This is a genomic window from Sphingomonas sp. PP-CE-1A-559, assembly GCF_004340965.1.
Classification (GTDB): domain Bacteria; phylum Pseudomonadota; class Alphaproteobacteria; order Sphingomonadales; family Sphingomonadaceae; genus Sphingomonas.
Map to the genome: position 1 here is coordinate 1 of NZ_SLYA01000012.1, position 49,944 is coordinate 49,944.

At 65.3% G+C, this 49,944-nt stretch carries 51 protein-coding genes and 1 pseudogene; 26 read left to right on the plus strand and 26 right to left on the minus strand.

Going from position 1 to position 49,944, the window contains the following annotated elements; all coding sequences use genetic code 11:
* Positions 1-518: hypothetical protein (locus C8J42_RS20380; protein WP_207897172.1), on the plus strand; the 518-nt coding region annotated here is incomplete at its 5' end.
* A 199-nt stretch (positions 519-717) separates the two neighbouring features.
* Here the strand turns inward: C8J42_RS20380 and C8J42_RS18165 are convergent.
* Together C8J42_RS18165 and C8J42_RS18170 are read right to left on the minus strand one after the other, a co-directional pair.
* On the minus strand, positions 718-1,575 hold the full coding sequence (locus tag C8J42_RS18165; RefSeq protein WP_133021239.1) for an alpha/beta hydrolase: 858 nt from the start codon (positions 1,573-1,575) through the stop codon (positions 718-720).
* Positions 1,576-1,600: 25 nt separating this feature from the next.
* Positions 1,601-2,965, minus strand: a complete 1,365-nt coding sequence (locus C8J42_RS18170; RefSeq protein WP_133021240.1) for an alpha/beta fold hydrolase — start codon at positions 2,963-2,965, stop codon at positions 1,601-1,603.
* Positions 2,966-3,071: 106 nt separating this feature from the next.
* Between C8J42_RS18170 and C8J42_RS18175 the strand changes: the two genes are divergently transcribed.
* From C8J42_RS18175 to C8J42_RS18205, 7 genes are all read left to right on the plus strand, one after another.
* Positions 3,072-3,983 (plus strand): LysR family transcriptional regulator, encoded by a 912-nt coding sequence (locus tag C8J42_RS18175; protein WP_133021241.1) that lies wholly within the window; start codon positions 3,072-3,074, stop codon positions 3,981-3,983.
* Between the two features lie 316 nt (positions 3,984-4,299).
* Positions 4,300-6,585 (plus strand): TonB-dependent siderophore receptor, encoded by a 2,286-nt coding sequence (locus C8J42_RS18180; protein WP_243644594.1) that lies wholly within the window; start codon positions 4,300-4,302, stop codon positions 6,583-6,585.
* On the plus strand, positions 6,582-6,896 hold the full coding sequence (locus C8J42_RS18185; protein ID WP_133021242.1) for a hypothetical protein: 315 nt from the start codon (positions 6,582-6,584) through the stop codon (positions 6,894-6,896). The genes C8J42_RS18180 and C8J42_RS18185 overlap by 4 nt, the downstream gene beginning before the upstream one ends.
* Positions 6,863-8,488 (plus strand): PepSY-associated TM helix domain-containing protein, encoded by a 1,626-nt coding sequence (locus C8J42_RS18190; RefSeq protein WP_243644595.1) that lies wholly within the window; start codon positions 6,863-6,865, stop codon positions 8,486-8,488. Before C8J42_RS18185 ends, C8J42_RS18190 begins: the two co-directional genes overlap by 34 nt.
* Positions 8,485-8,766, plus strand: coding sequence for a DUF3325 domain-containing protein (locus C8J42_RS18195; protein WP_133021244.1), 282 nt, complete (start codon positions 8,485-8,487; stop codon positions 8,764-8,766). Before C8J42_RS18190 ends, C8J42_RS18195 begins: the two co-directional genes overlap by 4 nt.
* Before the next feature lie 14 nt (positions 8,767-8,780).
* Complete coding sequence (locus tag C8J42_RS18200; RefSeq protein WP_133021245.1) at positions 8,781-9,410, plus strand: DUF4198 domain-containing protein; 630 nt, start codon at positions 8,781-8,783, stop codon at positions 9,408-9,410.
* A 505-nt stretch (positions 9,411-9,915) separates the two neighbouring features.
* Complete coding sequence (locus C8J42_RS18205; protein ID WP_133021246.1) at positions 9,916-11,379, plus strand: DUF389 domain-containing protein; 1,464 nt, start codon at positions 9,916-9,918, stop codon at positions 11,377-11,379.
* 238 nt (positions 11,380-11,617) lie between these two features.
* Here C8J42_RS18205 and C8J42_RS18210 read toward each other — a convergent pair whose 3' ends face one another.
* From C8J42_RS18210 to C8J42_RS18220, 3 genes are all read right to left on the minus strand, one after another.
* Positions 11,618-12,187 (minus strand): alpha/beta hydrolase, encoded by a 570-nt coding sequence (locus C8J42_RS18210; protein WP_207897173.1) that lies wholly within the window; start codon positions 12,185-12,187, stop codon positions 11,618-11,620.
* Between the two features lie 184 nt (positions 12,188-12,371).
* Positions 12,372-13,619, minus strand: a complete 1,248-nt coding sequence (locus C8J42_RS18215; RefSeq protein WP_207897174.1) for an MFS transporter — start codon at positions 13,617-13,619, stop codon at positions 12,372-12,374.
* Positions 13,620-13,672: 53 nt separating this feature from the next.
* A complete protein-coding gene (locus tag C8J42_RS18220) occupies positions 13,673-14,548 on the minus strand; it encodes a TauD/TfdA family dioxygenase (RefSeq protein ID WP_207897175.1) in 876 nt (291 codons plus the stop codon).
* Positions 14,549-14,812: 264 nt separating this feature from the next.
* On the opposite strand from C8J42_RS18220, the gene C8J42_RS18225 reads away from it, so the two are divergent.
* Positions 14,813-15,241, plus strand: coding sequence for a heme-binding protein (locus C8J42_RS18225; RefSeq protein WP_133021250.1), 429 nt, complete (start codon positions 14,813-14,815; stop codon positions 15,239-15,241).
* An 87-nt stretch (positions 15,242-15,328) separates the two neighbouring features.
* Here the strand turns inward: C8J42_RS18225 and C8J42_RS18230 are convergent, their stop codons facing one another.
* The 11 genes from C8J42_RS18230 to C8J42_RS18275 all read right to left on the minus strand — a co-directional run bounded on the left by C8J42_RS18230 (position 15,329) and on the right by C8J42_RS18275 (position 26,555).
* Complete coding sequence (locus C8J42_RS18230; RefSeq protein WP_133021251.1) at positions 15,329-15,985, minus strand: peroxiredoxin-like family protein; 657 nt, start codon at positions 15,983-15,985, stop codon at positions 15,329-15,331.
* Positions 15,986-15,996: 11 nt separating this feature from the next.
* Positions 15,997-17,328 (minus strand): LLM class flavin-dependent oxidoreductase, encoded by a 1,332-nt coding sequence (locus C8J42_RS18235; protein WP_243644596.1) that lies wholly within the window; start codon positions 17,326-17,328, stop codon positions 15,997-15,999.
* Complete coding sequence (locus C8J42_RS20550) at positions 17,325-18,944, minus strand: TonB-dependent receptor (RefSeq protein WP_347812419.1); 1,620 nt, start codon at positions 18,942-18,944, stop codon at positions 17,325-17,327. Before C8J42_RS20550 ends, C8J42_RS18235 begins: the two co-directional genes overlap by 4 nt.
* Entirely contained in the window at positions 18,872-19,858 is a 987-nt protein-coding gene (locus C8J42_RS20555; protein ID WP_243644597.1) for a TonB-dependent receptor plug domain-containing protein, read from the minus strand. Before C8J42_RS20555 ends, C8J42_RS20550 begins: the two co-directional genes overlap by 73 nt.
* Positions 19,859-19,974: 116 nt before the next feature.
* The gene (locus tag C8J42_RS18245) at positions 19,975-20,994 is read right to left on the minus strand and encodes an ABC transporter substrate-binding protein (RefSeq protein WP_133021252.1); all 1,020 of its coding nucleotides are present in this window, start codon (positions 20,992-20,994) and stop codon (positions 19,975-19,977) included.
* A complete protein-coding gene (locus C8J42_RS18250) occupies positions 20,994-22,097 on the minus strand; it encodes an LLM class flavin-dependent oxidoreductase (protein WP_133021253.1) in 1,104 nt (367 codons plus the stop codon). The genes C8J42_RS18245 and C8J42_RS18250 overlap by 1 nt, the downstream gene beginning before the upstream one ends.
* A gap of 31 nt (positions 22,098-22,128) precedes the next feature.
* Entirely contained in the window at positions 22,129-23,364 is a 1,236-nt protein-coding gene (locus tag C8J42_RS18255) for a rhodanese-like domain-containing protein (RefSeq protein WP_133021254.1), read from the minus strand.
* Positions 23,361-23,975 carry a cysteine dioxygenase gene (locus C8J42_RS18260; RefSeq protein WP_133021255.1) on the minus strand — a complete coding sequence of 205 codons (615 nt, stop codon included), beginning with the start codon at positions 23,973-23,975 and terminating at the stop codon, positions 23,361-23,363. The genes C8J42_RS18255 and C8J42_RS18260 overlap by 4 nt, the downstream gene beginning before the upstream one ends.
* Positions 23,975-24,730: an ABC transporter ATP-binding protein gene (locus C8J42_RS18265; RefSeq protein ID WP_133021256.1), complete on the minus strand. Its 756-nt coding sequence runs from the start codon at positions 24,728-24,730 to the stop codon at positions 23,975-23,977. Before C8J42_RS18265 ends, C8J42_RS18260 begins: the two co-directional genes overlap by 1 nt.
* A gap of 2 nt (positions 24,731-24,732) precedes the next feature.
* Positions 24,733-25,533 (minus strand): ABC transporter permease, encoded by an 801-nt coding sequence (locus C8J42_RS18270; RefSeq protein ID WP_133021257.1) that lies wholly within the window; start codon positions 25,531-25,533, stop codon positions 24,733-24,735.
* A 176-nt stretch (positions 25,534-25,709) separates the two neighbouring features.
* Positions 25,710-26,555, minus strand: coding sequence for a LysR substrate-binding domain-containing protein (locus tag C8J42_RS18275; RefSeq protein ID WP_133021258.1), 846 nt, complete (start codon positions 26,553-26,555; stop codon positions 25,710-25,712).
* A 207-nt stretch (positions 26,556-26,762) separates the two neighbouring features.
* Between C8J42_RS18275 and C8J42_RS18280 the strand changes: the two genes are divergently transcribed.
* The 5 genes from C8J42_RS18280 to C8J42_RS18300 all read left to right on the plus strand — a co-directional run bounded on the left by C8J42_RS18280 (position 26,763) and on the right by C8J42_RS18300 (position 32,992).
* The gene (locus tag C8J42_RS18280; protein ID WP_133021259.1) at positions 26,763-27,929 is read left to right on the plus strand and encodes an acyl-CoA dehydrogenase family protein; all 1,167 of its coding nucleotides are present in this window, start codon (positions 26,763-26,765) and stop codon (positions 27,927-27,929) included.
* A complete protein-coding gene (locus C8J42_RS18285) occupies positions 27,926-28,864 on the plus strand; it encodes an NAD(P)-dependent oxidoreductase (protein ID WP_133021260.1) in 939 nt (312 codons plus the stop codon). Before C8J42_RS18280 ends, C8J42_RS18285 begins: the two co-directional genes overlap by 4 nt.
* Before the next feature lie 11 nt (positions 28,865-28,875).
* Complete coding sequence (locus tag C8J42_RS18290) at positions 28,876-29,712, plus strand: class II aldolase/adducin family protein (RefSeq protein WP_133021261.1); 837 nt, start codon at positions 28,876-28,878, stop codon at positions 29,710-29,712.
* Positions 29,709-30,683, plus strand: coding sequence for an ABC transporter substrate-binding protein (locus tag C8J42_RS18295; RefSeq protein WP_133021262.1), 975 nt, complete (start codon positions 29,709-29,711; stop codon positions 30,681-30,683). Before C8J42_RS18290 ends, C8J42_RS18295 begins: the two co-directional genes overlap by 4 nt.
* A gap of 170 nt (positions 30,684-30,853) precedes the next feature.
* On the plus strand, positions 30,854-32,992 hold the full coding sequence (locus C8J42_RS18300; RefSeq protein WP_133021263.1) for a TonB-dependent receptor: 2,139 nt from the start codon (positions 30,854-30,856) through the stop codon (positions 32,990-32,992).
* Positions 32,993-33,149: 157 nt separating this feature from the next.
* Here the strand turns inward: C8J42_RS18300 and C8J42_RS18305 are convergent, their stop codons facing one another.
* Both C8J42_RS18305 and C8J42_RS18310 read right to left on the minus strand, forming a co-directional pair.
* The gene (locus tag C8J42_RS18305) at positions 33,150-34,592 is read right to left on the minus strand and encodes an MFS transporter (RefSeq protein WP_243644598.1); all 1,443 of its coding nucleotides are present in this window, start codon (positions 34,590-34,592) and stop codon (positions 33,150-33,152) included.
* Positions 34,565-35,137 (minus strand): DNA-3-methyladenine glycosylase I, encoded by a 573-nt coding sequence (locus C8J42_RS18310; protein ID WP_243644599.1) that lies wholly within the window; start codon positions 35,135-35,137, stop codon positions 34,565-34,567. The genes C8J42_RS18305 and C8J42_RS18310 overlap by 28 nt, the downstream gene beginning before the upstream one ends.
* Before the next feature lie 386 nt (positions 35,138-35,523).
* Between C8J42_RS18310 and C8J42_RS18315 the strand changes: the two genes are divergently transcribed.
* Complete coding sequence (locus C8J42_RS18315; protein WP_133021266.1) at positions 35,524-36,015, plus strand: hypothetical protein; 492 nt, start codon at positions 35,524-35,526, stop codon at positions 36,013-36,015.
* 28 nt (positions 36,016-36,043) lie between these two features.
* On the opposite strand, the gene C8J42_RS18320 is transcribed toward C8J42_RS18315, so the two are convergent.
* The 3 genes from C8J42_RS18320 to C8J42_RS18330 form a co-directional block, all read right to left on the minus strand.
* Entirely contained in the window at positions 36,044-36,529 is a 486-nt protein-coding gene (locus C8J42_RS18320) for a hypothetical protein (protein WP_133021267.1), read from the minus strand.
* Positions 36,530-36,538: 9 nt separating this feature from the next.
* Positions 36,539-36,958, minus strand: coding sequence for a lysozyme inhibitor LprI family protein (locus C8J42_RS18325; RefSeq protein WP_133021268.1), 420 nt, complete (start codon positions 36,956-36,958; stop codon positions 36,539-36,541).
* Positions 36,959-37,042: 84 nt separating this feature from the next.
* Complete coding sequence (locus tag C8J42_RS18330; protein WP_133021269.1) at positions 37,043-38,044, minus strand: hypothetical protein; 1,002 nt, start codon at positions 38,042-38,044, stop codon at positions 37,043-37,045.
* A 301-nt stretch (positions 38,045-38,345) separates the two neighbouring features.
* On the opposite strand from C8J42_RS18330, the gene C8J42_RS18335 reads away from it, so the two are divergent.
* The 4 genes from C8J42_RS18335 to C8J42_RS18350 all read left to right on the plus strand — a co-directional run bounded on the left by C8J42_RS18335 (position 38,346) and on the right by C8J42_RS18350 (position 41,815).
* The gene (locus C8J42_RS18335; protein ID WP_133021270.1) at positions 38,346-39,038 is read left to right on the plus strand and encodes a hypothetical protein; all 693 of its coding nucleotides are present in this window, start codon (positions 38,346-38,348) and stop codon (positions 39,036-39,038) included.
* A gap of 44 nt (positions 39,039-39,082) precedes the next feature.
* Positions 39,083-39,829 carry a hypothetical protein gene (locus tag C8J42_RS18340; RefSeq protein ID WP_165895558.1) on the plus strand — a complete coding sequence of 249 codons (747 nt, stop codon included), beginning with the start codon at positions 39,083-39,085 and terminating at the stop codon, positions 39,827-39,829.
* A 490-nt stretch (positions 39,830-40,319) separates the two neighbouring features.
* Positions 40,320-41,249, plus strand: a complete 930-nt coding sequence (locus tag C8J42_RS18345) for a catalase family peroxidase (protein WP_243644600.1) — start codon at positions 40,320-40,322, stop codon at positions 41,247-41,249.
* Positions 41,250-41,362: 113 nt separating this feature from the next.
* Complete coding sequence (locus C8J42_RS18350; protein ID WP_133021273.1) at positions 41,363-41,815, plus strand: group III truncated hemoglobin; 453 nt, start codon at positions 41,363-41,365, stop codon at positions 41,813-41,815.
* 25 nt (positions 41,816-41,840) lie between these two features.
* On the opposite strand, the gene C8J42_RS18355 is transcribed toward C8J42_RS18350, so the two are convergent.
* A complete protein-coding gene (locus tag C8J42_RS18355) occupies positions 41,841-42,443 on the minus strand; it encodes an NAD(P)H-dependent oxidoreductase (protein WP_133021274.1) in 603 nt (200 codons plus the stop codon).
* Positions 42,444-42,702: 259 nt separating this feature from the next.
* On the opposite strand from C8J42_RS18355, the gene C8J42_RS18360 reads away from it, so the two are divergent.
* The 7 genes and pseudogenes from C8J42_RS18360 to C8J42_RS18390 all read left to right on the plus strand — a co-directional run bounded on the left by C8J42_RS18360 (position 42,703) and on the right by C8J42_RS18390 (position 46,939).
* Positions 42,703-43,464, plus strand: coding sequence for an SDR family oxidoreductase (locus C8J42_RS18360; RefSeq protein WP_133021275.1), 762 nt, complete (start codon positions 42,703-42,705; stop codon positions 43,462-43,464).
* Positions 43,465-43,498: 34 nt separating this feature from the next.
* Complete coding sequence (locus C8J42_RS18365; RefSeq protein ID WP_056059773.1) at positions 43,499-43,909, plus strand: hypothetical protein; 411 nt, start codon at positions 43,499-43,501, stop codon at positions 43,907-43,909.
* 44 nt (positions 43,910-43,953) lie between these two features.
* Positions 43,954-44,418, plus strand: coding sequence for a carboxymuconolactone decarboxylase family protein (locus C8J42_RS18370; protein ID WP_133021276.1), 465 nt, complete (start codon positions 43,954-43,956; stop codon positions 44,416-44,418).
* Positions 44,419-44,442: 24 nt separating this feature from the next.
* Positions 44,443-45,027 (plus strand): glutathione binding-like protein, encoded by a 585-nt coding sequence (locus C8J42_RS18375; protein WP_133021277.1) that lies wholly within the window; start codon positions 44,443-44,445, stop codon positions 45,025-45,027.
* Between the two features lie 73 nt (positions 45,028-45,100).
* Positions 45,101-45,760: pseudogene (locus C8J42_RS18380) on the plus strand (DsbA family oxidoreductase).
* Positions 45,761-45,841: 81 nt separating this feature from the next.
* The gene (locus C8J42_RS18385) at positions 45,842-46,678 is read left to right on the plus strand and encodes an NAD(P)H-binding protein (RefSeq protein WP_133021278.1); all 837 of its coding nucleotides are present in this window, start codon (positions 45,842-45,844) and stop codon (positions 46,676-46,678) included.
* A gap of 51 nt (positions 46,679-46,729) precedes the next feature.
* Positions 46,730-46,939 (plus strand): hypothetical protein, encoded by a 210-nt coding sequence (locus tag C8J42_RS18390; protein WP_133021279.1) that lies wholly within the window; start codon positions 46,730-46,732, stop codon positions 46,937-46,939.
* A 158-nt stretch (positions 46,940-47,097) separates the two neighbouring features.
* On the opposite strand, the gene C8J42_RS18395 is transcribed toward C8J42_RS18390, so the two are convergent.
* From C8J42_RS18395 to C8J42_RS20385, 4 genes are all read right to left on the minus strand, one after another.
* Complete coding sequence (locus C8J42_RS18395; RefSeq protein WP_133021280.1) at positions 47,098-47,391, minus strand: GNAT family N-acetyltransferase; 294 nt, start codon at positions 47,389-47,391, stop codon at positions 47,098-47,100.
* Positions 47,388-48,038 carry an NAD(P)H-dependent oxidoreductase gene (locus tag C8J42_RS18400; RefSeq protein ID WP_133021281.1) on the minus strand — a complete coding sequence of 217 codons (651 nt, stop codon included), beginning with the start codon at positions 48,036-48,038 and terminating at the stop codon, positions 47,388-47,390. Before C8J42_RS18400 ends, C8J42_RS18395 begins: the two co-directional genes overlap by 4 nt.
* A gap of 30 nt (positions 48,039-48,068) precedes the next feature.
* Positions 48,069-49,490 (minus strand): PLP-dependent aminotransferase family protein, encoded by a 1,422-nt coding sequence (locus tag C8J42_RS18405; protein ID WP_243644601.1) that lies wholly within the window; start codon positions 49,488-49,490, stop codon positions 48,069-48,071.
* A 269-nt stretch (positions 49,491-49,759) separates the two neighbouring features.
* A partial coding sequence (locus C8J42_RS20385; RefSeq protein WP_207897176.1) for a hypothetical protein occupies positions 49,760-49,944 on the minus strand: 185 nt, incomplete at its 5' end.

A 49,944-nucleotide genomic window follows, 5' to 3' on the forward strand; every position in this document is an offset into this window, starting at 1 on the left:
AGATCGATCGCGAGATCGCCGCCTTCCGGCGTCAGCACCACTGCCTCGATGAGCGCGCGCAACCGTTCGAACGCCTGCGCTCTCAGCGCCCCGTCGCGGTCTGGCTGTTCACCATCGAACGCAAAGACTGGTGGGCGAAGCGCGGTCGCCTAGCCGCCGTCATCGGGCCGTTACCCACGGAAAGCGGGCCGACGTTGGCCGCAGACTATCTGCGATTGGTATTCAGCCCTGGCGTGACTGCCCAGGTCCACATCCACTCGGGACCGAAGGCGTTCTTTGCACTCACTGTCGACACCTGCCTAGCGACACCAGAGGGAACGCAGGTCGGTCGCGGACCGGGCAATTCGCTGATGATCAGGCCGGGGCCGCCCATGCTGCTCATGGCTGTCGGCAAAGAGGAACGACGCGGTTTTGCGTTCATCCTGCATGACGCTACCAAATCGCCAACCACCTTGACCCAGCAGTGGCGACCGCAAGGCTCCTGCGCACGGCTGCTAGCCCTCGCGTGCGGCCGTTGACGATCACGGTTGCGCTCGCTCGAGCCAATCCCTGCGCGATGCCGAAGCCGATGCCTTCGGTCGAGCCGGCGACGAGCACGGTCTTGCCATTGAGGTCGATGTTCATGGTGTTGGTCCTTCGATGGGTCGGAATGGTGTGCCGGTGGGGATCGAGGGCATGCCGGAGTCTTCGTGTGAGCGTTGTGACCGGGAGCGATCTTCATGGGGCCAATTCGGAGGCGCGCTGCTGTATCCAGTTACCGATATCGTTCGTGACACGGTCCCGGTCGAGATCGTTGAGCAGATCGTGGTAATGCCCTTCGTACAGCTTGAGCGTCTTGTCGCTCGCACCGGCAGCCTCGAAGAAGTCTTGGCTACCCTGCGCGTTTGCCGCCTTGTCCCCGGTGCCGTGCAGGATGAGGATGGGCAGGACGATGCGGCCGAAGTCCACGCGCAATCGATCGGCAGCGCGCGCCAGTGCCGCGACCGTCTGCACCGGTTGCACTTCATCGCGCACCAATGGATCCAGCTCGAGCTGTTCGACCCAGGCGGGGTCGCGCGAAAAGTCCGCTATCTTCAGCCGCAGTACCCGCGCGTGCGGCATGATGTGGCTAGTGCCCTTCAGGATCGTCAGCGCGACATTGGGCGTGAACACGCGATAGGCGAAGCTCTCGCAGATCAGGCCGTCGATCCGCTGCGGAAGGTCGAGCGCATAGGTCAGCGCGATCGCCCCGCCGGCGCCGTGTCCGAGGAGGTAGACCGGCAGACCGGGGGTCAGCGAACGCGCAAGGTCGATGGCGCGAGCCAGGTCCGACACATACGCGTCGAACGTGTCGACGTAAGCGCGCGCGCCTTCAGAACGGCCCCGGCCGCGCAGGTCGAGCGCGGCGACGGCGAAGCTGCGCTGGGCGAACACCTCGGCGGCACGCGCATAATGGCCGCTATGCGCATGGAAGCCGTGGCAGAGGACCAGCGAGGCGCCGCCCGTGCCGATCGCAGGCCAGTGCCGGACGAATAACCGTCCGGCACCCCCGTCGAGTTCATGCACCTGCATGGTGGTCGAAGAGAATTGTGGCATCTCCTGTCTCCTTGACGTGGGCGGATCAGCGCGGTGTTGCAGCGGAGACGAAGGTGGTATCGCTCGGCCCGGTGCCGGTAATGCGGACGACGGCCGCCTCGTCGCGGGTAGCGGCGAAGTGCGGCACCTTGCCGGGCTCCGTGTAGAAGCCACCGGCGCCCAGCGCGCGCATCGTGGTCGTCGAGGTATCGGCGCCATAACCAAAGTACCAGGTGCCCGAGACCACGGTCGCCATGCGGTCGTCGCGGTGCGTGTGCGGCGCGATCGTGGTATGCGCCGGAACGCGGATCTCCAGCGTATAGGATCCGGGCTTGGCCGGATCGCCCGACAGCAGCACCGTGCGGATCCCGGCCATGCCCGGTGTGCCGGTGCCGGCTCCCGTCGTCGCGATGCGATCGACCTGTTCGATCGAGAGCGCGACCGGCCCGAACCGCACCCGCGTCGTGACGACCGGCGCGTCGAGATAGTCGCGGATCGCCTTGACGGTCGCATCGGGTTGCTCCTCCATCAGCCAGTGGCCGGCATCGGCAATGACGCGTTCCTGCACATCGACCGCGCCGGCACGGGTGACCGCTGCCATGGTCGCGCCGAACGATTTCTCGCCGCCGATCGCGAGCACCGGCATGGTCAGCTTGCCGTGCGTGGCGATCCACGCCCGATTGTCGATCGCGTCTTGGTCGAACGCGGCGAATTGCAGGAAGCCGGCATGCATGCGGCCGGGGCCAGCGTAAAGCGCCGCATAATGCGTGCGATCCGCTTCGGTGAAACGCGCCGGCCTGGCCGAGAAATCGTTCCAGAAGCGATCGAGGTAGATCCGCTCGCGGCCCGCGACCAGCCGCTCCATGTCGGGCCCGCCGAAGCGGAAGTGCCACAGCAGCGGGTTCTTGAGGATATCTTCCCATGGCCCGATGCCGGGCACCGGCGCGTCCATCAACACCAGCTTGGTCACGCGGTCGCCATGTCGCGCCGCCAGCGCGTAGCCGACCATGTTGCCGATATCGTGCGCGACGACGTCGGCGCGCGCTGCACCCAGCGCATCCATCACGCCGACGATATCATTCGCCTCGTTCGCCTTCTCGAATCCGCTGTCGGCACGCGCCGACAGGCCCATGCCGCGCAAATCGGGCACGATCACCGTGTGGTCGCGCGCGAGTGCGCTGGCGAGCGGCACCCACATGTCGCCGGTGTCCCCATAGCCGTGCAGCAGCACGACCGCCGGACCCGATCCGCCCACGCGGACGTGGATCGTGGTGCCGTTGGTAGGGATGTCCTGTTGGTGGAAGCTGGCGGGGAAATGCGGAGCGCTCTGCGCGAGCGCGGTGGTGCTCGCGAGGCTGAGCAGGGACGCCGCGGCGAAGGCGAGGCGGCGGGGCTGGCGGTGCGTCGTCATCGTCTGTCTCCTGAAGGCGCTCCATGCGCCCAGGCAAAAACTAGACAGATCGTTGTCCTGTGATTAGCCAGATTGGAGTGCAAGAACTTTTGACTCCGGAGCAAAGATGGCCAGTTTCGATCGTGCGCGCGACCTCGCGGTGTTTGCCGCCGTCGCATCTACCGGCAGTTTCTCCGCAGCGGGCCGCCAACTCGCGCTGACGCCGTCGGGAGTCAGCCGGACGATCGACCGGATCGAGGCGCGGCTGGGCACACGGCTGCTGTTGCGCACGACGCGCGCGCTCACCCTGACGGCTGAGGGCAGGACCTACCTTGGTGGTGCGCGGCGGATCCTCGCCGATCTCGACGAAGTCGAGCAGGGGATCGCCGACCAAGGCGCGCCGCGCGGCCGGATCCGGGTGAGCGCCGCGGTCTCGCATGGCCGCGTCTGCATCGTGCCGCTGCTCAAGGCGTTCACGCGCGACCACCCGTTGATCGTCATCGACATCAACCTGTCCGACGAGAAGGTGGATGTCGCGCAGGGGCAGGCGGACGTCGCAGTGCGTTCGGGGCCGTTGCCTGACAGCCTGCTCATGGTCCGCCGACTGGGTGACAACGGTCGCACGATCGTTGCCTCGCCCGACTATCTCGCCGAACGCGGAACGCCCCGCACGCCGGCGGATCTCGCGCAGCACAATTGCCTTAACTTCAACTTCCGTCGCGCCGAGCCGGTTTGGCCGTTCCGGACCGAGACCGAGACCGAGGTAATGATCGTACACGGCACGATCGAGGCCAATAGCGGCGAAACGCTGCTGCAACTGGCGCTGGACGGCGTCGGCATAGCGCGCGTGGGAAATTTCGCGATCGGCCGCGCGATCGCCGAACGGCGGCTTGTACCGTTGCTGGAGCCGTTCAATCCCGGCGACCGGGAGGTGTTTCACGCCGTCTTCGTCGGGGGGGCGAACATGCCGGCGCGCACGCGCTTGTTCGTCGACTATTTGGCGGAGCATTACGGCGAGCACAAGCACCAGCAATCTTAGCCGCCGCAACCGGCAGGGCCGCGAACGTTTGCTGCGGCGGTCGGCCGAGCCTAGGCGCACTTGGAAGATGAACCAATGTCCGCTGCTGGGAGCCGAAACCAGACCGCTAGCGACCGGGAATGGGTCCAGCTGCTTGCCAGTGCGTATTAAGATGCTCGTTAGTGATGCCCACACTGCACGATATCTCGCGCAAAAGGCGTTTGGTCGCACCTGCGCTGAGACATTCTACTCTCAACAAATTATGACAAAACCGTTAGATTGATAGTGACTCGCAACAGCGATTCTCCTAGAGGCCTCCCGTCAACGGGGGTTCAGTATGAGTTTTTCGAGTATATTGCTGGCGAGTGCAGCGTTTGTCGGGGCGCCTTTGCCAGCTCCGGCCGAGGAGCCCAGGACCGTAGAAGGGTCCACCAGATCGGACGATGCGCAGAAGTCGGACGAGATCATGGTCCTCGGCAAGAGCTATGGTCGCGAAGTCGGCAAGACCGTGACTCCGCTGAAGGACACGCCCAACACCATCACCGTGATCGATCGCGAGCAGATAGAGGCGCAGAACCTGTTCACGCTCGAGGACGCGCTGACCGCTACCAACGGCATCACCGTCAACGGCATCGGCAGCGAGGACCCGGCGTTCTTCTCGCGCGGGTTCGCGATCACGAATTACCTGATCGACGGCGTCCCGAGCTTTGCGTTCAACTTCCCGTCCGCCGTGCCGGACCTGTTCTTCTACGACCGGCTGGAAGTGCTCCGCGGTCCCGCAGGCCTGTTCAGCGGCTCGGGTAACCCGGCCGGCAGCATCAACATGGTGCGCAAGCGACCACTCGACGCTTTCAGGATGCAGGCGAGCGCGGGCGCGGGCAGCTACGACAATCTACGCTTCGAGCTCGACGTCTCGACGCCGATCGGCACCAAGGCGGGCTTACGGTTCGGCGCGATGGCGCAGGACCAGGACCAGTTCTTCGCCACCGCGCACCGCAATCGCATCGGCGGGTTCGCGGTCGGCTCGCTTGAGATCGGATCGCGCACCACGCTGACGGTCGGCGGCTATTACGACCGCTTCCGTCCGGCGGTGCAATCGGGCCTGCCGGGCATCATCGGCGGCGCCGACGGCAGCGACGGCCAGTTGCTCGACGTGAAGCGGTCGACCTATCTCGGCGCCGACTGGAACCGCTTTAATGCCGAGACCTGGACCGGGTTCGCCGAACTGGCGCACAAGATCAGCGACCGCTGGACGCTGCGCGCAACCGGGCTGTTCACCGACGTCGATCGCGTTGACATCTACAGCTATATCGGCAGCCAGCCGGTCACCGCGACCAACGGCTCGACCAGCCACATCGCCTATCGCGGCGACAGCAAGCAGCAGACGCGCTCGTTCGACTTCAACGGCATCGGCAGTTTCCCGCTGTTCGGACGCGACCAGACGTTGATCCTCGGCACCGATTACCAGGCGAGTTCGGGCACGTCGTACAACACGCGCCTGTCCAACTATGCACGGATCGACGTGTACAATCCGGTATCGCCGTTCGAGCCGCCGCTGAACCCGTATGGCGCGTCGCCCTACTATCCGGTGCAGGGGACGGGGGCGACCTGCCCCAGTTCCAGCACCGCGATCACGCCGGCGCCTGCCAATTGCGTGCTCCAGGCCTATGGCGGCACCGGGACCGACATCGAGCAATACGGCATCTACGGGCAGATGCGACTGAGCCCGGTCGCCGGCCTGACGCTGATCGGTGGCGGGCGCGTGACGTGGTGGGATACGACGACGGCCACGCTGCTGACGCCGAGCGGCGTGCTGCCACCGTCGACGCGCTACGGCGTCGACAACCGCTTCACGCCCTATGCCGGCATCGTCTGGGACGTGACGTCGCAGTTGAACCTGTATGCGAGCTATGCCGACAGCTTCACGCCGCAGGCCGCACCGGTCGGTCGGGCACGTCCCGACGGGCAGCAGATCGAGCCGCTGGTCGGCGCGCAATATGAGGCGGGTACCAAGCTTTCGCTGATGAATAATCGCCTGCTGCTGTCGGCGGCGGCGTACCAGATCACGCAGACCAACCGGTTGTTCAACGATCCCGACATCGCGACGGTCGTGCTCCAGACCGGCAAGGTCCGCGCGCGCGGTATCGAGGCCGAGGCGACCGGCGAGATCCTGCCGGGCTGGCGGATCAACGGCGGCTACACCTACACCAAGACCAAGTATCTGGAGGACCAGACCGCTGCGTTCGAAGGATTGTCGCTGGTGCCGATCGTGCCCAAGCACATGATCAAGGCGTTCACCAACTATGCCCCGGTCGACGGGCCGCTCGCGGGCGCGAGCATGGGCGGTAGCGTGACGTGGTTCAGCTCGACCTTCGGCGGCAATGCGGCGGTGTTCAACGCCGACGGTACGCTACGCACGCGGTCCACCATCGTCCGCCAGCCGGGTTATGCGGTGGTCGACCTGCGTGCGGGGTACAAGTTCAGCGAGCGGGTGGGTGTCTCGGTCAACGTCGCGAACGTGCTCGACAAGAGCTATTACGCGCGCATCGCCGCCACCGGTCGCGGCAATTACTATGGCAGCCCGCGTACCGCGTTCGCGACGCTTCGGTACACGTTCGAGTGACGGCGGGCGACGCGCATGCCCGCGCGCGCTGGGCGCGGCGTGGCGACATCGCGCTGCGCGTCGTCGCCGCGGTGCCGCTGGCGTATGCAACGGCGAGCCTGTGGGCGATGGCGATCGCGCGGCTTCTGCCGGGGGATCGTGCCGAGGCGAGCGTCACTGCCGCGCTGATCGCGCTAGCCTTGTGCGCGATCGCGGCGATGTGGGCGTTCGCAGCGCGCAGCGGTTGGCAGGCGATCTGGACGCTGGCCATCGCCGCCGGGATCGCCGCGGCGATCGCATGGATCTCGATCGACGCGACGGGGCGGTTATGAGCAAGGGCTTTCGACAGTCGCAGGCGTTCCTGCATACGTGGTCCGGGCTGCTGCTCGGCTGGATCTTGTTCCTCGTGTTCGTCGCGGGCACGATAGCGTTCTGGCGCGAGGGTCTGAACCGCTGGATGCGCCCGGAGATCGCGCGCGTCGAACAGCCGATGCGCGTGCTGGCCGGGTCGCAGGCATTCCTTACCGGCAAGGCGCCCGACGCCAAGAGCTGGATCATCCCGGTGGCGACCGAACGATCGCCCGGCGCGCAGCTCTTCTGGGTGCCGCAACCCAAGCCCGGCGAAGAGCGTGGTAGGCGGGGCCGGCGAGGGCGCGGCGACACGCAGGCGCTGATCGGCGCCGACGGACAGGTCGCGCAGGCGCGTGAGACGCGGGGCGGGGAGTTCTTCTACCGGTTCCACTTCGATCTCCATTACATGCCGGTGATCTGGGCACGGTGGCTGGTCGGGTTCGCGACGATGATGATGCTGGTCGCGATCGTCAGCGGGATCGTCACGCACAAGAAGATCTTCAGGGATTTCTTCACCTTGCGCCGCGCGAAGGGCCAGCGATCCTGGCTCGACGGGCATAACGCGACCGCGGTGCTGGCGCTGCCGTTCCACCTGATGATCACCTATACCGGGCTGGTCACGCTGATGGCGATGCTGATGCCGTGGGCGGTCGTCGCGAATTATGCCGATCAGAAAACCGTCTTCGCAAAGCTGTTTCCCACCGCTGCGGCGGTCGAGCGGACCGGCCGTCCCGCACCGCTGGTCGACCTGCGACGGATCGCGGCGGATGCCGAACGCCGGCTCGGCGCACCGGCGAGCTTCATCGAGGTGAGCGATCCCGGCGATGCCGCCGCGCGCGTGTCGGTGAGCCAGAGCGCCAGTTCGATGCTGTCGTCGCGGACGCCGCGATTGACTTATGACGGCGTGACGGGGCGCCTCGTCTGGCGTTCGCCGCCACCGGGCGCGGCGGCCGAGACCGCTGGCGCGATGATCGGGCTCCACGCAGGACGGTTCGCAGGAGACGGCGGCCGTTGGCTCTATTTCCTGTGTGGGATCGCCGGAACGCTGATGGTCGCGAGCGGCCTCGTGCTGTGGACCGTCAAGCGTCGCGAGCGCCTGCCCGACCCGAGCCGACCGCATTTCGGGTTCCGCCTGGTCGAGCGGCTCAACGTCGCGGTGATCGGCGGTTTCCCGCTCGGGATCGCCTGCTTCTTCTGGGCCAACCGCCTGCTGCCGGTAACACTCGGCGGGCGCGCGGACTGGGAGATGCACGTGATGTTCATCGCCTGGGCTGTCGCCGCGGTGACGGCGTTCGTCGTCAGGCCGGCGCGCATGTGGTCGGCGCTGTTCGCGACGACCGGCGTGCTGCTCGTCGCGTTGCCGGTGTACGACATCGTCGCGACCGAGCGCGGACTGTTCGCGTCGCTGGCGATCGGCGACCTGATGATCGCGGGCATCGACGCGACGATCGTGGTGTTCGGGGTCGCCTTCCTACTGCTCGCCCGCCGCGTCGCGCGCCATCGCCCTGCTGCGAAGCACGTTCGCAACCCAAGGGCCGTCACCGCCTCCAAGGTTCTGGAGCCCGCCGAATGAGCATCTTGTCACTCTTGCTCGCAACCGCGGCGTTTGCGCTGCTCGGCCTCACCACCGACGCGCATCATCGTCGCAGGTTCGGGACATGTCCGCAGGCGAGACGCCGCAGGATGCTGCGGACCGGTGGCTGGCTCACGCTGATTGCCAGCGTGGTCCCCGCGATGCTCGCCCGAGGCTGGATCTTCGGACCGATTCTGTGGGCGGGCGCGATCATGGCCGGTGCCGGGATCGCCTTCCTCGCCCTCAACTTCATTCCCGCACGCGACGCGCGGCGCTAGAAAGGACTTCGATTATGCGTTTCCCATTGATCGCAGCATTCATTTTCTGCCTCCCCTCGACCGCGTACGCACACGAAATCTGGATCGAACGCGATGGCACCGGCCCCGCACGCATTTATCTGGGAGAGCCGGGCGAGCCGATGCCCGCCGGCGGCGATCCCGAATTCGCCAAGCTGAAAGCGCCGCGGATACTCGCTCAGCCAAGCGCGGTACTGACGCGGCGCACCGGCTTCCTCGAAACGAACCTGCCGGCAGGCGACGTGCGCGCGTGGGACGATTCGGTGTTCGCGCTTTGGGGGCAGGACGGGAGGAAGGAGGGCGTAGTCTATTACGCGCGCGCCGGCCGTGTCGAGGCGCAGGCCAAGCTGCCGTTCGAACTCGCGCCGATCACCGCGAACGGATCGCGGTTTGTACTGACCCGCTCCGGCAAGCCAATGCCCGCTGCCACCGTCACGATGTACGCGCCCGATCGTTCGAAGATCGAACTCACGACCGATGCCGCGGGTATGATCGACACGGGTATCGCCAAGCCGGGACGCCATCTTCTGGTCGCCACCGCCAAGGAGAATGGCCCGATTTCGCTTCCGGACGGCGTTGCACAGACCGTGTACCGCATCACGACGACCTCGTACGTCGTGCACTAGAATGGTGACGTTGTCGCGCAACGAACGGGCACTGCGTTCTATATCAAGACCTCTCACCAATCGCGGCCGGACCCTCAATCGAGGGGTTTTCATCGGTGAACGCGTCAAACCGCCTATGTAACGGTTTGGTGAGCGAGTGCTGCCCATCGGTCCGATGAATGAATGGTCGATATTGGGTAGCTGATAACAGGCTGCGAATGTCGGCTTGTGGGTCCGCGCGAACAAGCTTGGAGCCAGCGATCAGCGTAACTGAATCGTGGTTGGAAAAGGACCTCTGTCTGGCTGCTGACGCGGTAACATTGCCACGGTACATGGTATTGGAGTTCATGCGTGGACTGCGATCTGAACCTCCGGGCAGCCGCTCATGCTATTCGTCTTCGCGATCGCGTTCATTGCCGATGTGGCCAGCTAACCGGTAAGCGCAAAAAACTGTACCAGCGACGATGACGGAGACGACCCGATCCACCTGTATCCAGCAAAATTCGTTGCGCTTCCTCGGGCGTGGATGGCCAAGGCAACCGAAGACGTCGATCATGACGGCGTCCTTCGACAGATCGCGGAGGAGGCGGGGTGGTCGGGGCGCTATGCCTTCCTGATCGTCATTTCGGCCGCGATCTCGCTGCTCGGGCTGCTGATGCCCTCGGTCGCGGTGCTGATCGGCGCCATGTTGCTGTCACCGTTGATGATGCCGATCATCGGCCTGGGCTTCGGCATTGCGACGCTCGACTTCGACGAGATACGCCGGGCGGCGACCGCGTTGACCTTGGGGGCTTCTATCGCGGTCGCGCTGTCGGTCGTGCTGATCCTGCTCTCGCCGATCCAGACGATCACGAGCGAGATCGCCGGGCGGACGCAGCCGACGCTGTTCGACCTGCTTGTCGCGTTGCTTTCAGCGATCGCGGGCGGCTATGCCCTGATCCGCGGGCGCGGGGGTACGGTCGTGGGCGTGGCGATCGCCATCGCCTTGATGCCGCCGCTGGTCGTGGTCGGGTTCGGTATCGCGACGTGGAACTGGGTGGTGTTCTCGGGCGCGTTGTTGCTGTTCCTCACCAATGCCATCACCATCGCGCTGACCGCCGCGCTCGTCGCGCGCTGTTACGGTTTCGGCGGCCATCTTTCACCGCACCATACCGGCTGGCAACTCGTACTGTTCGCCGTCGCGATAGGGGTCCTGTCCATTCCCCTGGGGACCGGTCTGCGTCGAATTGCGTTCGAGGCGGTCGCACAGCGGCAGGTGCGCGATGCGCTGGGTGAGGACTTTCCACCCGGCGCGCGACTGAGCCAGGTTGAGATTGACCATGGTGCGAACCCGGTACGTGTTCGCGCGGTCATGCTGACGCCGCGGATCGAACCGGGAGCGGATCGTAAGCTTGCGGCGGACCTTCGCCAACGATTGTCGCGGCCGGTCGATGTCCATGTTGATCAGGTGCGCATCTCACCCGAAACCGGGGCGGTCGAGGCTGCGCAGATCGCGCGGGCGGGCAATGGCGATGCGCTGCGCGTCGCGCGCGAGCGTGATCGTGCAATCGCGGACGTTGCGCTTATTGCAGGCAGTCCCGTTTCATCCGTGCAGTTCGATTCAGCGGGGCGAACTATCCGCGCGACGGCAGCGCCCCTTACCGGTCTGGGCGTCGCCGGATATCGCGCTCTGGAACGTCGTGCGGACGCAGCGGTCGCGGACTGGCATGTCATTCTCGGTCCGCCGAGCGATGTCACCTTGCCGGACGTAGCGATCAAATCCGGCGTCATTGACGATCAAGCGCTCGGCGAAGCAGGCTGGGTATCGGCTCGGCTGTCCCGGACGGTCGATGTGCTGGGCGGGACCCTGCGGCAGCGCACGGCAATCGCGCAAGGTATCGTCGATCGAGGAGGCAGGGCGGCCCCTGGCCCGGCGGGCGGTCGCCTGCGACTGGTATGGTCGGTCGAGACGGATCCCTCTGCGTCTGAATCAGGCGAGCGCAGGCCATAGCTGCGCATAGGTCCGCTCGAACACGGCAAGGTCGTCAGGATCAATCACCTGAACGGCGTGCTGTATCCGCAGCGATTAATAGGAATTGAAAGCAAGCGAAGGTGCGCGGCTGGGATATGTTTGCTTCGTCACGAAGATACGCGAGCGCGCCGACCCCAAACACGAAGTATGGTGATTTCCGACAAGGCGCTCACATTGCCAGACGTTCGGCCGGTCTCACTTGCCGGCCGGCGTCCAGCTAGGCGTCCCCGATCGCCTGGATGATCCGATACGCGGCAACCACGTCGCGCTCGACCACTGCGGACGTGAAGCGTTCGATGATGGCGCGCAGGCGATTGGTCGGCGCCGTCGCCGCGCTCAGGAGCGGGCCATCGATAAGGCGACTGCCCCATTCCACGCCCAGGCGCTGCGCTTCGTCATCGGCGCCGACGACGATCGATGGGAAGGGCAGGCCGATCTTCGGCGCCGCGAAATGACGCTGGTGCAAGCTCGTGCCTTCGGGGGCGACCAACAGGGCGCCGGCAACGTTCGCGGTATAGGCTTTCGGCGACAGTCGCGCCCACCATGCGGCGGCCGCGCAGGCACTGCCCTGCGCCAGGAGCATGACGGCACGATCGGACGCCGATACGGCGGCATCGATCCGCGCCGCCAGCGCCGTTCGCTCGGCAGCGGTACGGCTGCGAACAGCGATATGCTGTGCATCGCCAAACCGCGGAAACTCCCGGAACCGCCCGAATATCGAGACAGCATTGTCAGGGACGAGCGCGACGAGCGTCAGCCGAGGGCTATCCAGGACGGCAACAGACACAATCCGGTCTACCTTTCCGTGAATGCCTAAGCTGCCTTCTTCCGGTCGACGACGCAATGCAGCTTCTCGGATACGCGCCAGACCGTTCTATCTTGGGTCTCGGTAGAAATCAGGGCGATCGGATTTCACGTGATATAACCGCATTGGTCACGAAACTATGCAAATCGGCCTTTTCCCGCTGGACTCAGCGAGCGCCGTCCGCTTGAAAAGGCCTTTCCGGGTGCATGAAGAACGACAGACCGGCGCCGACCAAGAGTAGCGCCAGCGATGCGCAGAACGGGATCGACCAGCTTCCCGTCAGGTCGACCGCCGCGCCGAACACCAGCGGAGAAAGGATACCGGCGATGCCGAAGCCGAAGTTCATCATGCCGCTGGCGGTACCTGCATATTGCGGCGCGATGTCCATCGGGACGGCCCAGATCGGCGCCACCACCACCTCGGAAAAGAAGAACGCGAGCGACAGGCACAGGGCGACCGTCGTCAGGTCGTGGGTGAGGACGACAGGCACGAGAAATATGAAAGCACCGATCATCCCTACGATGATCAGATTGCGCCGCGCCGCCTGCAGGCTGCCGGTCCTGCGGTAGATATAGTCACTGGCCGCTCCACCGACCCAGTCGCCGACCACGCCGCCCAGCAGCACGCCGCCCGAAAACAGCGCCGAGTGCTTCAGGTCGAGCCCGAAATTCTTGAAGAAGAACGAAGGGAGCCACGTCAGGAACACCCAGAGCGTCCAGCCATAGCAGAAATCGACGGCGGTGACGGGCGCGATCCTCCGCGCGAGCCGCCACCACGGAACGGGAGGCGTGGTGGCAGCCTGTTGTGCGGCCGGGGCCAGTTCGGCGCGTTCCTCGTCGGACATGCCGGGATGGCGTTCCGGGTTCTCCCGCGCGACCACGAGCCACAGGATGACCCAGACCGCGCTCGCCAGTCCAAGCACCACGAATGCCCCGCGCCAGGATACGAGCGCCATCAGTCCGACCAGCAGCGGCGGGGTCAGCGCATTGCCGAGTCGTGCGGCGGCGTGCGTGATCCCTTGAGCAAAGCCCCAGCGCGCCGGTGGCAGCCATGTCGCCATGGCGCGTGTCGCAGCAGGGAAAGCAAACCCCTCGCCGATGCCGAGCGCGAGACGCAGGGCGAACAGCGATGCCATCCCGCCCACCAGCCCGGTCGCCACCGTCGCCACGCAGACGATCGCACCGCAGATCAGCAGCATGCGTCGCGGCCCGAAGCGGTCGATGACCCGACCGCCGAATAGCTGGATCAGTGCATAGGGATAGGAAAAGGCGGAGATCGCCAGGCCGAACTGGGTGTTGCTCATCCCCAGTTCGGCGGTCATCCGCGGGCCCACCGTCGCCAGGTTCACCCGGTCGATGTAAAGGACCATATACATCAGGCAGAGCACCGCGAGGATGCGGTTGGGGATGCTCATCCACCGCGGGACGTGACGGGCGACCGCCTCGGACCGGCTCAGGCCATGGCCCGTCATGCAGGTCGACCCGTCCCCTTGATCTGGGTCCTGTGCATCACGCGCCGTGCGGCAGGATCGAACGCATCACGCCGGTGCATCGTGCAGCGATTGTCCCACAGCACCAGGTCACCCTTGCGCCATTGATGGCTCCAGCCAAACCGGTCGCCATCGACATGCTCCCAAAGCGCGTCGAGCAGCGCTTCGGATTCGGCCAGATCCAGACCATCGATATAGGCATTACGGCGGCGGCCGAGATACAGCGCGGGGCGACCGGTTTCGGGATGCGTGTAGACCAACGGGTGCAGACTGCCCGGAGCCTCGCGCGGATCGTCGCTCGGCGTGACGCCTTGGCGTAGGAAACCGCCGCTATTGTAGGTGCCGTCGTGCTTGACGCGGCGTCCGGCGATGCGCGCCTTCAGGTCATTGGGCAGAGACTCGTACACGGCGTACATATCGACGAAGCTCGTATTGCCGCCCGTCGGTGGCACCTCCAGCGCATAGAGCGCGCTCGCCTGAGGCGGGACTTCGACATAGGACATGTCGGTGTGCCAGACCGCCTCGCCATTCCCGAGGCTGCCGATCGGGACGCCGCCCTCGACCACGTTCGAGACGACATAGAGTTCGGGCAGTCCCTCGACGAAGCGGCGGCCGGTCTCCTGGATGGGTGCGAGATCGAGGTCCCCGAACCGGCGGCTGAAGGCGATCAGGTCCGCGTCCGACAGCGATTGGTCGCGGACGAGCAGGACCAGATTGTCGAGCCAGGCCTGGTGCAGGTCGGCGAACTGCCGATCATCGAGCGTCCGAAGATCGATACCCCGAACCTCCGCGCCGACGCCCATTCCCGTCTTGACCACGTCGAGGCCAAATCGGCTCGCCAGAAGATCGCCCATCATCCGTACTCCATAATCGCACGTTCGCAGTCGACGACGGTCGACTGCCGCATGACGGTTTTAACGATTGACCGCCGACGTGGACCGCAAAGCATTTGTTTGGGCCGGTCAACCGGGACATATTTGCGTACAGCAATCGCGCAAATCGGCCGCCGCGTGGATCGCTGAAGGCAGTAGAGGCATTCCCCCTTTGGCCATGATCCCCGCCAACCTCATGCCGATTACCCGTCGTCCGGGATAGCGGTCCATACAAAGGAACCATGCATGGTGCGCATCACGCTCGAACTTGCCAGCAAGATTATAACGGCGACGCTGGAGAGGAGGGTGGAACTCGGTTTCAAGCCGCTCTGCGTGGCGGTGCTCGATCCCGGAGGGCATCTCGTCGCGCTGCAGCGTGAAGACGAGGCGTCGACGCTGCGGCCTCAGATCGCGATGGCCAAGGCGGGCGGGGCGCTCGCGCTGGGCGTGTCGAGTCGCAAGATCGCGGAGATGGCGTCGGAGCGACCGACGTTCATCGCCTCGCTCGGGCCCATCTCTCCGCACGGCGTCGTGCCTGCGGCGGGCGGCGTGCTCATCGTCGACGCAGACGGCCAGTTGGTTGGGGCAGTGGGTGTGACCGGCGACACCTCGGATAACGACGAAGCATGCGCGCTTGCCGGCGTCGCTGCGGCCGGGCTTTCGGTCCTGGAGTGAACGCGGCAAATTGCTCGCGCCGACCGCTGGCGTTTCGATCGACCCAAGATGTGCAAACCATGGCATCGCTGCCATTTTTCAGGCATTCTAGATTTGGGTGATGATTGATCGGACGGCGTCGATGATGGCGTCGGCCTCGGTTCTCTTCATCCAGTCCGGCGTTACATCCGACCATGCAACAACGCCTGTTTCGTCGACCACAAGGGCCGTTGGGAAAGGCAGCTCCCACGTGCCGGTCCCGGTCACCTCGCCCAAGGGTGTTGACGCGGCCTGCCGGGTTGCCGAATTGGCTTCGAAGGTGATGCCGAGTTGGCGTGCGAGATGGTTGTCGCGGTCGGTCGCTATGGTGAAGTCGAGCGCGTGGCGCCGCTGTATCTCCGAGAGTTTCGAAGAAATCTGCGGGCTGATCGCGACGAGCGGGACACCCAGTTCGCGCAAGGTCGGCCAGAGCACGCGCTGATAGACCGGTAGTGCGACGTTGCACGCGGGGCAGCCGGCGAATCTGAAGAAGATCAGCACGGCGGGACCAGTGGCGATCAGGCTATCCAGTCGTATCGTCGTACCATTCACAGCTTCCAGCGCGAAGTTTGGCATCGGATCGCCGACCTTGATCGTGCGCGACCCATCGAAGCCGATGACGAGTTCGCGTCGCTGGCTGGCGTTCAGATCCAACTGCGTCGGCGTCCAGCTATGGTCACGCTCGTCTTGCAATGCACCAAGCGCGGCGCGGACGGATTCGGTCATGAACGGTCTCCTCAGAAGTGAAAGCTGTTGGCGGGGCGATCGAGTCCGAGATGGCCGAGCAACGTCGATGCCGCGTAGTCGTGGCGGAAGACACCGCGTGACTGGAGCAACGGCACGACGTCGCGCAGCATCCGGTCGACGCCGGCCGGCATGAACGCAGGCATGACGATGAACCCGTCGCAGGCTTCTTCGACGAGCCAGCGTTCCATCTCGTCGGCGACGGTGCGCGGGCTGCCGACCATCTTGGCGAACGACAGGCTGGAGCCGTACCAACGGCCGAGTTCACCCAACGTCCAGCCTTCATCGATCGCCTTGCCGATGACGTAGTGGAACCGGCCCTTGCTGCCCCGGATAAGGTCGCGGATGTCGGGAACAGGCTCGTCGAGCGCGTGGCCGGCGAGGTCGTAATTCATGCTCCCGGACATGAAGCTGAGCCCCGCCAGCGGTTCGACCAGCGCGTCGAGTTCGCCGAGCAGGTCGGCGGCGGCATCGTCGCTGTCGGCGATGATCGGGACCATGCCGGGGAGGATCTTCACCGCGTCCGGCGATCGTCCGGCGGCGGCGACATCGTCCTTGAAGCTGCGATATCCCGCCTTGGCGCGATCGATGTCGGGAAAGACCGCGAACACCACTTCGGCGTTGCGCGTCGCGAGATCCTGAAACGCGCCGGATGCGCCGGCCTGGATCAGCACCGGGTGACCCTGCGGCGGACGCGGCAGCGACAGCGGGCCCTTCACGTCGAACCACTTGCCCGCATGATCGGCGTAATGGACCTTCGCCGGATCGCCATAGATGCCGGCACCCTTGTCGGGAGCGATCGCGTCCTCCTCCCACGTATCCCAAAGCCGGCGTACGACATCGAGATATTCGGCGGCGCGGTCGTAGCGCGTGGCGTGGTCATAATGCTCGGCGCGGCCGAAATTATGCGCTTCGGCGTCGCTGACCGAGGTGACCGCGTTCCATGCCGCGCGGCCGCCGCTGAGATGGTCGATCGACGCGAACATTCGGGCGACGTGATAGGGCTCGGTATAGCTGGTCGAGATCGTCCCGCCGAGGCCGATACGCTCGGTCGTGACCGCAAGCGCCGACAGCAGCGTGAGCGGCTCCGTCCCGCGTGACGCGCGGTAGCGGACCGTCGTTGCGAAGTGGTTCCCGTAGAGGTCATCGACCGCCAGCTTGTCGGCGACGAATAGCATGTCGAGCTTGGCGGCTTCGGCCTGTGCGGCGAGGCGGCGGTAGAAACCGAAGCCCTGGTCCGCGTCGCTCGCCTGCGGATGACGCCAGCCGCCGTGGTGGATACCGTCGGCGGTGACGAACAGCGCAAGGTGCATCTGACGGGTCACAGCGACACCCCGACGCGGGCGTAATAGGAGCCGCCACTGAGCCCGAACGGCGCGAACCCGCCATAGGCACCGCTGCCGTCGGCGGCGATCAGGCCGTTGCGATCTGGGTAGGTGTCGAACAGGTTGTTGGCGCCGACCGCGAGCGTGACGCGGTCGGTCAGGTCGTAGCCGATGTCGAGATCGGCCACCCACTTGCCGCCGAAGGTCCGGTCGCCGGTCGCGACGTTGCTGGACTCGATATAGCGGCCAAAGCGGGTTGCGCGGGCGAGGGCATGGACGCGGCCGAGCGACCAGTCGTTGGTCAGCACCAGCTTGGTTCGCGGCAATGCCACCACCAGATCGCGCTGCGCCTGGCGGCCGAATAGCACGACGTTCAGCGAACTGAGCGCGGCGGGATTGTCGGCGATATTGAGGATCTTGGTCTTGTTGTAGCTGTAGGCGGCGCTCAACCGGAACGCACCAAGGCTCGACGTGCGTAGCGTGTATTCGGCGACCGCGTCGATACCGCGCGTGCGCGTGTCGATCGCGTTGGTGAAGAACTGCGCGCTGTCGACGCCGGTTACCCCGTTGGCGATCAGGATGTCGCGGATCGCGGTGCCGCCGTTCGCCGCGGTGCCGAGGAACTCTGTCTTGACGATGCGGTCGTCGACACGGATCTGATACGCATCGAGCGTGAGGCGCAGCGCGCCAGCTTCGTAGGTGACGCCCGCCGTGTAGTTGAGCGACTTTTCCGGCTTCAGCGACTGCGCACCCAGCGCGATCGCCGCGGCGCTGTTCACCGGCAGGAACTTCGCAATCGTCGAGACGGGCGTGTTGCCGATCACCGTCGTCGTGTTCTGCGTGGTGGAAAATCCGGTCTGCGCCAGCGACGGTGCGCGGAAGCCGGTGTTGACGCCGCCGCGGATGGCAAGGCCGGACGCAAGTTCGTAGCGCGTCGAGATCTTGCCGCTGACGGTGTTGCCGGCGCTGTCGTCATAATGCTCGAACCGACCGGCCACGCCGACGAACCACGCCTCGGTGACGTTGGTCGAGAGATCGACATAACCGGCCAGATTATTGCGGCTGAGCGAGGCGGCGTCGGCGGGCGAGGTGCCGGTGAACGACACGAGGCCCGGCGACGGATAGCGGCCGCCATAGAGCTGCCCGAACGGCGTCGTATCTACGGGGATCTGGTAGCCGCCGTTGCGGTAGCTGTCGGGCTCGCCGGCGCGCGACTGAAAGCGTTCCCAGCGATGCTCGGCGCCGATCGAGATCGACAGTGGCTTGGCGAGGCCGATCGATACGTCGCGGGTGAGGTCGAGATTGTTGACCCACAGGTCTTGGATCTGCGTGCCCATGTAGAAGCTCTTCGGGCTGGTCGGCCCGATCGAGGGGTTCAGCGTGTTCTCCACGCCGAGCCAGACGCGGTCGCGCCCGAAGCTCGAACTCAGGTCCCAGGTCCAGCCGGCAAGCTCGCCCTTCGCACCACCGGTTAGCTGGAAATCGGTTTCCTTGATCCGGCGATAGGCCTGGAAGCCGGTCGGGTAGAGCTGGGGCAAGACGTTTAGGCCGTTGGTGTTGGCTTGGCCACCAAAGCCGGTGGGGGAGGGGATATACGCGCCGCGCGCGTCCCTGATGTCACGTAGCTCAGCGTCGAGAAGCTGTAGAGCCGCAGCGTATCGCCAACCGGTAGCTCGGCATTGTACGATCCGTTGATCATCTTGTCGCGGTTCGACCGGCCATAACCACCGGCATAGACATGATCGAGCGTCGCCTCGCGCGGGTCCGGCTGGCCGTTCACCAGCGGCAGAATCCGCGGCACGGCGTCGGCCGAGGAGTCCGCGCGATCATGGTATTTCGCTTCGACCGCTGCGCGGAAGAACCCGCCTTCGCCGAGCGCTGTGCCGTAGCTGAGATCGGTCTGTAGCAGCGGCGCACCCTTCGAATATTGCTGGCCGCCGGTGATCGAGAAGCGGCCGCCCTTGGGTGCGTCGTCGAGGATGATGTTGATGACGCCGGACACCGCGTCCGAGCCATATTGCGCGGCGGCGCCGTCACGGAGCACTTCGATGCGGCCGACCGCGTTGGTCGGGATCAGGTCGATATCGACCGGGGTCGAGCCGCCCGAGATGCGCGAGAGGTTGTTGATCAGCGAGGTGGTGTGGCGGCGTTTGCCGTTGACCAGCACGAGCAGGTAATCGCCCGAGAGCCCGCGGATCGCGATCGGCTTGACGCTCGCCGAGGTACCACCGCCGCCGAGCGCGGGCATCGTCAGCGAGGGCACGATGTTGCCGAGAATCTCCTTCAGCCCGGTGCGGCCGGTCGCCTGCAACTCGCGGCGGCTGATGACGTCGATCGGCACCGGGCTGTCGGCGACGGTCCGCGCCTGGCCACCGCGGACGCCAGTCACGACGATCGTGTCGTCGGCGCCACCGCCTGTATCGGGCGTGGTCAAGGTCGTGGCGGCGGCAGGCGGTGCCTCTTGCGCGAAGGCGGGTGGAGCGAAGGTCGCTAGGGCGACACCGGCGAGTAGGCGGGAGGTCGATGTCATGATGATGTCCGTGAGCAAGGCGCGCGTCTCCGGTCCCGCCGAAGCGGGCGCGCGCCAGATAAAAACGATTGGTCGGGCGGCGGGGGCCGCTAGCGGGTCAGGCCCGCATTCGGAGCTTACCGCGCATTGTTCGTCCCCTGGTCGAGCGGGAGATACGCATCGTCGAGCGGCCGATTGCCGGCCAGCGCGCCGGCCTTGCGGAACTGCGCGACCACGTCACGCTCCTCTGCCTTTACCGTAGCATCGACGGGTACCCGCGCCATCGGAAGATGCTTGGCGTGGAACAGCGCGATCGTCAGCGGCAGGCCGGTTTCCCTGGCGAGCACTGCGGCATAGGCATCGGGATGCGCGCGCGCCCAGTCGAGCGCACGGGTTTCGCGTTGGAGAAAATCCTTCAGGATCGCCTGCTTGCTGACCGCCGTTGTCGCGTTCGCAGCATCGAAGGCATAGCCGCTGAGATAATCGGCGCCATCCGCGACGACCCGAGCGCCCTGTGCTAACGCCGCTCCGCTATAGGGCGACCAGATCGACCAGGCATCGATCGAGCCGGTGTCGAATGCCGCCTTGGCATCGCCGGGCGCAAGGAAGGTGAGGAGCACGTCGGTGGGCTTGAGCCCCTTCGCATCGAGTGCGCGGAGAAGCAGGTAGTGGCCGACCGACCCGCGGGTCGTCGCGACCCGCTTGCCGCGTAGTCCGCCGGCATCGACGATCCGCGACTGCGCCGGCACCAGGATCGCGAGGCTCTCGCGCGGCCGCGAGGTGGCGGATTGCACGGCCACCGCCTTGATCGGGCTGCCACTCTGGTAAGCGAACTGGAACGGTGCGTCGCCGACCATCCCGACATCCACCGCGCCTGCGCCGATCGCCTCCAGCAAATTCTGCGCGGCGGGGAATTCGGACCATTCCACGCGGTAGGGTGCGCCGTCGAGTGCACCAGATGCGAGCATCAGCGCCTTGGTTCCGCCGCGCTGGCTGCCGACGTGCAATACATCGCCGCTTGCGGTGCCGCGTCCCAGCCACGCGTACAGACCTGCCGCGAGCACGGCCGCGAGCAGTAACGGCCACCATCGCTTCAGGCCTTCCTTGGGCGGGGGTGGCGTCGAAGCCACCCCCTCGTCGTCCGTCCAGTCCGGCATCAGCCTACAGCCCGCTGCGGTTCGACGAGGTCGCGTTCGGCATCGCGTGCGGCGATCAGTTCGTGGACGACCGGCAGCAGGTCGCGGCCATAGTCGATCGCGTCCTGCAACGGCTCGAAGCCGCGGATCAGGAAATGGTCGATGCCGAGGTCGTAATAATCGAGCATCGCGTCCGCGACCTGTTCGGGCGTGCCGACCAGTCCGGTCGAATTGCCCTGCGCACCGCCGAGCGCCGCCACCCCGGTCCACAGCCGCTTGTCGACGCGGTAGCCCTGGCTCGCCGTCTTGAGGAGCCGCTGCGAACCGGCGTTCGGTGGCGCGTGACCGCTGGTCGCGGCACCGGCCGACACGCGCAGGTCGCGGACCCTTTCGACGATCTGGTCGGCTTTCTTCCATGCCGCTTCCTCGGTATCGGCGATCACCGGGCGCAGCGACAGCGAGAAGCCAGGGCTGCGGCCATAGCGCGCGGCGGCGTGGCGGATCGTGCCGACCGCCTCGCGGACCTGCGCCTGCGTTTCGCCCCACAGCGCGTAGACATCGGCGTGACGTCCGGCGACATCGATCGCGGCAGGTGACGATCCGCCAAAGAACACGGGCAGGTTGGCCGGCTTGATCTGGCTGAACGCCTGGCGGACGTTGTAGAAGCGCCCGTCATGGTCGAACGGCGTGGCCGACGACCATTCCTGCTTAAGGATCTCCAGATATTCGTCGGTGCGCGCGTAGCGATCGTCCTTCACCGAATGATCGCCGTCGCGCGCCATCTCGCTGTCCGCGCCGCCGGTGATGATGTGGACCGCGACGCGGCCGCCGGAAAGCTGGTCGAGCGTCGCCAGCTGACGCGCGGCGAGCGTTGGCTGCGTAAAGCCCGGGCGGTGCGCGATCAGGAAACCGAGCTTGGTCGTGATCGCGGCGACGTGCGCGGCGACGATCTGGCTTTCAGGGCTGTCGGAGCCGAACGGGATCAGGACGCGGTCGAAGCCACCCTTTTCCTGCGCGATCGCGGCGGCCTCGACATAGGCCTTGTCGAGCCCGCGCGCCTTGCCGACGCCGTGGATCTCGGACGCGTCGTTGAAACCGATATAGCCGATGAACTTGACGGGCATGACGTGTCTCCTGTGGTGATTTTTCGCGGGTTCAGATGACGTAGAAGCCGTGCGTGCCGTCGCGCGCGAGCTGGTCGACCAGGCCGTATTCCCAGTCGAGATAGGCCTGCATCGCGGCGGCGGCGTTGTCGGTGCCTTCGTAGGGGCGCTTGTACCGGTGCGCGGGGTCGCCCGGCGGGATGGTCGGGCCGGGACCGGTTTCGAGGTCGCCCCCAGTGCTATTGGCGAAGCCGCCGTCGAGCACGAACACCTCCCAGCCGAGTTGCGCGAGCCACGACGCCGTCATGTCGGCTCGGGGCCCGATGTCGTCGGCTAGGACGATCCGCGCACCGCGAACCGGCGCGGCGATGTCGGTTTCCTGCACCAGCTGCCCGCCGGGATAGGACCGGAAGCCGGTGATGTGGCCCGCGGCATATTCGTCGGGGCGGCGCACGTCGAAGCGGTAGAGCGTGCGGCTGGTGTCGCGTTCGAGCACCGCGAGCTCGGCGGGCGTCAGGCGCTTTACACCCGCGCGGTAGGCGACGGCGCGGGCGGTGGCGGCGGTCTCGTCGCTGTGTCGAACTTCCGGTGCAGGGCGATTGCTGCCATGCGCGAGCGACTGGCCGGCGAGCGTCCAGCCGATCGTGCCGTTGCGCAACGCGACGACGCGGTTGGGGATGCCGGCGTTGATCAGCGACTGCGTGCCGATGATGCTGCGCGTGCGGCCGGCGCAGTTGACGATGATCGTCGTGTCGGGATCGGGCACCGCCTCTGCGACGCGCAACACGAGTTCGGCGCCCGGCACGCTGGTCGAGCCGGGGATGTTCATCGTCGCATATTCCTCGAACCGGCGCGCATCGAGGATTGCGATATCGGCCTTCTCCTCGATCAGCGCGGCGACGTCCTCGGCAGCCAGCCACGGCGTGTGGCGGCGCGCCTCGACCAGCTCGCCGAACGCCTTCGAGTAGGAGTTCACGTCCTCGAACACTTCGAAACCTGCCGCGCGCCAGCCTCCGAGGCCGCCTTCGAGCGTGGTGATTTGGGTGTAGCCGAAGGCGGTCAGCGCCTTGGTGGCGGCGGGGACATAGCCTTCGCCGTCATCGTACAGGACGATCGGTACGTCCTTGCGCGGAAGGCGGATCGTCGCTTCCAGGTCGACGCGATCGAAGGCGAGGTTGGCGGCGAACAGCGGGTGCCCGGTCGCGAACGCGGCTTCGTGACGGACATCGAGCAGCGCGATTTCATGCCCGAGCAGCAGCGCGGTGCGGATCTCGGTTGGGGTAGTCAAAGCGTTGCTCCCGAACGGTCCCAGAGGTTCGGCAGCACGGCGTTGGCATAACCCGACACGAACCGCTTCGGAGTGCCCGCGGCATCGTAGGTCGCGCGTTCGACCGCGCCGATGTTGCTGCCGTAGAGGTGGATGCTGATCGACACGCGGTCGTCGAACGCATTGGAGACGCGGTGGATATCGCCGACCGAGGGCGAGACGGCTTCGACTTCGCCGGCTTCGAGCCGCTCGATCGCGCCGACCGCGTGCAAGCCACCATCCGGGTAGCGCGCGAACCGTTCGGACAGTTCGGCGCCGCGCAACACGCCGACCAGGCCCCAGACGCGGTGATCGTGGATCGGCGTCGCCTGTCCCGGTCCCCAGACGAAGCTGACGACCGAGAAGCGTTCGCGGCTGTCGCAGTGGAGGAGGTATTGCGAGTAACGATCCGGGTTTGGCGCTGCGTAGGCGTCCGGCAGCCAGTCGTCGTGCGCGACAAGCCGGCCCAGCGCAGTGCTGCCCTCTTCCAGCAGCGAGCGTTCGTCGCGGGTGCGGTCGAGCAGCGTGCCGATGCCGGTGACGAAATCGCGTAGGCGATCGAGGCGCGGGCGGTCTTGTACTAGGCTCGCCATCATTCGGCCTTCACGAAGGGCAGGGGCTCGTCGCGTTCGACGCCCAGCGATCCCAACAACCGCTCGCGCAACGCCGTCGCGATACCGGTACGCTGTCCGCGCGGGACCGAGATGCGCTCCTCGACGACGATCCGCCCGGCATCGAGGACCAGTACCCGGTCGGCCAGCGCGATCGCCTCGTCGACGTCGTGCGTCACCAGCAACACGGCGGGCTTGTGCGCGCGCCATAGCGCCATCACGAGGCCGTGCATCTTGACGCGGGTCAGCGCGTCGAGCGCAGCAAACGGCTCGTCGAGCAGAAGCAGTTTCGGTTCGCGGACCAGCGCGCGGGCGAGCGCCACACGCTGCGCCTCGCCGCCCGACAAGGTCAGTGGCCAGACGTCGAGCCGATGGCCGAGACCGACCTCGCGTAACGCCGCCTCTGCACGGTCGCGTACGTCCGGTCCCTTCAGTCCGAGCCCGACGTTGCGCCACACGCGCTTCCACGGCAGCAGCCGCGCATCCTGGAACACGACGGCGCGCGACGTGGGGATCGTCACGTCCTGCGCATCGGTGGCATCGAGCCCGGCCAGCGTCCGCAGCAACGTGGTCTTGCCGGAGCCCGAGCGGCCGAGCAGCGCGACGAACTCGCCCTGCGCGATCTCGAGATGGAGATTGTCGAGGACGGTGTTGGTGCCGAAGCTGCGCGAGAAGCGCGTGAGCTTGACGACGGGTCGGACGGGTTGCGGCATCGGGATGATGTGCGAGATGGTCATGGTCAGGCCTCCACGAGCTTGGGGCGCCACGCGAGCGCATGGTCTTCGATCAGGCGCACCGACTGGTCGGCGAGCAGGCCGAGCCCGGCATAGACGAGCAGGCAGACGACGATGATGTCGGTCCGCATGAAATCGCGCGCGTTGTTGATCAGGAAGCCGAGACCCGCCGACGCGTTGATCTGTTCGGCGACCACGAGGATCAGCACCGCGACCGAGAACGCGTAGCGCAGGCCGACCAGCAGTTGCGGTAGTGCGGCGGGGAGGACGATGTCGGTGACGATCTGCGCGCGCGACAGGCCGAAGCTACGCCCCGCGTCGATCAGCCGGACGTCGACGCCGCGGATGCCGTTGTAGAGGTTGAGATAAACCGGAAACAGCGTCGCGAACGCGATCAGCGCGATCTTGGGGGTCTCGCCGATCCCGAACCAGACGATGAACAGCGGCGACAGCGCGAGCGCGGGCAATGTCCGCAGCATTTGCACGGGCGAGTCGACCGCCGCTTCGCCCTCGCGAGTGAGGCCAGCGATCAGGGCGAGGACGATGCCGAGGCTCACCCCGATCACGAGGCCCGCCGCCGCACGACCGAGCGATACGGCGAGGTTGGCGGGCAATTCGCCCGACACGATCATGCCCCACAGCGTCCCGAGCACCTGCGAAGGCGCCGCCAGCGTGCGGGTGGGGATCAGGCCGATCCGGGATGCCGCTTCCCATGCCAGCATGAGCGCTATCGGCGATACCCAACGGCTACGCTGCAGCCTGCTCTGCCATGATCGGCTGGTGGATCGTTGGGACGTCTTCGCCATGGACAGCCTTTCGGACGCTCGTTTTCCGGAGCGCCTTCAATGCGTCTTCAATTCCTAGTCGATCAATAGAGAATGGCTCGCCAGCCTTATGAGCGTTGCAAATACCAGCCTAAAACTGCATCGATTTGAGCAGGTTAGCCGACCGAGAAAGAAAGCCTTTGCGGACGTGAAGAGCGTCAATCTGCGCTGGCGGATTCGACGATCGAACGAAGGACGACGTCGTGGAGCCGGTCGAGTACCGGATGTCGCGTGTCGTTGATGTGCAGGACATAGGCGACGCGGGGCAGCGCGGGGAGTCCGTCGTGGATTTCCGGATCGAGCCCCATCAAGGCGTCGGTGCGACAGGTTATACCTATCCCGCCGGTCACTGCCGCGCGCAGGGCGGACAGGCTCGGCGTCTCCAGGACGATCCGGTAGGGCCTGCCCGCCGCCTCCAGCGCGGCGATCGCGGCATCGCGGAACCGGCATGGCTTCTGGAGCACCGCCAGAGGCAGGATCGCAGCGGACATCAGGCGCGGATTGCCGAGCCAGTGCATGTCGGCGGTGGCGACGGCGGCCTTGTCGGTGTCCTCGCCGATGCACAGGACGATGTCGAGGCGGTCGGTCGCGAGCAGATCGAGCAGTTCGGCCGACCCTGCGACCCGAACGTCGAGCGAGGCGTCTGGGTTGCTGGATGCAAACACCGACAAGACGCCGGACAACAGCGTCTCCGCGAAATCCTGGACGAAGCCGATCCGCGCGGGGCCGGCCAGGCTGCCGTCGCCAAGTGCTGCCAGCGCGCGATCGTTGACCGCAAGCAGCTCGCGCGCGTGCGGCAGGAACCGTTCGCCCTGCACCGAGAGGACGAGCCTGCGCCCTTCGCGGCGGAACAGCGCGACCTGGAGCAGTTCCTCCAGCCGTTTCATCTGCAAGCTGAGCGCGGACTGGCTGACGAACACGCGGTCCGCGGCACGCAGCATCGAGCCGGCATCGACGATCGCGACGAAGCTGCGCACGACGTCGGTGGGAATGTTGACGGCCATGATCGGTCCTAGAAGCCAGGCTCATATGCGTTAGCAGACAATCTACATTGATTCGATGGGAAATGAAGCGCTCCTTGCTGCGGGAAGGAGCGCAGCCTTGGTACATCGTAATCCTCGACCCGGATCGCAGCGCGGCGGCCACGCGCCGCGCTCGACCGATCGTCTTCACGTGAAGCCTGTCGGCGATCTGACCGACATGGTCCTGCGATGAGTGCGCAACTCCTCTCGATTGCGCCGCAGGGGCCGACGCTTGATCTCGATGCGATCCTGCCGGGCGTGACGGCCGCGTTCGCTGCAACCGCCGCACAGCATGACCGCGCCGGCACGTTGCCGGTCGAGAACTTCGCGCTGCTGCACCGTCACGGCCTGCTCGCGCTGACCGCGCCACGCCGGCTAGGCGGTGGCGGCGGCGATCTGGCGGAGGCTCGGCGCGTGATCGCAGCGGTCGCTCGCGGCGAACCGGCGACGGCCCTCGTCCTGACGATGCAGTATCTGTTTCATGCCGGGCTCGACGATCGGTCCGGTTTTTCGGAGGCGCTGAAGACGCGTGTCGTCGGCGAGGCGTTGCGCGATGGCGCGCTGATCAATGCGCTGCGGGTGGAGCCGGACCTGGGCACGCCGGCGCGGGGCGGCCTTCCCGGCACGATCGCGCGGCGCACGGCCGAGGGCTGGCGGCTCGACGGGCGGAAGATCTTCTCGACCGGCTCGACCGCGCTGACGTGGATGGTGGTCTGGGCGCGTTCGGACGATGCCGAGCCGCTGGTCGGCGGCTGGCTGGTGCGCGCCGATACGCCGGGCATCCGGATCGAGGAGAGCTGGGATCATCTCGGGCTGCGCGCGAGTGCCAGCCACGACGTCGTGTTCGAGGACGTTCTGGTGCCGTTCGATCAGGCGCTGGAGCCCAGACCCGTCGGCAAGCAGCCGCCCTATTCCGCCGCGTTCGCCAACTGGTCGGCTGTGCTGACATCGGCGATCTATGACGCCGTCGCACGGAATGCCCGCGACTGGCTGGTCGGCTGGCTGATCGATCGCAAGCCGACCAATCTCGGCGCGTCGTTGTCGACCTTGCCGCGGTTCCAGGAGGTGGTCGGGACGATCGACGGATTGTTGTTGCAGAACCGACTGCTGCTTGACGCGGGCACGAGCGGCGCGACGAGCGGGTTGGAGGCGGGGCTGGTCAAGCACCTCGTCACCGAGAACGCGATCGCTGCGGTCGAGAAGGCGATCGCCGTCACCGGGAATGCCGGGCTGACGCGCCACAACCCGCTTGAGCGGCATCTGCGCGACGTACTCTGCGGCCGCATCCATACGCCGCAGGGCGATGTCGTGCTGGGCAGCATCGGTCGTGCGGCGTTTGCGGAGCGTGGCGCGTGACGCGTGTTCAGGTTGCCAGCCAGTTACCGGCGCTCTTCAACGACGCCTTTGCAGCCTCGACGCAGGCCGCGGAGATCGTCAGCATCGCGCCCGGATCGGCCGGGCTCGCGCATGGCCCGCAAGTGCTGATCGCCGCGCCGTTCCGACGGCCGGGCGACGCGTTCCCGGCGCAACCCAGAGGGTGGCCGTTCGATCTGCGCTGGATCCAGCTCGTCTCGGTCGGCATCGATTTCTATCCGGATTGGCTGTTCGAAGGACCGGTCGTCACCACCGCGCGCGGGGCGTCGGCGATCGCGCTGGCGGAGTTCGCGCTCGCGGCGATCCTGGCCGAGGCGAAGCACCTCCCCGACATCTGGATTCGCGACCGGAAAGACTGGGTGGCGAAGCCGCTCGCGACCGTCGCCGGCACTACGCTCGGGCTGATCGGGTTCGGGGCGATCGGCGAGGCGCTCGCCCCGCGCGCGCAGGCGCTGGGGATGCGGGTGATCGCCACGCGTCGCTCGGACCTGCCGCTCGCAGCGGATGTCGAGCGTGCCGATCCCGCGACGATCTTCGCGCAGGCCGACCACGTCGTGCTCGCCGCGCCCGCGACTGCACGGACCGAGCGGATGGTCGATGCGAAGCTCCTGTCGCTCGCCAATCCGAACCTTCACCTGATCAACATCGCCCGCGGCATCCTGATCGACGACCATGCGTTGCTTGCCGCGCTCGACGAGGGGCGGGTCGGGCGCGCGACGCTCGACGTCACCTACCCGGAGCCGCTGACCGCCGGGCACCGTTTCTACACGCACCCCCGCGTCCGCCTGTCGCCGCATACTAGCGTCCACACGACCGAGACGCGGCGCAATCTTTCGCTGAGTTTCGCCGCCAATCTCGATCGCTTCCGCCGCGGGCAACCGCTCGACGGCGTGGTCGATCGCGCCCGCGGCTATTGAGGAGACCGACGATGACCGACCCGCTTCCCCTGCGGCGCCAGGAGCCGAACGAGACTGCGATCGTCGAGGCGCTGTTGCCCGAGTTCGGGTCGTCCGTGATCCCGGTCCACGCCGATCCCGCGGTCGAGCGGCTGTATCGCAAACAGCGCCTGGCGGCTGCGTATCGGCTGTTCGGGCGCAACGGCTACGACATGGGCGGCGCGGGGCACATCACGGTGCGCGATCCCGAATGGCCCGATCATTTCTGGGTCAACCCGTTCGGCGTGCATTTCGGCCGGATCAAGGTGTCGCACCTGATGCTCGTCAGTCACGAAGGCGTGGTCGTCGAGCCGCCCAAGGGCGTGCCCCCGCGCCTCAACCGTGCGGCGTTCGCGATCCATTCGGAGCTGCACAAGGCCCGGCCCGACGTGATCGCGGCGGCGCATTCGCATTCCTTGTACGGCAAGGCATGGTCGTCGCTCGGCCGGCTGCTCGATCCGCTGACGCAGGATTCGGCGGCCTTCTACGACGATCACGCGCTGTTCGAGGAATATAGCGGCGTCGTGCTCGATGCGAGCGAGGGCGAGAAGATCGCGCGCACATTGGGCCATCGCAAGGCGGTGATCCTCCAGAATCACGGCATCCTGACGGTCGGGCATTCGGTCGAGGCGGCGGTCTGGCGGTATCTCGCGATGGAGAATGCGTGCCAGGCGCAGTTGCTCGCCGAGGCGGCTGGCACGACCAAGCCGATGAGCGACGCGGTCGCGCGGCACACCGCGTCGCAGGTCGGCACGGAGGTTGGCGCGTTGTGGGCGTTCCAGCCCTATTGGGATGTGATCGTCTCGCAAGAACCGGACCTGCTCGATTGAGCCCGCTGGTTTCCCGCCGCGCGGTGATCGGCGGCGCGCTGGCCCTGTCGGCGTGCGGACGCGGAGGTTCCAAACCGGTCGCGCTGAAGGACGTCACCCTGCGCGTCGCCACCTACAAGGGCCAGATCGACTCGTTCTTCGCGCAGGCCGGCGAAGCCGCGCCGCCCTATACGTTGAGCAAGGCGCTGTTCGCGGGCGGCAACCAGATCGTCGAGGCGATCAACGCCGGCGCGATCGACTTCGGCGGGATGAGCGAGATACCGCCGATCTTCGCCGCCGCTGCGGACCCGCTGTTCCGGCTGATCGCGGTGCAGCAGTACGACGTGAACAATCAGGTCGTGCTGGTGCCGGCTGGCTCGACCATCCACGATGCGGCGGGTTTGCGCGGCAAGCGCGTCGGCTATGTTCGCGCGACCACCTCGCATTACATCCTGCTGCGCCTGCTCGACGAGGCAGGCCTCACGTTCGCGGACGTCGTGCCGATCGCGCTGTCGCCCTCGGACGGGCTGACCGCGTTCCAGCAGGGGCGGCTCGACGCATGGGTGATCTACGGCGTGCAGGGCAGTCTCGCCCGGTCAACCGGCGCGCGCGTGCTCGCCACCGGCAAGGGGAGGTTGTCGGGCAATTACGTCGTTGCGGCGTCGACCGCCGCGCTCGCCGATCCGCTCCGCGTCGAAGCCATCGGCGATTATCTCGGCAAGATCGCGCGGACCTTCGCATGGTCGGTGGCCAACCCCGCGGCCTGGGCGACAGCGCTCGCCAAGGATACCGGGGTGCCCGAGGCGATCTGGCTCCAGCAGTTTCGAGAGCGCAGTTCCGATCCGCGCATAGTGTCCGTCACCGATGCGGCGATCACCTCGCAGCAACAGGTTGCGGACCGGTTCGCGACGGCAAAGGTGATTCCGGCGAAGGTCGATGTCCGTCCGCTCTGGTCGACCGCACTCAATGCACGGATCGGGAAGATATACTGAAGAGCGGCCAATGATACATATATGCATCGGCGAACAATCGGTAGTTGTAAGCTGGATACCTAAAGCAACTCGTACGAATGCAGGATCGACTCCATAGTTCAGCGACATGATAAGGGGTCGCATTGATGGGTCGTACTACACGGCGTTTGCTGAAGATATCCATCGCAACCATGGCTTTTGGGCTTACATGTTCTGCGAGCGCGCAGACGACGGGCGGTCCGTCGACTGCGGATCCGGTCGATACGTCCGACCGAACCGAGACGTCCGATCGCGGCGAGATCATTGTGACTGCCGAGCGACGTTCGACCGACCTGCAAAAGACGCCGATCGCGATCTCCGTGTTCGGCGGGCAGCTCGCGCAGGATCGCGACATCCGCGACGTGCGCGATCTGGCAGGGCAGGTCCCGAATCTGTTCGTGCCCCGCACCTCGATCAGCCACACCACGCAGACCTTTTCGTTGCGCGGCGTCGGCGAGAGCGACCCGATCCAGGAGCCGGTACTCGCCGTCTATGTCGACGACGTCTACATCCCGCGACAGATCGGCTCGATGGTGGAGTTCAACGATCTCGAACGGATCGAACTTCTGCGAGGGCCTCAAGGCACGCTCTACGGTCGCAATTCGAGTGCGGGCGCGCTGCGGATCATAACCCGCGATCCGGACCAGGAAACGCACCTCAAGGCCGCGATCGGCTATGGCAGCAAGAACGAGGTCGACGCGCGCGCGCTCGTCAGCGGTCCGCTGAGCGATACGCTGGCGGCCAGCTTCTCGTATATCCACCACAGCCGCGACGGCGTGACGAAGGATCCGACGCTCGGCCACGACGTCAACCGGATCGACGTGGACTCGTTCAGGGGCAAGCTCCGCTGGACGCCGAATGCCGATCTCGACGTGTTGTTGACGGCCAACCTCGTCCGCGACCGTTCCGACTCGCGCAGCTATATCCCGGTCAACCAGCCGGGTGTCGTATTCGACAAGCGCACCTCCTATTCCGAGGTCGAGCCGCTTCAGGATCTTGATGGTCGTTCGGGGTCGCTCCGCATCAAATATGCGCTCGGCGAGCATCTCAGCCTGAAATCGATCACCGCGGTCGGCGGGTTCAATCTCGACCCGGTCTCGTACGACAATGACGGCCAGTCCGCGCTGATTCAGAAGAACCTGATCCATTACAATGATCGCTACGTGACGCAGGAAGTGCAACTGAACGGCGATTTTGGCGCACTGACCTTTACCGGCGGGTTGTTCTATCTGCACGAGCGCTTCTTCGTCGAACGCGACGGGTTCACGCGCCTTGGCACGTCGCCGACGGCTGCCGTATCTGGGCTGCGCGCGCACAACATCACGACCACCGATGCCTACGCGATCTTCGGTGAGGCAACCTATCGGGTCGGGTCGGTATTCAGCGTCACCGGGGGCTTACGCGGTACGATCGAGCACAAGGATTTCGTGTTCGACAACAAGGTCATCAACCTCGCGCGCGTGCCCACCGCACAGTCGATTGCGGGAGAAGCGGACGAGACGTGGCGTGCGCTGACCCCGAAAGCCTCGGTGCAGGCGCAATGGAACCCGACGCTGCTGCAATATGCCAGCTATTCGCAGGGGTTCAAATCGGGCGGGTATGACAACCGTGCGACGCGGCTCGACCTTGCAACGCTGCCGTTCGCGCCGGAGAAGGTCAGCACCTACGAAACCGGGCTGAAGGCGACACTGTTCGACCGCGCGCTGCGCTCGAACATCGCGGTGTTCTACAACGACTATCGGGATTTGCAGGTGTCGTTCTTCGATCCGGTCTATCAGGGATCGCGCCGCGGCAATGCGGGCAAGGCGCATAGCTGGGGCGTCGAGATCGAGAACAGCGCCACCCTGACCGATCGTTTCAGCGTGCAACTTGCGGGCGGGTATCTCCACGCGACGTTCGACGACTATAAGGGCGTCGGCGGGGCAGGGGTGAATGCCGATGGCAACCGCCTGACCAACGCGCCCAAATGGACCGTCACCGGTGGCGCGAGCTATGAGTTGCCTTTGGCTGCTGCGGGCTCGCTGAGGCTGGCCGCGGACGCGAATTACCAGTCGTCCTATTACGTCTCCGCGCTCAACCGTCCGCAAGACCGCTCGCCTGGGCAAGCCTATGTGAACGGTACGATCACGTGGAATACCCCGAACCCGCATGTCGACGTCGCACTGTCGGTCCGCAATGTCCTGAACACGAGCAAACAGGTCGCGTCGGTCTACAACCCGTCGATCGGTGCATGGTACCGGAATTTTCCCGATCCCCGGACGGCGTTGCTGACGCTGCGCTTCAGCCGGTAGGTGGCATCCGCATGATATGTAACCGCGCCTCGTTTAATTGAAGACATTCCGGGCAGGGGTTTGAGGTTTGTAAATTTGATCGCGGAGATGAACGAACGGCTGAAGTCGGGAGGTGGGAAGGGGGCGCGAATGTCCGGCTATGGGTCCAGACGTAAGGCTATTGCCTGCCATGCTCTCGACCGAGTGTCACAAATGCAATGATGCCTGCGGTCACAGCTGAAAATGCGGCGAGTAGGGCGGCGGTGTGGAACGCCTGGGCCAACTGTACGACCGATGCGCCGACAACGGCGCCGGCCAGCGCCGTCGCGATCAAGCCGCCGGTTCGTGCGATCGCGCTGTTGAATCCCGATGCGGTGCCGGTGTGGTGATCGTCGACGGACGAAAGAACTGCGGTCGTGAGCGGAGCGACCGCGCCGGCCATCCCGAGCGCGATCACCACCAGACCGGGCAGCACGTTGCTCCAATAGCCGGCCCCCGGGTCGACGGTCGCCATCAACGCGAAACCGATACCGGTAACGATCGGCCCGATCGTCAGCGGCCAGCGCGGGCCGATCCGCTCGCTCAACCGTCCGGCAAAGCGCGACGCGGTGCCAATCACGATCGAGAAGGGGAGCAACGCGAAACCCGCCTGCGTCGGCGTGTATCCGCCGCCGACGATCAACAGATATGGCAGCAATACCAGCAACCCGCCCAGCGCGCCGTACAGCATCAGCGTCAACAAGGTCAGCCCGACGAAGGGGCGTGACGCGAACAGCGTCAGCGGCATCATCGCGCGGTCGCCTAAACGGTGCTCCTGGCCGACGAACGCGACCAGCAGGACGATGCCGATGCCCAGGCCCGCACCGATTTTCGGCGACAGGACATGACCGCTCGACCACAGGGTCAGCGCCCATGTCAGGATGCCGAGCGCGGCGGTTACCAAGATCGCGCCGAGCCAATCGAGTGGTTGCTCGCCGGGATCGCTCTCCTCGACATAGCGTAGGGCGACCACGATCGCTGCCACCGCGACAGGCAGATTAAGGTAGAAGATCGTCCGCCAGCCCAGCGTGTCGACCAGCCAGCCGCCAAGCGGTGGACCGACGGCGCTGGCGATCGCGCCGGCTGCGGCCCATGTCCCGACCGCTCGCCCCCTTGCTTCGCCTTCGAACGAACTGCCGAGGATTCCCAGGCTGTTGGGCATCAGGATCGCGGCACCGATGCCCTGTATTCCGCGCGCTGCCAGCAGGACCGGGAGCGTCGGCGCCAGTGCGCAGCCGATCGACGCAAGCGCGAACAGGATTGTGCCGAGCACCAGCATCCGCCGGCGGCCGTAATGATCGCCCGCTGCGCCACCAAGCAGAAGCAGCGCCGAGAGCGGCAGCAGATACGCGTTGATGATCCAGGGGAGGTCCGACGCACCGCCGCCGAGGTCCTTGCCGATCGCAGGAAGCGCGACGTTGGTCACCGAGCCATCGATGAAGGCAAGGCTCGAGGCGAGCATCGTCGCGGCTATCGTCCAGCCGGGGTAGCGAACAGCTGTGGTCCGTGCTGCCCCTGCATGAGGGTGGTCGCCAGACCCCGGCGGTGGTGCATTCATGGTTCGGTTCGACGGAAACAGCATGTCTCGTGGTCGTTCACGAGACCGCAGGCCTGCATCCAGGCGTAGACGATGACCGGACCGACGAACTTGAACCCGCGCTGCTTGAGCGCCGCTGATAGGGCTTCGGAGGCAGGCGAGCGGGTCAGCGCCTTGGCACCGTCGCCGATCACCGGCGTACCATCGACGAAACTCCAGACGAAGCCGGCGAAATCCTCGCCGGCGTCGCGCATCGCGAGATAGGCGCGGGCATTGCCGATCGTCGCCGCGATCTTGGCGCGTGAGCGGACGATACCGGCGTTGCCGAGCATCGTCGCAATATCCGTCTCGCCGAACCGCGCGACGGTGTCCGGATTGAAGCCCGCGAAGGCCGCCCGGAATGCGTCGCGTTTGCGCAAAATCGTGATCCAGGCCAGCCCGGCCTGAAATCCGTCGAGCATCAGCTTTTCCCACAGCGCGCGCGGGTCGCGTTCGGGCACGCCCCATTCGTCGTCGTGATACGCCGCAAGCAAAGGGTCGCCCTGCGCCCATCGGCAACGAGATAGCTCGGCGCGGGGCATGCCGGGCATTGCCGGGTCTTTGCTGTCGATTTGCATACTGGCCGAGACGATGCTCGCTCGGTGCCGGTGTGTCGATACCGTTCGCCATCGGCAGCGCGGATCAGGTCTTGATGGCGTTAAGCAGTTCGGCGTTGATCTGGTCGAACCGGACCGAATGCTATTCTCACCTTTCAAGCGTCCAGGTAGCAGATCGTCCGCCGCGCGCTGCAGCCCAACCAAATGAACGAATGGGTGGAGTTGGGATGCGGGAAGGGCGTCTGAACGTCCGCAACTGGGTCCGTCCAGCCGTCAGCCGCCTGTGCAATTAGCGCAGCACGGCTAGTTTGGCGGGGCCTCCGTATCGACGGAGCGGCTGGCTGGCGCGATCAGCTAATCTATCGCATTGCTCAGTTGATATGACAGGTTACTCCTCATCGGGCATCCCGACACTGCTCGCGTTGGCGACGGCGGCGCTGGCTGCGCCGCCCGCGGTCCATACGCCCGCTCCCGGAAGCCCGGAACGCACCGCGATCGTCAAGACGCTCCACGCGGGCGACGATAGCGCGCAATCGCGTTTCACCTTCCGCGCGTTTCGCGTCCTTTCGGCCGGCCCGGGTGCGATTGCCTATGTTCGCGGCGCAGGGCCAGTCGGCACCTTCCAGGCCATCCTGAAGCGCGAAGGCCAGGCTGGATGGCGCAAAATATGGGGCGAGGGCGAGGGCGGCAGTAACAGCTGCGAAGTCGGCGCGCGGCATTATGCCTGGGCCTTGCAACTTCTCCGGACCTACACGGCCACCCCCGACGCGATTTTTCCGGGCATCGTTGCGCGGACGAGGGACTTGCGACGCATGGCGAAAGCGGAGCCCGACGTGCAATGCGTCGGTGATTTGGAAGGCGGCCCCAGCTGATCGCGGGACACTGGCCCCTCACTTGGCGTTATTGATCGGACGCCGCGCTCGATGCCGCCTCCACCACGGCCGAAGCCTGTTCCGCCATCTGCCTGCAGAGCGTGCGTTCGGACGACTTCTGCGCGCGGGCATTGTCGGCCAGTGACATGGCCTGTCCTTCGCGAACCTCTTCGGGGCGGGCGGGGTTGCTCGAGTCCATCAGGCCGATCACCTGCGGCCCGACGATATTGCCGCGTCGACCGACGGCTTGCTGAGCAAACGCCGCCGGGGTCACGGTCATGCCTGCGATCGTCGCGACGACCGACTTGCGGGTATTGGCGACGTCGACGGCAGTGGCGAACCCCTTGCCCATGCAATATTCCATCAGGCCTAGGTGATTGTAGACCGAACCGAACGCGGTCTGCAGCTGTTGGTCGGTCGGCAGCTCCTGCGCCCGCGAGGGGCCAAGCGCCAAGGTGCCGGCGAGAATGGTGGCCGTCATGCGACCGGCGAGCGCGGTACGAAATTCCTGCATTCAGGTCTCCTAAGCCGGTGCGAGAACGCTTTCGATGTGAGGCCGCGGCAGTAGCGGCGGCGTGCTGTCCATATAGGTCAGCCAGTGGAGCCAGATGGTGTATGTCCGCATCCTTGTAAGCCGTATCTGGCAATTCAGTGCCATGCTCCCGCGAATGCTGCCACCGATCCAGTTTTCATAGACGGCGCCGCATTCGGATGTTCGATAGGCCACCCATGACCGCTCGGCCTGAACAAGCATCTGCTCGGATGCGATTTCACGCTCTTCGCGAAGGCGCTTGATCGCGGCCTGATAATAGCGGTTCAGCTCGGCATCGGCCTTGTCAAAACGACCTGCGAGGCAAGCGTCGATTTCTTGCGTCGACGATCCAGGGCATTGGCTAGCATCGGGCACTGCAACGGCTAATGCCAAAGCAAAGATCGCTAACATCAAAGGCCTCCAGTCTCGAACATTTGAGCGCCGATCCGCTGCCCGAAGGGGTCGGGCTTTAAAACGCGCATCCGCAGGATATGGCTACGGTGCAGTGGCGCGGGGGAGACGCAGCGATGACCACGGGATGACCGCCCAATCCGGCGCGTCGCACGGTCGCTGCGCTCTCGGAAAATATGCGCCCAGCCAAAGACCTTTTTCGGAAAGCGCCCACGCCGGAAAATCCCAGACTTCGGGATCAGAATAATCGCATGCGCCCTCGTCTTCTTTGCTTGGCGGCTCCATCTCTTCGGGATGAAAGCGCTTCAGCAACCCGACAACGCCCAGCGCGAAGCGGTTGCTGCGATATGTGTACCACGCGTCGCTATCTTCCGCCGGAACCGATTCCGATCCGAAGGGGAACAGCGCGTCCAATACCAATTCCCCGCCGGTCGCCATGTCAAAGCTATGGCCCTCGGTGCCGAAGTCCGGGTGTGCGGTGCCCGCGCAGCTCCAGCTTTGTGCCCAGAGATAGCTCATATGGTTCACCCCGAGCCAGGGCTTGTCCGCCTCCGCAACATCGGTGCCGGGCTGTCCGTCCGATCCGGTGCACGCGAACCACGCGGAGACGTTCTGCCATTGGTTGCGGGCAAGAGCGTGGTTGACCTCCGCCACCGCAGCCGTGGAATAGCCGCCTTCAATCCGGAACAGCCGGATGCCGGAAAGTGGTTCCCGATACCACCGGATCCTCTTGCCGTTGATCGTCTCGGCCTGCTGCGGGGTGAGGTGAAGACCAGCAAGATGCCAACGCTCATAAACGCTGAGTTTAGTCGGCAGGTCGGCCGGAAGGCTGGCCGGACCGGCCGTAGGATGCAGACTTACGGCCAGGCGTCTGGCCTTCGCAGTCGTCAGCGTGCCGACAAGCTTCGGTCCAATTCGCTTCAGGAGCAGGTGATCGCCGGTCGTTCGCGACTCCAGCGTCAGTGTCGTTCCCGTCGCCGTCCCGGACAGATCAATGTCGAGCCGCGACGTCTGGTAGAAATAGTGACCATCGACCTCGCCCTTGTCCTCCGTCATCGCGACGACGATGCGCGCGGTACCGGCCACGCCTTCGAACACCGTTTCCGGCGCAGCCGAAGCGCTTGCTGGCAGTATAAGAGCGCAGAACGCACCGGCTAGAGCATGAAGTCGATGCATGGGAAGACCGAACCATTGGGTGCGCGTGAGGCACCGCGTTAAGGCATCTCCACGCCGACGGCGACGGCAAATTGCCATGTCGAGTGAGCTGCAATCGGGGCCGTCACGCGCCGCCTAAAGCGCGTCGCGGCGTGCCTTCAGAGGCATGAACTTTTTCGATCGGAGGCGTCGTGCTACGCGGCGCCCCTGAGTGTCGGCCAAAGGATGGATCGTGTTCAAGCGAGTTGGATCGGCGGTAGCGGCCATGGGATTGCTAGTCACCTCCGGGGCGTATGCCGCGACACGTTCGCCCATCGATCTGCAATGTACGGCGGTCACGACCTGGGCATGCGCGGAAGCAAGCGCTTGCGAGCGGCGCGGCGACGAGGCCAAGGAAAGCTACAGCTTCGACTTGGTGGCGATGACGTATCAGGCGCCGCACGATCGGGGAGCAATCACCGAATTCGCAACCGACGACGGCGGCTTCATGACCTTCGTGCTCAGTGGTGGCCGACGTTACGTCCACAAGAACGCCGATGCCGGCGACCCGATGACATCGTTCCTGTACATGTCGTCGCACGATATGCGCGAGCTGCGGTGCAACGCCCGCTATGCCCCGGACGCATCAGCCGTTGCATCCGACGCCAGCCGCGGTCTTACCGGTCATTACTACCTGTCAGGTGTGATGGAGACGGGATCGGAGCTGGTGCTACGCCCCGACGGAAGCTTTGCCTGGTTCATGAGCTATGGCGCCGCGGATCAAGCGGCGGAGGGCAAGTGGCGGATCGATGGCGAAGCGGTCCTTCTGGAAGCCGGTCCCAGCGCTGGCGCAGAACCGGCCTTCCGGCAATTGCGGCTGCGGATCGACCATGGTGCGCTGCTCCTGAACGGCGCAGGTAAGGGCCGGTACGAGCGGCATCCGTAAACGCTGGAGTTGATCCTGCTTGATGGCGGGGTAATACCCCGAGCATGGATCATCGCCACCACTGCACGACCACGTTGCCGACGCGCTCTGCTCTCAGGCGTATTCCAGTACGAGCGATGATCGCCGCCGTGGTCGCCAGCGCGTTGGCGGCATCGTCATCCGTGGCCCAAGCCGAGGATGAGGCGGTGCCGACGCCGGCTTCGCTGACGCAGGTGCTGTCCTGTCAGTCGCGCGACGCGCTCGGAACCTTCGCCGAGCTGCTTTTCCTGCAGAATCGCCCGCCGGCGTGGATGCGCCCGAGTAAACTGCCCAAGGCGCTCGACGGTATGATCGGGTTGTATGGCTTCGCGGTCGAGGGAAATGTCTCTGTGTTCGGGGAGCCGGTCGACCACGTCTATTTTATGAGCGACTGGGTCGTCGCGCTGCTGCCCCGCGCAAGCGCCGAGCGGGTGATTGCTGCCCAGAAGATGACGCGCGCGCCGATCGCGATGACGGAACAATATTACCGTTTCGTCGATCCCGAGATTGGGCCGATGATCGGCGGGTTCGCGCCGACCGGTGATGCAATGTCGAAAGTGTTTGTCGATGCCTTCGGCGGCGATCCGGCGGCGAAGATCGCGAAGGGGCCGCCGTCGCCGGATCTGAAAATGCTGCTGGTCGGGTGCAACTACACCGTGGCGTCTCAGGAGAATTTCCTGGCCGCGGCACATGGCGCCGAGGATACGATGCGCAAGGCGGGCGCGGATATTCGACGGATGGTCGAAGAGGGTGAGGCTCGCCCGCCACGGTGATTATTTTGCGGAAGGCGCGCAGCTGGGAGTGGCAAGACTGCGGGGCGACCTCCCAGGATGGCTTTGAATAAAGCAGATCATCACGATCGCCAAATACCCAGAATGCCCGGTGGCCGACTACATTCCACAGTCTGTCTATGATTGGGCAAAGGATCTTCGCGGTAGAGCCTTTTTCCCCCTCTTAGAACGGAACCGGGCGTGCTGCAGAGATGTGGTGATTAACGAACGTCCGTAATTAGATGGCGACAGTCACATGCGAATGTCCACAAGTGGTCATGCCGTCGATCGGCGATGGTACGGTCGTTTTGCAGGTTCTTGGGCCTGTCGGTTTTGGAAACGCAGTCTACTCAGGGCTCATCGCCGATTTAAGGCGAGGGGGAATTTGCTCATGTCGAAGGTCAATGGCCAAACCCTGGCGGCGTCGCGATCACGCTCCTTTTGCGCGAGAGCACTCAGCAACACCCTCCGTTCGGCTGCTTCAACGGCGCTATTGCTCACCGCGACCGCGAACGCACAGGATAAGCCTGTCGAAACGGGGCGAGACCTGGTCGAGGATCTCCACACCGCGTTTGGCGAGCATCACGCGCGCGCCGTGCACGCCAAGGGTATCATTCTCGAGGGGCGGTTCGAGCCGACCAGCGCCGCGCGAGCGCTGAGCCGGGCTCCACTGTTCGAGCACGGTACGCCGATCATCGTGCGCTTTTCGAACTTCACGGGTTTTCCGAACATTCCCGACAATGATCCCGGAGCCAACCCTCGCGGCATGGCGGTAAAGTTCGGTTCGCCAACCAATCCCTTGCTCGACATCGTCACGCACAATTTCGACGGGTTCCCGACGCGGACCGCCACGGAGTTCGGCGCGCTGTTGCGTGCGATCGGCACGAGTGGTCCGGGGGTTGCCGCACCGACGCCGCTCGACGGGTTTCTTGCCACACATCCAGATGCCAAGACGTTCCTGACAACACAGCACCCGGCGCCGCTGAGTTACGCGACGACGGCATATTTTGGGGTCAATGCGGTGACTTTCACCGATCGCAAGGGGCGTGCGCGACCGGTGCGCTATCGCTTCGTCCCCGCAGCGGGCGAGCATTATTTCGGTACCGGGGCGGGCCCGGCGCCTGACTATCTGCAACCTGAGATCGCCAAACGCGTAAAGGACGGGCCGGTCCGCTTCGACTGGTACGCGCAGCTCGGCGAGCGCGGGGACCTGCTCGAGGATCCGTCGATCGCGTGGCCGCCGAGCCGGAAACTGGTAAAGCTGGGCACGATCACCATCGCGGTGCTGGCTGCGAACACCGCCGAAGCCGACCGTGCGCTGACATTCCTGCCGGGGCGGATGCCAGACGGAATCGCCGCCGCCGACCCGATGCTCGCGATCCGTACCGAGGCCTACCCGGTATCGTTCGGCGAGCGGCAATAATTCGCGGCCGCTCGCCCGTGGTGCAATGGAAAATCGCCAATGTTGAAGCCGCGTCGGTACGACCCCGCGAGTACCGTGTCGTTCGGTGCGGGCGCGTTTAAGGAAACCCAGTCATGACGGCGACCCAGCATGCAACGGCCGCACGGGACGCGAAGCGGCGACATGCGGAGGCGCTCGGTATCGACGAGGCCTTTGTCGCGCGAATGATCGAGAGATTCTACGCCAAGGTGCGGCAAGACGACGTCCTGGGACCGATCTTTGCGGCGCATGTCGTCGACTGGACGCCGCATCTCGTACAGATGAACCGCTTCTGGCGCTCGGTGCTGTTCAGCTCGGGCGAGTTCGCGGGAAATCCGATGCTCAAGCACGTCGTCATTCCCGATCTCGGGCGTCCTGAGTTCGCCCATTGGCTCATGCTGTTCGAGGAGACGCTAGGCGAAATCGGTACGGATGCGGCACGGGATCATGTGATTGAGCGCGCCCGGAACATCGCGAACAGCCTGCTCAGCGCGGCGATCGTGCACCGCGGCGGCGGCCTTGGCCCTAGCAAGGCCGATATGCTCTAAGCTGCGACGCGCGGGACTCTCTCGGTCATCGAAGGGGCCGGGTCCGCACAGTCCCGTGCTGCTGCGCGCGCAACGCATCGATCAGCAATCGCACTTGTCGCTGGACGCGGGGCACGACGGAAGCATCGCGAAGCGCGTCCGCGGCAAACGCGTCATCGGCGAACGCGAGTGCATCGGGCATCACGATCACACCCATGCGCTGGAGAATCGTGCGAAGGTGCTGCAGCGCGATCGCGCCGCTCTCGACGTCTTCGGAGACGGACATGATCGCTGCGATCTTGTTGCGGAAAGGGGCGAGGCTGCCGGTGCCGAAGGTTGGCTGAGATCCCCATTCGAGAGCGTTCTTGAGCACGACCGAGACCGAACCGTTATACCCCGGGGAACAGATGAGCAGGCCGTCGTGCGCGCACAGGATCTGCCGGATGACCAGAACGCCCTGCGGAACCACTGCCTCTTCAAGGCCCGGAACATAGACGGGCAACTCCAGATCACGGAGATCCAGTACCGAGACATCGGCCTCGACCGTGATGGCGGCGTCGATCGCCAGGTCGAGCAGCCGCGCATTGCGTGATCCGCTGTGTGCGCTTCCGGACAGGGCCAGCAGCGCGATCCGGCTGCCGGCCGGCATGCGCTGCGATCTATCCGATGCGGGCTTGTCATCGGGCGGGGGCGGTTGGTCGTTCACGCCGCGATACCATCAGTCGGAGGGCTCCGGCGTAAGGCCCAAGAGCTGACGCAGCGACTATACCAAACGCTGGGATGCCAGCTTGGTACAGCGACTTTGCCATATCTCGGGTCTCCAACGGACTCCGCTTGGAAGTTAATACAGATCAACAGGACGGCTTCGGCGTCGCGCTGTGTACCTATTCCAGCGGAAGGCAGAATTCATGAAGATCGTAGTGATTGGCGGAACCGGGCTGATCGGTTCGAAGGTCGTCGGCAAGCTGGCCGCGCTTGGCCATGACGCGCTCGCCGCAGCGCCCAGCACGGGCGTCGACATGATCACCGGCGAGGGCTTGGCTGCGGCGCTCGATGGTGCCGAGATCGTCATCGACATGGCGAACTCGCCGTCGTTCGAGGACCAGGCGGCGATGGATTTCTTCACGACCGCGGGCCGAAACCTGATTGCGGCGGAGACCGTCGCTGGCGTGAAGCTGCACGTCGCGCTGTCGGTAGTCGGCACCGAGCATCTGCAGGGCAGCGGGTATTTCCGCGCGAAGCTCGCCCAGGAGACGCTGATCGAGGCGGGGCCGATACCCTATACGCTGCTCCACGCGACGCAGTTTATGGAGTTCCTGCGCGGGATCGCCCAGTCCGCGACCGAAGGCGACACCGTGCGGCTGTCGCACGCGCTGATCCAGCCGATGGCCGCCGAGGACGTCGCCGATGCGGTGGTCGAGGCTGCGCTCGCGCCGGCGGTGAACGGGACGATCGAAGTCGGCGGCCCCGAGACATTCCCGATCGACGAGATCGTCTCGCGCGTGCTCGCCCATGACAGGGATCCGCGGACCGTCGTGGTCGATCCGGAGGCGCGCTATTTCGGCGTAAAGCTCGAGCAGAATTCGCTGATCCCCGGCCCTGACGCGAAGCTCGGCAGGACGCGCTTCGACTGGTGGATCGAGAACGTCGCGCCGCCGCCCAAGCGCTGACGAGGTCAGCACATTCCTTTGCAGGAGATAGACGGTGAAGACATTCTGCCTCGGCCTGGGGGTCGTGCTCGGCATCGGTGCGGTCGCGAACGGCCTCTGCATGCTCGCGTCGCCGACCGGCTGGTATTTCGCGGTGCCCGGCGTGACCACGACCGGCCCGTTCAACCAGCATTTCATCCGCGATATCGGCCTGATCTACCTCTTTCTGGGCGGTGCATTTTTGTTCGGTGCCGCCCGCCCGCACTACCGGGTCGTCGCCTGGGCCGCGCCGGCCTTGTGGCTCTCGGGGCATGCGCTGTTCCACTTCTGGGAAGTCGCGGTCGGCATCTGCGGTACGTCCGCGCTGGCGCGTGACTTCCCCGCGGTGACGCTGCCCGCGCTGCTCGGCACGCTGATCGCGGTGTGGGCGATCGGCGATCGCCGCGCGGCACGACATCCCGCCTGACCCGATCTCATTTCAAGGGCCGATCTCATTTCAAGGATAGTATCATGACGACACGTTTGAACATCGTCGCGCTCGCGCCGGACGCCGTAAAAGGCCTGATGGCGGTCGAAGCGAGCATCGCCAAATCGGGCATCGAGCATGGCCTGCTCGAACTGGTGCGGCTGAGGGCGTCGCAAATCAACGGCTGCGCCTATTGCATCCATATGCATGTCACCGACGCGCTGAAGAACGGCGAGACCGACATGCGCATGCATCTGCTCGCCGCTTGGCGCGACTCCTCGGTGTTCACCGACCGCGAGCGGGCCGCGCTCAACTGGACCGAAACGCTGACGCATGTGTCGAGGGCGGGTGCGCCGAATATCGACTACGCCGTGCTGCAAAGCCAGTTCAACGCGGCCGAGATCGCCAACCTGACGGTGCTGATCGGTACCATCAACCTGTGGAACAGGCTGCAGATCGGCCTGCACGCGGTGGCCCCCCTCGATGCGCCGACTGCGATCGCCGCCTGACGCCATCGAGCTAGGATATATCCGATGAAACTCTATTATTCTCCCGGTGCGTGCAGCCTTGCCGCGCATATCGCCCTTCATGAAGTCGGGACGCCGTTCGACAGCGAAAGCGTCGACCTGACGACCAAAACGACGAGTTCGGGCGCGGATTTTGATGCGGTCACGATCAAGGGCTATGTCCCGGCGCTCGTGCTGGACGACGGCGAACTCGTGACCGAGAACATCGCGATCCTCGATTATCTCGCCGGCATCTACCCGCAATTCGCGCTCGAAGGCCCGATCGGACGGACCCGCCTGCTCGAGGCGCTCGCTTATATCTCGACCGAGATCCACAAGAGCTACAAGCCGTTCTGGCATGATGGCTCCGACAGCCAGAAGGCGATCGCAAGCGCCTACATCACCAAGCGGCTGCAATATCTCGCCGACCGGGTGAAGGGCGCGTATCTGCTGGGCGACCAGCCGAGCGTCGCCGACTTCTACCTGTTCGTCACGTTATTGTGGGCGACCCGGTTCGGCGTGACGATCCCGTCGGCGCTCGTGCCGGTGTACGACACGCTCCGCGCCCGTCCGGCCGTGCAAGCCACGCTCGCGGCGGAAGGGCTGCAGTAAACGCCGAACGGTGGTGGCGATCCTCCCACGGCACGGCGAAATGGCGCGGCGACGCCATCCCCTGGAGACGATCATGACGGCCCACCTCAAGATCGACTTCGTGTCGGACATCGCCTGCCCGTGGTGCATCATCGGCCTGCGCGCCCTGGAAGAGGCGCTGGCGCAATCCGTCGACGCGCTCGATGCGGAGATCGTGTTCCAGCCGTTCGAATTGAACCCGACGATGCCGGCCGGCGGTCAGAATATCGGCGAGCACGTCGCGCAGAAATACGGATCGACGCGCGAGCAGTCGGCTGCGAACCGGGCGATGATCGTCGGTCGTGCGGCGGAACTCGGCTTCACGATGGTGATGAACGACGACAGCCGGATCTACAACACGTTCGATGCGCACCGGCTGCTGCACTGGGCGAGCATCGAAGGACGGCAGTCCGCGCTCAAGCATGCGCTGTTCAACACCAACTTTACCGACAACGCCGATCCGGGCGACCATCAGGTCCTGATCGCTGCCGCTGCGAAGGCCGGGCTCGACCCGGTGACGGCGGGCGAGGTGCTGAACTCGGGGCGCTACGCCGACGAGGTCCGGCACGCGGAGGAATATTAGCGTGGCCGCAGGATCAATGCAGTGCCGGCGATCGTGATCGACGGTAAGCATCTAATCTCGGGCGGACAACCGGTCGCGATGTTCGAACAGGCGTTGCGGCAGATCGCGGGCACCGTTGGTACGGGCGGTTAGCCAGGTCTCGGGTCTGGCGGCTACACCGCGCATCGATAGACCCGCCGCATGACGAGGCATCAGCGACGGGGATCTGGTTCGATGACGATTGCAGTGGTTGGCGGCACGGGGATGGTCGGCCGCAGGCTCGTCGCGGGGCTGCGCCTCGACGGTCACGACGTCGTCGTCGTCGCGCGCTCCTGCGGGATCGATACCGTTACCGGCATGGGGCTCGCAGAGGCGCTCGATGGCGTGGATATCGTCATCGATGTCTCCAGCCCTGGCTATGCCGCGGCGGACGACATGCACGCCTTCTTCGACGCGTCGTGTTGCAACCTGCTGGAAGCCGAGCGAAGCGCCGGTGTCGCGCATCACATTGCCTTGTCGGCGGTAGGCACCGGTCGACTTGGCACTACCGGCTATTTCCGCGCGAAACTGTTGCAGGAGCGTCTCGTTGCGGCCTCAGCCATTCCGTTCACGATCCTGCGATCGACGCCGTTCTACGAATATCTGTACGGGATCGTCGACCTTGGTGGGGACGGCAAGTGTCTCCATTTGGCGCCGTTGCTGATGCAACCGATCGCGGTGAACGACGTGGTTGCCGAACTGCAACGGATCGCACTGGCGCGACCGGCGAACACGGTGATCGAGATCGCCGGTCCCGATGTAAGGCGTCTCGACCGGTTTGCCGAAGATATTCTCGGCGCCAACGAGGACCCGCGCGATATCGTCGTCAGCCCCGAGACGCCCTATTTTGGCGCACGCATGCAGGATGAAGCCTTGGTCGTGAGTTGGGGTTCGCGGAAATCGTCGATCAGGTTCGACGACTGGTTGCGGGAGTCGATCGTCGTTTCCAGCATCACTGAAATCCCGCAGCGGCCGGTAGATATGGCGTTTTCGAGCGCGCGCCGTTCCGCTCGTCTGGATGGGGCGGGTTGAGTATCGACGCGGCGAAAGTGGTGCCAAGCCGAGCGTCGGGAGCCTGTCGTCATGCACGAGTTCAGCAGCGATACCTTTGGCGACGTCACTGCGGGATCGGAGAGAGCGCCGTTGTCGCATGCCGATACGATCCGGAACGGCGTCGTGCAGGCCGTAGTCGCCGATCAGGCCGGCATCGATTTCTTCGGTCTTGGGAAGCATCACCGCCGATGGCGCGAGCGCAGTTCGACACTGAAATCGAGCGCAGGCCACTGTACGTAGGATCGCCGGAGACGGTCGCGCGCAAGATCGCACGTACGTAAAGGACTGGGCTAGCAGCGCTTCCATTTGAAATACGGCGCCGGGCCTCGTGCCGCTGGTTCGGGATATGCCCGCCCAGCCATTCACGCAGCGCGCGCGAACCGAACTTGGGTATCCATTCAGCCATCGACGATGTCCGCGTATTCCGGATGCTTTCGGTAGAAGTCGGCCATGAACGAGCAGCTGAGCACGACTTTCCGCCCGGCCTGCCGGATCAGGTCGAACACGCCGGTGGCCAGCGCGGTCGCGAAGCCTTGGCCACCATATTCGCTCGGAACTTCGGTATGGATCAGGACCACGCGAGCATTGTCGTCGATGCGGTAATAGGCAGCGGCAATGGCCTCGCCGTCGATCGACGTCTCGAACCGGTGCTGTGCTTCATTGTCGACGACGGGCCTGGTCGTGCGGCTCATGCGGCTACCAATATCGGTTGCCCGGTCCACTCCTCGGCGATCCGATCGAGCTCGACGCGGGCGCGATCCAGTGCGGCGGCGCGGTCGTCTGGCTGCGCGAACTGCACGGGTTGCGCATCGACGAAGCGCGGGTCGACCGCGCCCATGAATTCGAACGCCGCGCGCAGGGCAGGGGTGAGCGCATCCATCCCCGCCAACGGCGAACCGGGCCGCAGATCGCCGCCGCGCGTTGTTAGGAACAGTATCCTCTTCGTTCCCAACGCGCCGACATAGCGTCCATCGGCGGTCGCGACATAAGTTATCCCGGCACGGACCACCGCGTCGATGAACGCCTTGAACGCCGCCGGCATCGACCAATTGTACATCGGCATGGCGAATACCAGCGCGTCGGGGTCGAGCATTCGGGCGCACAATGCATCCGAGGCGACCAACGCGCGCTTCATCTCGACCGTGCGGTCCGCGGCGGGCGTATAGCTCGCGATCGTGAACGCTTCGGTCATGGCCGGCGCAGGGTCGGTTACGAGATCGAGGTGATCGATCGTGAGCGACGCCGTGCCGAGAGCGAGCTTCTCGACGAAGTATCGACCCAGGGCGCGCGAGTTCGATCGTTCGCTCTTGGGACTGGAATCGACGTGCAGCAGTTTCATGCGAAGTCCTTGGTATGTAGTGCCGCCGGCTCAGACTGCCTCAGCCAGCAATTGCTTGAGCGACGCGCAGGCCTTTTCGAGATACCCAGGCCGCAGGTTGGTCACGCCGAGCAGGAAGCCCGGCGTCGCAGGACCATCGCCACCCCTCCAGCGCGAAAGCGGCGCTGGCGCGATGCCGAGCGCGAGCGCACGTTCGGCCATCGCGGAGTCGTCGCTCCCATCGGGAAGCGGCACGCGAACGGCGAGCCCGGCAAAAGCGTCTACCCCGAAATTCATGCCGAGACACGCGTTGAGCGCGTCGCGCCGCTCTCGGTATAGCGCTTTCATATGCCGCAGGTGGCGCAGATAATGACCCTCCGCCAGGAAAGCCGCCAGCGCGAGCTGGGTCGTGGAGTTCGGGGCGGGATTGAGGAAGGCTGCAACCTCGCCGAAGCGCTCGGCGAGCGACAGCGGCGCAACGACGAACCCGAGGCCGAGCGCCGGGCTGAGCGTCTTGCCGAAGCTGCCGACATGGATCACCCGGCCGTTCGGATCGGTCCCCGCGAATGCCAGCGCTGCGCGTCCCGACAGCTGGAGTTCGCTCAGATAATCGTCCTCGATGATCCAGCCGTCTTCGCGCACCGCCCACGCCAGCAGTTCTCGTCGGCGTTTCGGAGACAGGGCGACCCCGGTTGGCGCCTGCTGCCCGGCAGTCACCACCGCGATCGCCGCGTCGGGCGCGATCTCGACACCGCGGGCGACCAGAATACCCTCCGCGTCGACCGGGACATAGGCCACCGACATGCCGGCGAGTTCCAGCGCCCGCCGCGCCATCGGAAATCCTGGATCTTCCATCCAGGCGGTGCGGCCTTGTGCCTGCAAGGTCAAAATCGCGAGGCTCAGGCCATTCTTGTAGCCGCTCGTCAGGATGATCTGGTCGGGCAGGCACCGAATACCGCGCGCGATCGCCAGATAGCTTGCGATCTGCGCGCGAAGATCGGGATGGCCGCGCGGATCGGGCGGGCCGACCGGCGCCATCGCATCGTCGCGCACCGCCTTGGTCCGCATCCGCGACCAGAGTTTCGCCGGGAAAGCGTCCTGGGCCGGTACTCCCATCTGGAAGGGGAGCGGCTTCAGATAGAAGCCGCGCTCGATCCCCTGCATCGGGCGAGGAATGTCGACATGAACCGCGGCGGGCAGGCTGATCGGCTTTTCCGCGACACGCGTTCCGGCGGCGCCAGAGGATATCACGAGCGATTCATCGATCAACCGTTCGTACGCCGTCCTGACGGTACCTCGGGCGACGCCAAGCTGAGTCGCCATGTCGAGCCATGATGGCAGCCGCGCGCCCGGCTCCAGACGACCCTCGACGATCGCTTCGCGCAAATTTATCGTTATCTGTTCGGCGATTGGAACAGGTCGATCGCGATCGATGACGATCGACAGGGGCGAAGCAGCCGATGGCATGCTCATGTTCGTTTCCCTGAAAGTTAGTTTGCCCTGCCGGTCAGGTGGTATCGCTGTACAGCTTCGTCGCAGGACTGTCTCGAGGTCTTCCAATGTTCTGAGGAATTATAGATTTTGGGTCGAGGGTATTGGACAGTCACTGGGCACTGGGCACTGGGCACTGGGCACTGGGCACTGGGCACTGGGCACTGGGCACTTGGCACTTGGCAACGGTAGCCCAAGGCTAAGCTTATCACGCAAAAGCAGCGAAGTCTCGTGGCTCGCCCGAAGCCTGTCTAGCCGTTTGCGACCTGACCAACGATCCGAAAATCGCAGATGAACAAGCAGCTGGTTTCGGGAGGCGACGAACGCGACTTGAGCGACCGCTTCTCTATCGCGGCCTGAGTCAACAGGCGCAGACCACTCTCCGCCGCCGCGAGTGCGCCGGTTTGAGGAATTGGTAGGCGACGAAAATACAAAT

Excerpts from the sequence above, each read along its gene's own strand:
- C8J42_RS18165 (WP_133021239.1), bottom strand. The coding sequence starts at position 1,575 with ATGCCACAATTCTCTTCGACCACCATGCAGGTGCATGAACTCGACGGG.
- C8J42_RS18170 (WP_133021240.1), bottom strand. The coding sequence starts at position 2,965 with ATGACGACGCACCGCCAGCCCCGCCGCCTCGCCTTCGCCGCGGCGTCC.
- C8J42_RS18175 (WP_133021241.1), top strand. The coding sequence starts at position 3,072 with ATGGCCAGTTTCGATCGTGCGCGCGACCTCGCGGTGTTTGCCGCCGTC.
- C8J42_RS18180 (WP_243644594.1), top strand. The coding sequence starts at position 4,300 with ATGAGTTTTTCGAGTATATTGCTGGCGAGTGCAGCGTTTGTCGGGGCG.
- C8J42_RS18190 (WP_243644595.1), top strand. The coding sequence starts at position 6,863 with ATGGATCTCGATCGACGCGACGGGGCGGTTATGAGCAAGGGCTTTCGA.
- C8J42_RS18195 (WP_133021244.1), top strand. The coding sequence starts at position 8,485 with ATGAGCATCTTGTCACTCTTGCTCGCAACCGCGGCGTTTGCGCTGCTC.
- C8J42_RS18200 (WP_133021245.1), top strand. The coding sequence starts at position 8,781 with ATGCGTTTCCCATTGATCGCAGCATTCATTTTCTGCCTCCCCTCGACC.
- C8J42_RS18205 (WP_133021246.1), top strand. The coding sequence starts at position 9,916 with ATGGCCAAGGCAACCGAAGACGTCGATCATGACGGCGTCCTTCGACAG.
- C8J42_RS18215 (WP_207897174.1), bottom strand. The coding sequence starts at position 13,619 with ATGAGCATCCCCAACCGCATCCTCGCGGTGCTCTGCCTGATGTATATG.
- C8J42_RS18220 (WP_207897175.1), bottom strand. The coding sequence starts at position 14,548 with ATGGGCGATCTTCTGGCGAGCCGATTTGGCCTCGACGTGGTCAAGACG.
- C8J42_RS18225 (WP_133021250.1), top strand. The coding sequence starts at position 14,813 with ATGGTGCGCATCACGCTCGAACTTGCCAGCAAGATTATAACGGCGACG.
- C8J42_RS18230 (WP_133021251.1), bottom strand. The coding sequence starts at position 15,985 with ATGACCGAATCCGTCCGCGCCGCGCTTGGTGCATTGCAAGACGAGCGT.
- C8J42_RS20555 (WP_243644597.1), bottom strand. The coding sequence starts at position 19,858 with ATGACATCGACCTCCCGCCTACTCGCCGGTGTCGCCCTAGCGACCTTC.
- C8J42_RS18245 (WP_133021252.1), bottom strand. The coding sequence starts at position 20,994 with ATGCCGGACTGGACGGACGACGAGGGGGTGGCTTCGACGCCACCCCCG.
- C8J42_RS18250 (WP_133021253.1), bottom strand. The coding sequence starts at position 22,097 with ATGCCCGTCAAGTTCATCGGCTATATCGGTTTCAACGACGCGTCCGAG.
- C8J42_RS18260 (WP_133021255.1), bottom strand. The coding sequence starts at position 23,975 with ATGGCGAGCCTAGTACAAGACCGCCCGCGCCTCGATCGCCTACGCGAT.
- C8J42_RS18265 (WP_133021256.1), bottom strand. The coding sequence starts at position 24,730 with ATGACCATCTCGCACATCATCCCGATGCCGCAACCCGTCCGACCCGTC.
- C8J42_RS18270 (WP_133021257.1), bottom strand. The coding sequence starts at position 25,533 with ATGGCGAAGACGTCCCAACGATCCACCAGCCGATCATGGCAGAGCAGG.
- C8J42_RS18275 (WP_133021258.1), bottom strand. The coding sequence starts at position 26,555 with ATGGCCGTCAACATTCCCACCGACGTCGTGCGCAGCTTCGTCGCGATC.
- C8J42_RS18280 (WP_133021259.1), top strand. The coding sequence starts at position 26,763 with ATGAGTGCGCAACTCCTCTCGATTGCGCCGCAGGGGCCGACGCTTGAT.
- C8J42_RS18290 (WP_133021261.1), top strand. The coding sequence starts at position 28,876 with ATGACCGACCCGCTTCCCCTGCGGCGCCAGGAGCCGAACGAGACTGCG.
- C8J42_RS18300 (WP_133021263.1), top strand. The coding sequence starts at position 30,854 with ATGGCTTTTGGGCTTACATGTTCTGCGAGCGCGCAGACGACGGGCGGT.
- C8J42_RS18305 (WP_243644598.1), bottom strand. The coding sequence starts at position 34,592 with ATGCTGTTTCCGTCGAACCGAACCATGAATGCACCACCGCCGGGGTCT.
- C8J42_RS18310 (WP_243644599.1), bottom strand. The coding sequence starts at position 35,137 with ATGCCCGGCATGCCCCGCGCCGAGCTATCTCGTTGCCGATGGGCGCAG.
- C8J42_RS18315 (WP_133021266.1), top strand. The coding sequence starts at position 35,524 with ATGACAGGTTACTCCTCATCGGGCATCCCGACACTGCTCGCGTTGGCG.
- C8J42_RS18320 (WP_133021267.1), bottom strand. The coding sequence starts at position 36,529 with ATGCAGGAATTTCGTACCGCGCTCGCCGGTCGCATGACGGCCACCATT.
- C8J42_RS18325 (WP_133021268.1), bottom strand. The coding sequence starts at position 36,958 with ATGTTAGCGATCTTTGCTTTGGCATTAGCCGTTGCAGTGCCCGATGCT.
- C8J42_RS18340 (WP_165895558.1), top strand. The coding sequence starts at position 39,083 with ATGGATCATCGCCACCACTGCACGACCACGTTGCCGACGCGCTCTGCT.
- C8J42_RS18350 (WP_133021273.1), top strand. The coding sequence starts at position 41,363 with ATGACGGCGACCCAGCATGCAACGGCCGCACGGGACGCGAAGCGGCGA.
- C8J42_RS18355 (WP_133021274.1), bottom strand. The coding sequence starts at position 42,443 with ATGCCGGCCGGCAGCCGGATCGCGCTGCTGGCCCTGTCCGGAAGCGCA.
- C8J42_RS18360 (WP_133021275.1), top strand. The coding sequence starts at position 42,703 with ATGAAGATCGTAGTGATTGGCGGAACCGGGCTGATCGGTTCGAAGGTC.
- C8J42_RS18370 (WP_133021276.1), top strand. The coding sequence starts at position 43,954 with ATGACGACACGTTTGAACATCGTCGCGCTCGCGCCGGACGCCGTAAAA.
- C8J42_RS18375 (WP_133021277.1), top strand. The coding sequence starts at position 44,443 with ATGAAACTCTATTATTCTCCCGGTGCGTGCAGCCTTGCCGCGCATATC.
- C8J42_RS18385 (WP_133021278.1), top strand. The coding sequence starts at position 45,842 with ATGACGATTGCAGTGGTTGGCGGCACGGGGATGGTCGGCCGCAGGCTC.
- C8J42_RS18390 (WP_133021279.1), top strand. The coding sequence starts at position 46,730 with ATGCACGAGTTCAGCAGCGATACCTTTGGCGACGTCACTGCGGGATCG.
- C8J42_RS18395 (WP_133021280.1), bottom strand. The coding sequence starts at position 47,391 with ATGAGCCGCACGACCAGGCCCGTCGTCGACAATGAAGCACAGCACCGG.
- C8J42_RS18400 (WP_133021281.1), bottom strand. The coding sequence starts at position 48,038 with ATGAAACTGCTGCACGTCGATTCCAGTCCCAAGAGCGAACGATCGAAC.
- C8J42_RS18405 (WP_243644601.1), bottom strand. The coding sequence starts at position 49,490 with ATGAGCATGCCATCGGCTGCTTCGCCCCTGTCGATCGTCATCGATCGC.